Source organism: Vibrio sp. YT-19(2023), assembly GCF_033337395.1.
Genome location: NZ_JAWOQN010000014.1, coordinates 57,672 through 115,342 on the forward strand (window position 1 = coordinate 57,672; position 57,671 = coordinate 115,342).

Sequence of the window (57,671 nt, forward strand, 5' to 3'; positions counted from 1 at the left end):
CTCAAAGCAATTGATACTCGCCCAGCGCCAACTTGTTTCTCGCCGCATGTACCCAGCGGAAAAATCGTAACCAGCAGCCACCTCTGAAAGATCTTGCTCTTTTCCTAATATGAACAAGTTACCGTCTACTGCTAACGCATTGTGCTTCTGAGTATATGTCCAACCCGCATAACCTGTTGGCGTACACAACATTAATGGCAAACTCATATTTTCTGGACGTAAATAGAGATCCGCATTGACTGACTCTGTCACAAAGTGGACGTGCCAAATACCATCCTTAATAGAAAACTGAACTCTTTTGTTAGCAAGATGGGCAAGACTGCACCAACTGGAAGGCTGAGTTTGATAACCTATATTAAAAGGTTTCAACCATTGTTGCTCAATCAACTTATTCTTTTTAATATCAAACAGGTAGCAAAAGCCGGATGCTAAATACCGTATATCAGCAATCGCTACTACAATGACGTAATTAGGTGTGACCAAATTGACGAACTGAAACTGCTTATAATCGCGGTAACGGCGCCACTTAGACACCGGCTTATCCATCTCATCAAGGTAGGTAAATTTATCTAGCTGTAACGATGTTGGAATTCCATCAAGGTGGCCAAACGCTGGTAGGCCATTCTGCTGAATAAACGAGTTCAGAACCTTAAGCTCATCCATATAGTTGTCTTTTCACAAGTTATCACACACACAAACTTTAACATGACGTTAACATAAACAATTTGCGTAACTGCACAACAACATCGACTAAAGTGATTTCTGCTTGTTATATGTGAAACTGATCACTCAACCACCCGCTTACTTAGCTAGCCCTACCTATCTCAACCAACACAGCCTGGGTTAGAAGCTGCACATTCTCATCCGCAGGAAAGACCACTACAACCATTGAATCTTGGTCAAAATCACTATTTAATGGAAATACATTCATATAAACTGATTGCTTATTCACATCATGGAAGAAATCTATGTCATACATACACGATACTATTGTTGCGTTGCAACACAGTAGCCCTGCGCAAAAAGAATTTTACCAAGCGGTAGAAGAAATATTAACTTCTCTCGCGCCGGTAATAGAAGGCAATAATAAATATAAGGAACAAGCGATTATCCAGAGGATCGTCGAGCCAGAACGTCAAATCATGTTTCGAGTTCCTTGGGTTGATGATGCTGGAAATGTACAAGTAAACAAAGGTTATCGAGTTGAATTCAACTCTGCTTTGGGGCCGTACAAAGGAGGATTGAGATTCCATCACTCAGTCAATGCGAGCATCATAAAATTTCTCGGCTTTGAGCAAATTTTTAAAAACGCACTGACTGGCCTTCCTATCGGTGGCGGCAAAGGCGGTTCAAACTTCGATCCTAAAGGAAAATCCGACGGCGAGATCATGCGATTTTGCCAATCATTTATGAACGAGTTGTACCGTCACATCGGTCCTACCACCGATGTGCCCGCAGGCGATATCGGTGTCGGGGCGCGCGAAATTGGCTATATGTTTGGTCAATACAAACGATTGACGGGCCGCTACGAAGGTGTGCTTACAGGCAAGAGTCTGCTTTGGGGTGGCTCACTCGCCAGAAAAGAAGCGACAGGATATGGCGCCGTCTATTTTGCAGAGTGCATGCTCAACGACCGCAACGATTCATTGAAAGGGAAAACTTGTCTCGTTTCTGGTGCTGGCAACGTGGCTATCTACGCCATTGAAAAACTGTACCATATGGGAGCAACGCCAGTTACATGCAGCGACTCTCGAGGTACGATCTATCATGAGCACGGTATTGATCTTAAGCTCCTAAAACAACTGAAAGAAGTGAAAAGAGCAAGCTTAGAAGAATATTTAGAAACTTACCCTGAAGCAGAATACACACCAGAGGGCGACTATCCTAATGAAGGACATGCTGTTTGGCGATATCAGGCTGATGCTGCCTTCCCTTGTGCGACTCAAAATGAATTAACGTCAGACGACGCACTGGCTCTTATCGAAAACGGATGTATTTTGATTAGTGAAGGGGCGAACATGCCAACCACCCGTAATGCTGCCAATATTATCGTGGACTCGGACATAGCTTATGGGCCTGCAAAAGCAGCCAATGCAGGCGGCGTTGCAACCAGTCAACTTGAAATGGCGCAAAACGCCAGCATGCAAAACTGGACGTTTGAACAAGTGGATAGTCAGTTGCAAACCATCATGAAAAATATTTTCATCAATGCAAACGAAACCAGTAAAGAGTTTGGCCAACCTGGAAATTTAGTTTTAGGCGCCAACATTGCAGGCTTTAGAAAAGTCGCTGATGCAATGATTGAGCAAGGTGTCGTCTAGATGAACGAGCCAGCAGGATGACTGCTGGCTTAATATAACTCTGTAATAGGCCGCGCTTTCGATAAAGAGCTTCACTTAATTCACAATAAGCGTTGTCACTTCTGTTTTAACGGAGTTGGCGATAAAGCAATTCTCATGGGCCATGTGGTGCAGTTTTTCTAATTGAGATGGTGTCGGTTGTTTTTCACCTGAAAATGTTATCTTAGGGTTTAACGTTACCTTTGATACCCACTCTTTTCCGTTTTCGCCTTTTTCAAGCTCCCCTACCGCTTCATCGAAGTAACTGTCCACAACATAACGTCGCTTTGCTGCAATAGACAGGAAAACGAGCATATGACAACTAGAAAGTGCCGCGACAAACGCTTCTTCTGGATCAACGTTTTCTTCTACGGATAGTGGTAATGGTACTACGTGGGGAGATGGAGATGCTGGGACTTGCAACCCTCCATCAAATTGCCAAATGTGTGCCCGACTATACTTATTATCACTAAACTCTTCGCCAGCTTTACGATGCCATTTGATTAAAGCGGAATGCTTACTCATTCTAACTCCCTGATTTTCCGACGACGAATCAACACTATCCGTCCTTGCCACAGTAAACCACAACAAAATGAGTTAAGGAAAGCATCGCACTCACAGGGACTATAAAATCTGTTGAGGATCGGCATTGTTCCTCTGGATATCATCCAAAAGTCTATGAGACTGATGGATGTTGACCTGTAACCGATTGATCAGCATCTGCAACTGCTCAATCTCGGGACTTTGGTTGGCTTTAAGTTGAGTTTCCAGGGCCTCCGTTTGGCTCGCCAAAATAGGTAAACTTAGGTTCAGTGCCATCCCTTTCGTTTTGTGCAACGTCAGCTCTAATGAAGCAAAGTCTTCAGCCATAAAGTGTTCAATAAGCTCATCAACAGATGTCTCAAAATCGACAATAATGCTTTTTAGCAGCTCGTCGAGCGCTTCTGGCTCATCTCGTAAAGAAGCAAACATGCCTGAACGGGAGAGTTCTTCCTCTGTTAACCTTAAGTTCTCGATTGGCTTACGTTGCAACTGAAGCACATTGCTGTCATTCGTTAGTGGCGGATTCCGTTTCGGTTCGAGTCTGGCTGCAAACTGTTTGAGAGCGTCTGAAAAGCTCTCATGCTGTAGCGGTTTTGTAAGCACATGGTCTGCTCCTGCTTCAATAAAGCTATCGTGAGCTTCACGAAATACGTCTGCCGTGTACGCAAAGAGTAATGTCTTGATACCTAACTCTTTTCGGATAACGCGTGTCGCCTCAACGCCATTCATCTCGGGCATATGGTTGTCCATCAAGATCAGGTCGTACTCGTTCTCTTTCGCCTTTTTAACCGCGATTAATCCATTTTCTGCAACATCCACTTCATGCCCAAGCTTTTCGCAAAACCCTTTTGCCACAATGGCATTCACACGGTTATCATCAGCAAGTAGTATCTTTAAATGGTGTGATTTTGCGCGAGGTTTCGGTGCTTCTTGCTGCTTTTTCGGAGCAGATTCTACCCAAGGAATCGGCAACTCAACGATAAATTGACTTCCAACGCCTTCTATACTCTTCAGAGTAATATGGCCACCCATCAAATCGGTTAGTTTTTTGACGATGGCTAACCCAAGCCCTGTTCCGCCGAACCTTCGAGTCGTTGATGAGTCTGCTTGCTCAAACGAGTTAAAAATATGCTCGTGCTTGTCTGGCGCAATACCAATACCGGTGTCGCTCACGCGCATGACCAACAACTGATTCGATTCATCTAACTCAGTTCTAACCAGCACATGCCCTTCATTAGTAAACTTCACCGCGTTACCGGCGAGATTAAACAAGATCTGTCGTAAACGCGCACAATCCCCAGTAAATTCAGTATATTCAGAAATCTCGTTTTCCAAGATTAACTCGATATTTTTTTCATTAACAAGTGGTTTTATTGCGCTACACACCGGAGAAAGCACTTGATCGAGCTTAAACTTAGCTTGCTCAAATTCCAGTTTGTTTTCTTCAACTTTAGAAAAATCCAAAATATCGTTGAGGATAGTCATCAGATGCTGGCCAGAGTCAAGAATAACCCTAATGTGCTCTTTCGTCGTCGGCTCTTTGGTCTCTTCTGCAATCATTTGAGAAAGCCCTAGTACACCATTCATCGGCGTTCTTAGTTCGTGACTCATTGCAGCGAGAAAATTTGATTTCGCTTTTGCCGCTCGCTCGGCTTTGTTTCTCGCCTCTTCAATTTCAAGATTCAACTGTTTTAAGTTATTCATTCGGTGATGTGACTGATAAACAAACGCGCTAACTAGAAACATCACCGCAATAAATACAAACAACCACGTAAAACGCGCCTCACTTTGAGCAATATTGAGTAACCGATGCTCTGAGCTTTCGACAAACTCAATATAAGTGTGATCAAGCAGTTCATTCGTCAGCAATTCAATTCTTTTATCACTCGTTTGAAGCCGTTTAAGGAAGTTCGCTTCCTTTTCACTCTCAACTTCAGTTTGTGTTAGAAGCAACTGGTTGAGAAATTCAAAATAACGGCTGCCACCCAATGATTGACCGCTCTCGGTAGAAACATCTTGCTGATATAAATTGAACAACATGAGTAATGCATACCGATTTTCTACCTGAACACCAATTAACATATCAAGCTTCAACGTTGTTTGAAGCACTCGCTCCTTAAACTGTTCAAGCGTATCCCTAACTTTTATACGATTGGGTGTCACGGGAAACCAAACTGATGCCTTTGATGATTCCAACAGTGCCTGTGCTGCGATTTCTATCTCTACTAAAGATGTTGTTAACTCATAGTTTTTCCTATCTTCAACGGCATATCGGTTCACGATAACATCACGCTCTTCAATCAATTCATGTCCGATATTCATTAGCTCTGCATGAAATTCTTGAGCGTTTTTTGAATTCATATACGACATATACGCCAGTGTGCAGCACGTCAGTATCCCAATAAAAAAGCAAAAGTTGATCAGTTTGAATTTATTCATTTTCCAACACCTCTAAAATTATGGGTCTAGGTGCTGTCAACGACTGCAAGAATGCTTCAATGTCCGCTACATTCTCATCGTTCATCGTTATACCGAGCTGGGTTTTAGCCATGATTTGTATCGCGTCGGATAACTTATCGACTTGCCCATTATGAAAATAAGGACTCGTTAGCGCGACATTGCGTAAACTGGCTACTCTAAAATAGAATCGCTCTTCATCTTCTATCGTAACGAGTTGCCTGCCCGAGTCCTCTACTACTGGTTTATCCTTGAAATAGGCGAACCTTTGGATCATCGCTCCGCCGATATTTTTGCCCTGATGACACTGCACACAACCTGAAGTCTGAAATGTTTTCCAACCTCTGATTTGCTGTTCACTCAGTACATGCGTGTAACCCAATAAGTAAGCATCGAATGGTGCGCCAGGCGTCTGCAGCCCTTCAACAAACTCCACAATAGCGGACTTGATATTATGAACGTTAATCGGCAATTCACCGTCACGATTAAATAGAGCTTGATAATGTTCACTCTCTTTTACATATTGCTCTATTGTTTGCCAGTTTGAGTCCATTTCCATTGGATTATGGATTGGACCATCAATCTGAGCCATCAAGGTGTTTTCCGTACCATCCCATAAAAAACGATAATTTAACGCTGCATTAAACACTGTTATAGAATTTCTAATTCCATCACCTTTCACCCCCGTAGAGACAGGTGTATTTTCAGCGCCATTGGTTTGCAGATTGTGGCATGTCGCACAGCTGACATTACCATTTGACGATAATTGAGGATCGCGGAAGAGATGCCAGCCAATTCTCGCTAGCTTAATATCCACATTAGGATCACCCTGTATGGGCTGAACTAGGGAGATATCACCTAACATCTTCGCGTTTCTTGCGGTTGTTGTTTGGCTCAAAATGAGTGTTACAACAGCTAGTGCGATTGCGCTGAATTGCCTCATCAACTACATACCTTAAACTTGTCATTGATATGAATTCAGTTGCATTTTGGCGTTTTTTCCACCGACAGGAAGTTGAAAAAACGAGTTAAGTATTGCTTTGTTTAAGGCTTTGGTTGAAGAGGGAGTAATAAGGCGAATAGGAAGAAATCGATCGCCTTATGAGTAGCTAACGTATTGAAATCTGAGTTTAGTGTAGAAAAGCCAAAAACCGTTGAAACCAAGTCACCTCTCCATAGGAGATCAGATCGAAAATAGTAAAGAAAACGGCACAGATAACGGCCAACTTAATCAAACGCTGAACAATAAACATAAACATCACAATTACCAATAATTTGCTTTAGTTTACTATCTCACACAGCGTTTATATATAAAAAAGTAGTCTCCTAATTAGCCTCGGCAACTTATTCATTAGAACCTATACTCAAGCATCTCTAAGTTATTTGGATATACTTGAATTAGGATTTCAAAAAGTCCCTGTGACCACACAAGGAGGACTGCATGAAACGACTATGGATATGGTTCTTACCTTTACTCTTGATTGCCAGTCAAGCACTGGCGAATACCGTTTGGATTGTTCCTGTCAAAGGCGCTATAGGGCCTGCTACTAGCGACTATTTATCTCGTGAAATAGAAGAAGCTCAACTAAACGGTGTCAGTTTAGTGATCTTAGAGATGGACACACCAGGCGGCTTAGATAGCGCAATGCGAGATATTATTCACGCGATTACCACCTCCTCGACTCCCATTGCGACTTGGGTCGGCCCATCTGGTTCTAGAGCCGCCAGTGCCGGAACATACATCTTGCTCGCTAGTCACGTAGCCGCCATGGCTGAAGCGACAAACCTCGGAGCTGCAACGCCCGTCGCGTTAGGTGGTGCCCCTCAGCCCCCTTCATCGGATGATGGCAAAGATCAAAACGCGGAAGAAACGTCAGAAGGAACCAACGAAGGTTCAGAGAAAGTTCCCGCGAAAACCGCAATGGAGAAAAAGGTGATTAATGATGCTAGAGCCTATATTAAAGGCTTAGCAAAGCTTCATGGCCGAAATGCAGAGTGGGCAGAGAAAGCAGTGAGCGAAGCAGCGAGTTTGGACGCCACAGAGGCATTGGAATTAAACGTTATTGATTATATAGCCAACTCACCAGAGGATTTAGTCAAAGCCATTGATGGACAAACTGTTAAAGTTAACAATCGTGATGTGACATTGTCACTGAAAAATCCCGTATGGATTGAAAGAACACCCGATTGGCGAGCAGAAATGCTAGCCGTTATCACCAATCCAAACGTTGCCTACATTCTAATGCTCATCGGCATCTACGGTTTACTTCTTGAATTTTACAACCCAGGAATTGGCTTACCCGGTGTGCTAGGTGGGATTTGTCTGCTTCTTGCCATGTACGCACTACAAATGATGCCCGTCAACTACGCAGGTCTTGGTCTGCTGTTACTCGGTATTGCACTAATGATAGCGGAAGCATTCAGCCCGAGCTTTGGTATTTTGGGCTTAGGCGGCGTTGTCGCCTTTGTACTCGGTTCGATATTTCTCATGGACAGTGAGTTACCAGGATTCCAGATCGCCCTTCCTTTGATTTTTGGTATTGCCATATTTTCCGTGGCTCTAATCGTGCTGACCGTCGGCCTGCTGCTCAAAATTCGTCGCCGGCGTGTAACGACGGGTTTAGAGACTTACCCTGGGAAGGTCGCCGTGGTAAGCGATGACTTTATCGATGGCGAAGGACGCGTTCAACTCAACGGTGCGTTATGGCGAGCTAAAGCCAAAGACCATCAACAATTCAAACAAGGTGATCACGTCACCATTGTTAATGTTAAAGGGCTGACCTTAACTGTGATGCCTGATGACCGCCAAAATAAATAGGAGGCGCTTTATGATGCTCTATACCGTTGCGGTGATCGTGGTGCTGCTGTTCGCACTAGCGACCCAAATGTTCAAGGTTTTGAGAGAATACGAACGTGGGGTTGTGTTCTTTCTTGGTCGATTTCAAGAAGTCAAAGGACCTGGTTTGATCATCCTTATCCCATTTATTCAGCAAATGGTGAGGGTTGATTTACGTACTGTCGTTTTGGATGTGCCGACACAAGATTTAATTACCAAAGATAACGTTTCTGTGCGCGTCAACGCGGTCGTTTATTTTCGCGTAGTCGATCCTCAAATGGCGATTAACAATATTGAAAGCTACAGCGATGCCACCAGTCAGTTAGCACAAACCACGCTGCGCTCGGTATTGGGTCAGCATGAACTCGATGAATTGCTATCAGAGCGAGAACGCCTCAATAAGGATTTACAATCCATTCTCGATCAACAGACTGATGACTGGGGAATCAAGATTGCTACGGTTGAAGTCAAACATGTTGATTTAAATGACAGCATGGTCAGAGCCCTAGCCCGTCAGGCAGAAGCAGAACGTAACCGTAGGGCGAAGATCATTCACGCTACTGGTGAGTTAGAGGCTTCAAATAAATTAAAAGAAGCAGCGCAAATGCTCAACGAAGCACCGAATGCACTGCAATTACGTTACATGCAGACACTCACTGAAATCACTACAGACAAAACATCCACTATTATTTTTCCAATGCCGATCAATCTTGTCGAAGCTGTCAGTGATATCGCCGAAGCGGTGAAAAAGAATAAAGAGACACAAGATAAGTAAGATTCTGCCCCTAGGAAGTAACGACCACTCACGTTACTTCCTTATTTGGTACTCGCTTTAAGGATGTGCCCATCTTCTTTATCACATTCTTGTTTCATTACTTCTAAGCCCGTTTTAAAGCATGTTCGCCAAGCGGTTTCAACATCGGCATCGTACCCAGAATCACACTGCCGAACCGTTTCTAACAAACTCTCAAGCCAAACATCAAAATCCTGCGGCTCTATACCAATATCTGCACTTGCATGCTTTTTCCCATACTTTTCCACCATTTTGTGCGCTTCGGTCGAGGTATCTGCCATCATAAAAAATACGATAGACCCTCTAAGCATTCTCACTTGTTGGTGCATGTCTATACCGTCAAACTTCTGTCTAAAGTTGGCACTTTTCGACCATAAATTTTTGTAGAACAAGTCGAAAAACTCCTGATCTGAAGTACAACGTTCATAGCTATCATTAAAAACTTCAATCACGTTCATGTTGCTTTCCCCTACGCCTTAATATGAATTTAATTTAATATCAAATAAAAGCTTCCAAATAAGGACTTTTAAGTTTCAAACCGATCAACCCACATCGATTTTCAACAAAAAGTAAAAAGTGATTTAAATAAACACCCTCTTATCAATGAAAAAATATCCATTATCATGAACCCATATTCGAGGTACGCATGGTTGTCGATGCTAGTGCATCCTCATCTGTCATCACATAAAGAGGATATAAACGTGTCCCATCAAATCATTACCGATCTAAATAGCCGTTACACTGCAAAAAAATATGATGAAACCAAGCGCGTTTCTCAAGAAGACATGGCGATAATCAAAGAAGCACTGCGCTTGTCAGCGTCTTCTATCAACTCACAACCATGGAAATTCATCGTTATTGAAAGTGATGAAGCGAAGCAACGTTTCCACAATACGTTTGCAAATATGCATCAGTTTAACCAACCACACGCGAAAGCCGCATCACATACGATTCTGTTTGCTTACGATCCTAAATTTACTAAAGAGAAATTTGCGAAGCGTGTGGATGCAGAAGTAACATCTGGCCACTTGCCAGCGGAGATGTACAACAACTTTATGGGTGCTTACGCTTTTGCCGATGCAAATACGGACGAAAATGGCTTCAACGGAAACTGGACAAAAGCACAAGTCTATTTGGCACTAGGCAACCTACTACACACATTGGCACGACTAGGCATTGACTCAACACCGATGGAAGGTGTCGATCCTGCTCTGATTGGAGAAGAGTTTAAAGAAGAGCTCGAGGGCCATATCTGTGAAGTTGCGCTAGCGATTGGCTACCATAAAGATGGGGAAGATTATAATCATGGTCTTCCAAAAGCGCGCCTTGCAATGGATGACGTAATTACGACTCTATAGTCGACCATTGTCTTAGCTTAGCGACTTAAATCATTGTTTAAACTAAAAAGAGCCGCACATTAATGCGGCTCTTTTTTACTTGGTTCTGCGTCAACTTTACGCAACTTGCTCTGACTTAAAATTACCAAGCAATGCATCGTAAAGCTCATTGTCGCTCAACACACCAACCAGTTTATTATCTTCAACCATAAGCAGAGGTTGATTGCTACGCTGTTTAAGTTCAATCGCTTCTCGCATACTGATTTCTGGGCTAACCTGAACCAGAGAGTTTTTATTAACTTCGTCAAGGTTCGAAGAGTCGCTCTTCCATTGAATCAACGATTTACCTTTATCCGCTAAACTTAACCCCTTGCTCTCTTGTATCACCCAAATATCTTTATCAGGGCAAATCAGAACACGCGTATCTTCGCGAACCAAATCGTCACGCATTAAGGAACGTCCCTTCAGTACATTTAATGGATTAGTGTGAGCAACAAAGTCCGCCACATAATCGTTTTCTGGAGCAAGAATGATCTGTTCTGGCTTGCCATGTTGAATCAGCTTTCCTGATTCCATAATGGCGATGTTGTTGCCGATTTTAAGCGCCTCATCCAAGTCGTGACTTACAAAAAGAATGGTTTTGTTTAGCTTTTCTTGAAGCAGAATCAATTCATCTTGAAGCTGAGCACGAATCAATGGATCAAGTGCTGAAAACGGTTCATCCATTAACAAGATATCAGTGTCCATCGCAAACGCTCGCGCTAGGCCAACACGCTGCTGCATACCACCAGAAAGCTCGTGCGGGAATTTGGTTTCCCACTCAGATAAACCGACCATTTCGAGCTGTTCACGCGCCTTTTTACGACGCTCTGCTTTACCAATGCCTTGCATCTCTAGACCAAACGCTACATTGTCTAACACCGTTAACCATGGCATCAATGCAAACTTCTGAAACACCATGGACACGCGGTGCGTACGAAGGTGGCGCAGTTTCTGTTCGTCACAGTTAGAGAGCTCAACCATATCGTCGCCGTCTTTAATTTTTAGAGAGCCACGAGAAATGTCGTTCAATCCGTTCACCGTTCGCAGCAAACTTGATTTACCCGAGCCCGAAAGCCCCATCAAAACACAGATCTCACCCTGTTTCACGTTCAGCGAAACATTATCAACCCCAACCACTTGGCCAGTTTCATCAATGATTTCTTGTCGAGACTTCCCTTGATCTAGTAGTGCTAGCGCCTGTGCTTGTTGCTGACCAAAAACGACATCAAGATTGTGAATAGTAATAGCGTCCATGATTATGCCTCCTTCTGGTTTGGTGCTTTACACAAGCGATCAAGAATGATGGCAACGAGTACAATCGCTAAACCAGCTTCAAAACCTTGTGAAATGTTTACCGTATTCAGTGCACGTACGACTGGCTTACCAAGCCCATCAGCACCAACAAGCGCCGCAATGACCACCATAGAAAGAGACAACATAATGCACTGCGTAACGCCAGCCATAATACTTGGCAATGCCGCAGGCAACTCTACCTTGAACAGTAGCTTCATGCGGCTGGCACCAAATGCTTTACCCGCTTCAAGTAGCTCCTCCGGCACTTTAATAATGCCGAGGTACGTCAAGCGAATGGGTGCTGCGATAGCAAAAATGATGGTCGAGATTAGGCCAGGAACAATACCCAATCCAAACAGAACCAAGGTTGGAATTAGGTAAACGAATGTCGGGACGGTCTGCATTAAATCGAGTATTGGCCGCAACAAGGTGTATAACCAAGGACGGTGCGCCGCCATAATGCCCAACGGCACGCCAATTAATACGGAAATCGTTGTCGCTGCAAACACAAGGACAAAGGTTTCCAGCATTTCTTGCCAGTAACCAAGGTTGAGAATTGCGAGTAAGGCCAACACGATAAATACGACAAGAGGAATACTGCGATGTAAGAACCAAGCAATTGCCGCCGTCATAATGATTGGCGCTGCAGGTGGCATCCATTTAAAAATGTCCACCACGAAAAGAATGATCGTTTCAAGTGTAATAGAGATTGCATCGAAAAAACCCGATGCATTGATGGTTAACCAATCGACGCCAGTTTCCATCCATTGGCCCAACGGTAGTTTGTTGTCCGTAATAAAATTCAAAATAAAACCTTTGTGTTAATGAAGCGGGCAAAACTCTGCCCACTTTCTTTTAAAAAAACGAGCTCAAATACTGCTTATTAAGCGTTTGTTTTTAAGTAGTTTGTAATAGCTGTTAGCGCATCTTGGCCATCTACCGTTTTCACGCCCTCTAGCCACGCTTCAATTTGCTCTTGGTTTGCATTCAACCATGCTTGCGCTGCTTTTGATGGCTTCTGTTTCTGGTTAAGAATCGCTTCCATCAGTTCATTTTCCATTTCTAGGTTAAACTCTAGATTTTTCACTAGCTGACCTACATTTGGACACTCAGCGAGGTAATTTTTACGTACGTTTGTGTAGACGTTCGCGCCGCCGTAGTTAGGACCGAAGAAGTCATCACCACCCGCTAGATATTCCATTTCAACGTTACTATTCATTGGGTGCGGCGCCCAACCTAGGTACACAATCCATTGATTGCGGCGTGCGGCACGTGATACTTGAGATACCATGCCTGCTTCACTGGACTCAACTAGGCTGAAATCTTTTAGGCCGAATGCGTTACTATCAATCATTGACTGAATTAAGCGGTTGCCATCGTTTCCAGGTTCAATGCCGTAAATGCGGTCTTTAAATTTGTCGGCATGTTTTACTAGGTCAGCGAAGTTGGTCACGCCTGCGTCATAAACGTATTTTGGAACCGCTAGCGTGTATTTTGCGCCAACGAGGTTCGCGCGTACGGTTTCAACGGTACCTGCATCACGGTATTTCGCGATATCACCTTCCATCGTTGGCATCCAGTTACCTAAGAAAATGTCGATATCGCCATTAGCCATAGAGGAGTAAGTTACAGGCACAGACAGAAGATCAGTCTTCGTTTTGTACCCCAACCCTTTAAGTAACTCTGATGTAACGGCAGTGGTCGCAGTGATGTCAGTCCAACCTACATCTGCGAAACGAACCGTTTCACATTGGTTGGCGTAAGCGCCTGTTGCTAAAGTACTTAGTGCAATTGTTGAGAAGATTTTTGTCATCTTAGACATGTTGAATTCCTTGTAATGATTACTGACTTTTTCATTTTATGAGATCGAATCGAGATCTCTTTTTGGCGGATGCATTCGTTGCATCTCTTGCCAGTCCGGTGCAATCCAAACTGGTACGTTGTTCGACGTTTCTAGGGCGTTATCCAAAATCATATCCGCGGCGCGTTCTGCCACCATAATCGTTGGCGCATTTAAATTACCGTTCGGAATGGTTGGGAAAATAGAAGAGTCCACCACACGCAAGCCTTGAATACCGCGTACTTGGCATCGCTCATTTAAGACGGCTAATGGGTCATTATCTGCGCCCATTTTGCAGGTACAAGATGGATGGTAAGCACTCTCGACGTTTTGCTTCACCCATTCATCAATCTGTTCATCCGTTGTGATGTTCAGACCGGGTTGGATCTCGTCCCCACGAAACTCATCCATGGCTGGCTGATTGAGGATCTCGCGAGTAAGGCGAATACAATCACGCCAATCCTGCTTATCTTGTTCAGTGGAAATGTAGTTAAACTCAATCTTCGGCTTATCATTCGGATTCGCAGAGACAACTTCGACCGACCCGCGACTTTCTGGCTTGTTAGGTCCGACGTGCACTTGGAAACCATGACCATCAAAAGCAGCTTGCCCGTCATAGCGCATTGCCGCTGGCAAGAAGTGATATTGAATATTTGGCCACTTTAGTCCTTCACGAGAGCGGATAAACGCACACGATTCAAAGTGGTTAGTAGCACCAAGGCCTTTGCGAGTTAATATCCACTCAGTGCCAATCAAGCCCTTGCTCACCAACCCTAATTTGCTGTTGAGCGTGATAGGTTGTTTACAGTGATATTGGAAGTACACTTCTAAGTGATCTTGCAGGTTTTTACCTACTCCCTCCAACGAGTGTTTCACCTCAATGCCCGCTTTTTCTAATACTGCCTTAGGGCCAATGCCTGAAAGCTGCAACAGCTGAACGGAGCCAACCGAACCCGCACTCGAAATCACTTCATTATTCGCAAAACATTGCTGAATTGAACCTGACTTTTCAAATTCAACGCCTACCGCTTTCTTGCCTTCTGCACCAGTTTCTTCTAATAAAACTCGATGAACCGTCACCCTCTTCATTAGGGTGAAGTTTTTGCGTTTTTTAGCACGGCTTAAGTATGCGTTAGAGGTTGAAGCGCGTACGCCTTTGTCGACGGTCATATGCATTGGGCCAAAGCCCTCTTGTTGATAACCGTTGTAATCTTTTGTTTCTGGGTAGCCCGCTTCTTTGCCTGCATCAATAAAAGCTTGGTACAGTGGATTGAGCTTCATATCGTTGCCGTTACATGTGCCGACTGGCCCGTGATCGCCCCGATATTCATCAGCACCACCAATCCAAGACTCTGCTTTACGGAAATAAGGCAAACACGACTGATAATTCCAGCCTTTCGCTCCTTCCTCTTCCCACTGGTCAAAGTCACAAGCGTGTCCGCGAACGTAAACCATGCCGTTGATAGATGAGCTACCGCCCAGAACTTTTCCGCGAGGACAATGAAGTTGGCGACCATCCAACCCTTGCTCTTCAACCGTCTCAAACTGCCACGCGTATTTTTCAGTATTCATCGGGTAAGAAAGCGCTGTTGGCATTTGGATAAAAATACTTTTATCCGACCCACCCGCTTCGAGTAATAGAACCGAATTTTGACCACTTTCACTTAAGCGATCCGCTAACACACAGCCGGCCGAACCCGCACCGACGATGATGTAATCGTAGTGTTGTTGCATTTTTATTCTCCTAGGAGTTAATACGAATCACCGTAGATAAGTGAACGAAATTAGCGTAGGAAAAATGCTTGAGAACAAGGCGGAAATTTTGATAAGTAGTTAACCTACAATCAAAATTGACAACGTAGTTATCGAGCATTTTAACAAGCTAAAGCGGTCAGTTATCTACTATGAGTAGTATCATTTGTAAGGGCTTTCGAAGTCGCTTAGCTGAACCAGAACACTCTTCGTTTGTGTGTAATGTTTAAGGGTTTCGACTCCGTTTTCACGGCCAACACCTGATTGCTTGTAGCCGCCAACTGGCATTTCTGCAGGTGAGTCACCCCATGTGTTCACCCAACAAATACCCGCTTGAATTTGATGGATAACACGGTGCGCACGAGATAGGTTTTGAGTAAATACACCTGCCGCTAAGCCATAATCGGTGTCATTTGCACGCGCAATCACTTCCGACTCATCGCGGAATTTCAGAACTGACATTACCGGGCCAAAGATTTCTTGTTGAACGTGGCTCATGTCATCATCGCAATCGACAAATACGGTTGGAGCAACAAAGTTACCATTAGCTAGGCCATTGTCTGTTACTTTGTAGCCGCCAGTCAGTAACGTCGCGCCACTCGCTTTCGCGGCTTCAATCGCTCCTAGAACTTTCGATTCATGATCTTTAGAGATTAGCGCGCCAATTTGCGTGTTCTCATCAAGCGGATCGCCGACGACTAACAACTCGGTTCGGGCTTTAAGCTGTGCGATAAAGTCGTCATAAATACCTTCATGGACAAATACACGTGTACCGTGCGTACAAACCTCACCTTGGGTGTAGAAGTTCGCCACCATGGCCGCAGAAACGGCATCGTTTAACTTCGCATCATCAAAAATAATCAGTGGAGACTTACCACCAAGCTCCATCGTTACTTGTTTTAGTGTCTTAGCGCTGTCACTCATGACGACTTTACCGGTGCCTGACTCACCCGTGAATGACACTTTTGCGATATCAGGATGCGCCGTTAGCATCTGTCCTACTCGGTAATCCCCTTGCACGACATTAAATACGCCATCTGGCATGCCCGCTTCTGAATAAATTTCGGCGAGCTTAAGCGCCGTTAATGGTGTTTCTTCTGATGGCTTGAAGATCATTGCGTTGCCCGCAGCCAGTGCTGGCGCCGATTTCCACATCGCAATTTGAATTGGATAATTCCAAGCGCCAATACCCGCGCAAATGCCCAATGGCTCACGACGTGTATAGAAAAACTGATCGTCGCTGAGTGGCTGCTGTTCACCTTGTAGACTTGGAGCAAGGCCAGCGTAGTACTCAAGAACATCGGCACCTGTTGTGACATCAACCGCGATAGCTTCTTGAATGGGCTTACCAGTATCTGCCACTTCCAATGCAGCCAACTCGTCATTACGCTCACGTAAAATGGCAACGGCTTTGTGTAAAATACGGCTGCGCTCAATCGCAGTCATCGCCGACCATGCAGCAAAACCTTTCTTTGCCGATTCAATCGCTGCTTGAAGATCGTCTTGGTTCGCTTGTTTAATGTTGGCCAATGGCTCACCATTCGCCGGATTGTAAGTGGTGAAGTGTTCATCTGAACACCCGTCGTACATCGCACCATTGATATAGTGTGCTTTCATTTCCATTTTGAAGACCTGTAACTTTTATATTTTTTCAGAATAAAACGTAAGTTGTTTTTCGAGATAATCGTTGATGATGATTCTCGCTCTTTCTGCATCAATGCCTTGCGGGTTGAGCGTTCCGCGCAGCCAAATTCCATCAATAAGTGATGCAATACCATGAGCAACCAATTCAGCCTGCTCTGCATTTAATAATGCTTTGAGTTCTTTTCTTAGGTGGGACAATAGACGTCGTTCGTTGACACGCTGCAAACGCTTGAGCTGCTCGTCATGCATTGAGTACGACCAAAACGCCAGCCAAGTCTTAGCAACTTGGTTTTCTGCCTGATAGCCGACAAAGTTACCATCAATGATGGCGTTAATTCTTTGGTGATGAGCATCACTTGGCAGCTCACGTAACTTCTGTGTGATAGTGGACGAAAGCTGACGCAAGATTTCGCGCATCGTTTCCTCCAGCAATCCGTGCTTACCACCGAAATAGTGGTTGATAATCCCCGTTGATACACCGGCTTCTTTGCTGATTAACGAAATACTCGCCGCGTGTAAACCGACTCTATCAATCACTGACATTGTCGCTTTCACAAGCTGCGGTTTTCTGATTTCAGGCATCCCCACCTTTGGCATTTTGCGTCCCTGTTATTTTTAATTGAACGGTTAGTTAAATATAAAATGCCTGAAAATTAATTCGAACTCAAATTATTTTTAAAGAAAAATGTTAGTAAAAAAGGATGAAAAGTTGAGGGTGTACGAAAAATCGCTCGGTAAGAACTTGTCGGGATAACTAGATTTCAGTTTAAGAACAAACAAACAAGAAAAACAAAATCAAACACTTAACTCTTTCTCTATTTTTAAAACGATGATGAACGAGTTGATTTTTGAACAACAAAAATCTGTGCCACAAAAAATTTATATCGACCACTAATCATTTCACCTGTACATGGTTTGTTTGTACAAAGAATAGACACACTAGTTTGTTATAGTTTTGTAGACACAAGTGGCATTCGCACTTTGAAGGTGAAGGAGGCAAAAAGAGAGGTTATGTTGAACGCCATGAATATGCGATTCGATATCCTTAAGCCATTTTTAAGTAATATCGCCAAGTGACTTTAAGATGTTAGATTCAGCGTTTTATATTCGAAGCAAGGATCTCAAAGTCACTTGGCTATCAAAGTAAATGGGAGGGATAAGTTCAGATTCATCGTGCGATGAGCCTGAACTCTTGATTTCTGTTACGCTAGCGAACGACCTTTCACGCAGTTGCGTCCGTTCGCTTTCGCTTGATAAAGCAATTTATCGGCCTGATCGCAAAGTGATTTAAAGCTCATCTCATTATCTTCAGTGGTAACGACTCCAAAACTACAGGTCACTCTCACTTCTTCTTTCTGTTCCGTAACAAAGCCATGTAGGGATAAAGCGCTACGTAAACGTTCGGCAGTAATAAGGGCGTTTTCATGGTCTGTATTGGGCATAACAACAAACTCTTCACCACCAAAGCGAGCAACAATGTCGTTTTCACGTACAGTTTCCTCCAACACTTTGGCAACGCCAGTTAGTACGGTATCTCCAAACACATGCCCATAGGTATCATTTACCTGCTTGAAATAATCCACATCGATTAACGCTAAAGTTACTGGCCCCGATTGTGGTTTATTTGGCACCATTTTCTGTTTATCGAGTTTGCTATCTACCCATTTATTTAAAGCTAGATAACCGTACTTAACTTGCTCGACTTGCTCAAAAACAAAGTGTTGTATTTTTTCTTGCTTAGATTGAGGTACCGGTTTCTCTTTTCGCTCACGCCACACTTCTACTGGCTTAGTGAACCAGTCCTCTAAAAAACGGCGATTGAACAACCCTGTCAATGTGTCTGTCTTTGCGAGGCGACGCATTCTCAAACGCGAGCGATTGACGACGAGAAATACTACCGCCATCAAAAATAGAACACCGATGAGCGCAAGTAGCGCTTCACCCAATAAGTAAAAAGTACGACGGTTATTTTCTAGCTCCATACGCTGCAACACATTGTTCCAGTTAAGATCTTCGTTCTCATATTCAAGTCGTTCCAACTCAAATAACGTCTGCTGGCGCTCAAGATTTTCAACTTCTCTTTGATTGCTAAATTGGATAAATTTATCGTGATAGTTACCGTAAGTTTCGAATGCTAGTTTAAAGTCATTGCTTCCCGCATAGGCCATAGCGGCGACTTTTAGTAGCTCCATTTGCTGTTGCTTGACGTATCGACTCTCTATAATCTCCGGCAGCATTGGTGCGATCATCGCTAAAAGTATTTCAAATTGCTGCTGCTCTAACATATATTCGGCTTGTAACAACTTAAATGTTGCCAAATACGCGCTAGACGTTTCTCTGTACTGTAAATTCTCCGCCAGCTTCAAGTGGTTAACCATCTTCTTTTCTTGATTCGTCTCGCGATATAAAGCTGCAAGTTCAAGATTAACTCGAAATCTAAAGCGTCCATCACCGATAATTTGAGCCAGCTTTAACGCTCGCTGATATGACGCTATCGCCTCTTCGTATTGGAACTGTGCTTTATGAAGTTTCGCTATCGTCAAAACGCTCAACAACTCATTGAACGACATACGCCTATCCCTAAAATAGCGATATGCTTGTTCCAAAAGCGCCTCAGATCGGTCGTAACCCTGAATTTTGACAAGTACGTCACCTAGCTCTAGTGCTGCACGTTCGACCAGCCCGTGAACACCTGAAGATTCAGCCGCATCCATGGACGACATAAGTGCAGCATAGGATTTTTTAAACTCACCTTGCTCATCGTAATAGCGTCCTTTTAGCAACAGGATTTCTGATTCAAGTTGCTTATCACCATTCTCACGCGATGTTTCCAACAAGCTATCCAACGCAGAAAGCGCGGTATCGATATCGCTCTTTCCAACCATAGTTCGCATCTGAATCAACTTAAACAGGAGATACTCATGGCTCTGTGGACGCACAAGCTCCAATCCTTTTTGAACGACACTCTGACTCTCTTCTACGCGCCCTAGCAGCTCTAAAACCGTGGCCTTGGCAAGCCAGTAACGCACCAACAGCGCTGTTGGTTGGTTTTGTAGTAAAGACTCTTCTTCTAACGCTTCAATCAAAGCTAAAGAACTCTGAGGTAATGCGTAAATTTGATTTTCGATGCCTTCTAACGACTGTAAAAACTTACCTTCCTGTTCCACCTTTTCTGTGGAGGCCTGAACAGAAAAACACAGACACCCCAATAATAGCGGCATCGTCCTAAGCGAATGAAATAGTGACATTATTGCTCTTCCCTAATGGGTAGTTACTTCAGTGTAATTGAGAATTCTGATTATTTATTATTAAGACAACTGAAGGTTATTCAGTCAGCCTCATATTCCCATGTATTTTGCGCTGAATAATAAATCACCACCTTTAGATGCCGAAATAGTTTTCGGTCACAATATAACCAATGAGAGTGTTTTTTACACACCAAGAATAATGATCTCGTTAGTGAGACAAAAGTTCGTCTTAGTTGTGAGTTGATACATTTACATGACAAGCAATATAGAACTAACCATTCACATTAGAAATAGAATCAATTTTTATACCGTTCGATGAGATAGCAGTCGACCATGCATCCAATACATTTTTCAGATAGAAGCAATAAAAGAAAGAAGAAAGTGGAAGGAAGCGGACAATCAAACTCGCTCCCCTTTTTTTATGTTGCAGAGGGGGTTACATTCGCATTCCGCCATCGACTTCGAACACTCGTCCGGTCACGAATTCGTTGGTTAACACGTATTTTATGGTCGATGCAATTTCATCCGCCAAACCTAAACGTCCAACCGGAATCATTCCGATTAAACGTTCCATCGCTTCAGGTTTTATTTGGTCTGTCATGGCAGTTTTGATGACACCCGGAGCAATCGCCACTGAGCGAATTCCGAAACGCCCTAACTCTTTCGCCCACACCGTTGCCATGGTGGCTACCGCCGCTTTAGATGCTGAATAGTTGGTTTGACCAATATTCCCGGCACGCGCAACGCTGGATATGTTGATCAGAACCCCTTTGCTATCGGTGTTCAGCATTACCCTGCTCGCTTCACGGCCACACAGGAAAGTGCCTGTTACATTCACATCTAGAACAGACTGAAATTGTTCCAGCGACATCGTGTTAACCTGACCATCTTTGACTTTAATGAACATACCATCACGCATAATACCTGCGTTATTGATAACGCCATTGAGCTGCTTGAAATCTGCCTCAATTTGCTCAAAAGCAGTGCACACCTGCTGTTCGTCAGTCACGTTCGTCACATAAAAGCGAGCGGTAACGCCGAGAGATTCACATTCCGCTTTCGTTTCAGCCAGTTGCTCTGAATTGAGGTCGATAAGCGCAAGATGAACGCCATTTTCCGCCAGTGACAGTGCCATTTGTTTACCCAGCCCCTGCCCTGCCCCCGTGATCGCAATGACCTTATTTGCTAACTCCATAAGCGCTCCTTAGGCCTGATTTTGCTTTTGGTAGAACTCAAACAAGCTTGAAAAATCTTTTTGCCCGTTGCCCTGACTGTTGTGAAAATTAAACAGATTACGAGCCAAGCTGCCCATTGGCGTTGATGTTTGACTGGCAACCGCCGCTTCCATCGCAAGACCCAGATCTTTAGCCATTAACTGGCTCATAAAGCCGCCTTGATAACCATTGCTTGCAGGCGTACTTTCCATCACACCTGGACAAGGGTTATAAAGCTCTAGCGCCCAGTTACGCCCTGAACTTTGCAACATGATGTCGGAAAGCACTTTGGGATCGAGTCCATTTTCCATCCCTAAATTGAGTGCTTCACAGGTGCCGCTCATCAAAATGCCCAACATCATGTTATTGCAGATCTTCGCGACCTGACCAGCTCCAGCATCACCCGCATGGAAGATGTTTTTACCCATGTGGCTAAGCACCGCTTTGGCTTGAACAAAGTTCTCTTGTGAGCCGCCAGCAATGAAAGTTAACGTACCTGCTGCTGCGCCCGCAACGCCGCCAGATACTGGTGCATCAACAAAACTGATACCAAGTTGCGATGCTTTTTCGCCAACCAAGCGAGCAGTCGCCGGATCGATGGTGGAAGAATCAATCAGCAAGGAACCTGATTCGACGCTATCTAAGATGCCATCTTGACCAAGATAAACGCTTTGAACGTGTTGGCTCGCTGGCAGCATAGTGACAACCACGTCAACACCTTGTACTGCCTGCTGAACGGAATCGGCACTTGAAGCGCCCAATGCGGTCAACTCCTCAACTGCGTTTGGGTTCAAATCAAATACTTCGACGTTCAAGCCCGCTTTGAGTAGATTCTTAGCCATAGGCGCACCCATGTTACCAAGGCCAATAAATGCAATTTTGTCCATATCGTATTTCTTCCTTGTACTAAAGTGCCGCTATAGCTACCGACGATGCGGTCAGTGGGTATTCTGCTGAGTCAATTGGCGAGAAGAAGCGCTCCAAAACTTGTGGCGTTACGTCAGAAACCGTGCGATGTTGCCAAGTCGGTTGATTGGTTTTATCAATAATCAGCGCACGAACCCCTTCTCTAAAATCACCTTCTAAGCCACAACGTAGTGTTAGGTTAAATTCCATATCAAAACACGCTTTCAAAGAGAGGTTTTGATACTGCGTTAACTGCTGATAAGTGATACTGAGCGACAGCGGACTGCCATAGTTCAGTGACTTCTGCGCATTGACGAACCACTTGTTATCAACGTTAGCACGGCTGATTGCATCAACAATTGACGCTAAGTCACCCGAACATAACTGCTCAATCAATTCCGCATAGGGCATCAACATCCCTTCGGTTGGCTCGTCCACGTGTACCGAACGCAGCGTAGTGGCGATTTTTTCGTTGATGTTCGCTTCACCTTTCCAACTTACCGATGCAAGCAGATCCAGCAGCACTTGCTTGTTTTCTGGCTGTGCAATCCATTGGCTTAACCCCAACGCTTTCATATCTGTTGCGTTAATTTGGCAAGCCGTCAAACTTAAGAACAGTGCCAAATGTTTTGGCAACTGGTTCAGGAAGTACGTCGCGCCTACATCTGGGTAAAGGCCAATTTTAATCTCTGGCATTGCAAAGCGTGTGGTGGTTTCTGCTACGCGATGGCTGGCACCCATAAACAGGCCAACTCCCCCGCCCATCAAATAACCATGTCCCCACGCGATGATCGGTTTTGGATAAGTATGAATAAGATGGTCACAACGATATTCGAGGTCAAAGAAGGTTTCCATCGCTGAAAACGCAGAATCAAAATCTTGCTCTTTGTTTTCAAGTGCGCGATAGATCGCTTGAATATCTCCGCCAGCACAAAACGCTTTTTCACCTTGAGCATGCAAGAATACCGCGACGACGCTGTCGTCCGTTTGCCATTCATTAAGCTGTTTGTACAACTTCTCAATCATCACGTAACTCAACGCGTTGAGAGCAGCTGGATTATCAAGCTCCAGCACACCAATAACAGAGCCATCAGCGCACTTAAGCTTTGAAACATTTACTGTACCTGTCATTTGGCCTCCGCTAGCTGTTTGTCCATTGTGGCTTGCGCTTTTGCAAAAACGCATTCACACCCTCAGTCTGATCTTGTGTATTGAACAGCTGTAAAAACAGTTCACGCTCTAAAACCAATCCAGCCGCGTGAGTTTGGCTGCGTCGACCTTGAATGAGCGTTTTGCACGCAGAAATGGATTTCGGTGATTGGCCCGCAACACGCTGTGCTAGCTCCATAGCCGCTTCGAGTGCTTGACCTTTCGCCACCACCTCTTCGACTAAACCAATTTTTTCCGCTCGCTCGGCCGTCACACGCTCGCCACACAGGATCATACGCTTCGCCCAACCTTCACCTACCAACGCGGTCAGGTTTTGCGTCCCTCCCGCACACGGCAACAAACCTACCGATGCTTCAGGAAGTGCCATTTGTACTTGTTCTTCTGCGATACGAATGTCACACGCCATCGCCACTTCCAGACCGCCGCCCATCGCATAGCCATTAATCGCTGCGATAGAAACCCCATCGAATGCAGAAAGCGCTTCAAACGCTTCACCAAATGCGAACGCCATGTCCGCTGCTTGTGATTTATCACCCGATGCAAAGTTATTAAGATCTGCTCCAGCAGAGAAGAACTTCTCGCCTTCGCCTGTTAAAACCAACGCATAAATAGAGCAATCATTGCTAAGTTCAATCGCCAACTCTTTTAGCTGATTCAAAGACTCAAGCGTCCAAGTGTTCGCTGGCGGATTACTAATCGTGAGCTTGGCAATATGCGCTTCGCGCTCTAATTTGATTTGTGCCGTCATAATCTTTCAGTCCTTTTTAATTTCTTTAGGTAAGGCTGTGTCTCGCTGACTAAAGCAGCTCAACGCCTTCCGTTAGTAATCGTCTTGCGACGATCAGACGCATGATTTCGTTGGTACCTTCAAGGATTTGGTGAACACGAACGTCTCGGAAATGGCGCTCGACTGGATATTCTTTGATGTAGCCATAGCCACCGTGAATTTGCAGCGCCTGATCGCAGACTTTAAAGCCCACATCAGTAGAAAAGCGTTTTGCCATGGCACAGTACGCACTTTTTTCTACGTGCTGGGCATCGAGTTTAGCGGCAGCGAGTCGCACCATTTGACGCGCAGCGACCAGCTCAGTCGCCATATCAGCAAGCTTGAACTGCAACGCTTGAAATTGCGCCAGTGAACGGCCGAACTGTTTGCGTTCGGTCATGTATTGTTTGGCTTCGTTCAGAGCTTGTTGCGCAGTACCGACGGAACAAGTGGCGATATTGATTCGGCCGCCATCCAGACCAAGCATGGCGAACTTAAAGCCTTCTCCCTCTTCACCCAACAGATAGTCAGCCGGAATACGAACATTTTCGAAGGTAATCATGCGAGTTGGCTGGCAGTTCCAACCCATTTTGGCTTCTTTTTTACCGTAGCTAATGCCTTCGCAATCAGCAGGAACAACGAATGCAGAAACGCCACTCGCTCCTTCACCACAGGAACGCGCCATCACGACTAATACATCTGTATCACCGGCACCCGAGATAAACACTTTTGCGCCATTGAGAACAAACTCATCGCCATCACGCACTGCGCTAGTCGTTAGAGAAGCGGCGTCAGAGCCGGCATTAGGTTCGGTTAAACAGTAGGAAGCGAGCTTTTCACCCGAAATTAGATCCGCGCTAAATTGCTGCGCCACTTCGGCTTTGGCAAAGCTGGTGATCATCCACGTCGCCATGTTGTGAATGGTCATAAACGCAGTAGTCGCGGTACAACCCATAGCCAACTGCTCGAAAATGATCGCCGCATCCAAACGAGATAACCCCAAGCCACCGTGCTCTGGTGGCGTGTAGATACTCAAAAAGCCCAGCTCACCCGCCTGACGCAGTACATCTTTAGGGAAGTGATGGTTTTCATCCCACTCGGCCGCGTGCGGCGCTAACATTTGGTCTGCAAACTGCTTTGCTACTTCGGCAAACGCGAGTTGATCTTCGTTTAATTCAAAATCCATCTTGAAGTCCTAAGGTCTAATTCGTTGCATTTGTATCCGAGCCAAGCCCTCTAAAAGGATGAAGGGCTTGGCTAGAGGTGTCGCTAATCCAGTAATTAGCTAAGTTGAATAGTCATGTTTGGACCGCTTGGAATGTCATCTTCAAACCAACGCGCGGTGACAGTTTTCGTCTCGGTGTAGAAGCGAACCGCTTGTTTACCGTAAGCATGCAGGTCGCCGTAGAAGCTGCCTTTCCACCCAGTAAACGAAAAGAACGGCAATGGCACCGGAATCGGTACGTTGATTCCTACGTTACCTACTTCGATATTGTGTTGATACTTTCTCGCGGCAGCGCCGTTCGCCGTGAAAATAGACGTACCATTACCAAAGCGGTTTGCATTGATCAGTTCAATCGCTTCATCTAGGTCATCCACTTCCATAGTTAACAGTACAGGCCCGAAAATTTCTTCCTGATAAATCGACATGTCTGTGGTCACGTTGGTAAACAGTGTTGGCCCCACCCAGTTACCGTTCGGGAAGCCAGGTACTTGGCAGTCTGTCCCGTCCAGAACACAATTCGCGCCTGACGCTTTGCCTTCATTAATCAGATTCACCACTCGCTGCTTCGCTTGAGGGCTAATCAGTGGACCATAACCGGCGGTTTCATCATCCCACGCGCCAGGCTGAACCTGAGCTAACGCCTCTTTAAGCTCTGGAATCCATTCTTTGGTTTCGCCGACAAATACGGCAACCGAAATAGCCATACAGCGTTGGCCTGCAGCACCAACTGACGCGCCAACTAGGTTATTGATGACTTGCTGTTTGTTTGCATCCGGCATGATGACCATGTGGTTCTTAGCACCTGCAAATGACTGCACGCGTTTCAGGTTGTCTGTACCTGTTTTGTAGATGTACTCACCAACGGGCACAGAGCCAACAAAAGAGATCGCACGAACAACTGGATCAGTCAGAATGCGGTCGACTTGCTCTTTGGTCCCGTGAACAACTTGCAATACGCCTTTTGGTGCGCCAGCTTGTTCAAACAGCTCCGCCAGTTTCATTGCCGTTAGTGGCACTTGCTCTGACGGCTTCAAAACAAAGGTGTTGCCACAAGCGATCGCCATCGGGAACATCCACAATGGGATCATCGCAGGGAAGTTAAACGGTGTAATGCCAGCACAAACGCCGAGCGGTTGAATGTAAGAGTAACCATCAATATTGGTCGCGACGTTCTCAACCGTTTCGCCCATCATTGAGCTACAAATGTTTGCAGCTTGCTCTACCACTTCAATTCCGCGCCAAATGTCACCCTTTGCATCCGCGAGGGTTTTGCCTGTCTCACTTGAAAGCAGTATCGCCAACTCATCGTGTTGCTCTTTTAACAGATGTTGGTAGCGCAACATCAATCTAGCACGCTCCGGCGCTGCAACTTCTTTCCAGCGTTTGAACGTTTCTGTTGCGCTGGCAATCGCCGCATTCATTTCCGATTCCGTGGCACAAGGTACTTGTGCAATCACTTCGTTGGTTGCCGGGTTGGTTACATCTAGCCATTGTTTTGAATCGGAGATGGCAAATTCACCACCGATATACTGCTTTACTTGTTCTGTCATGATGACATCCTTGTATTTTTCAGCTTGTTACTGACTACTGTTATGTAAGTGAAACTTTGTTGAGAGTGATTTAGCAGATTTCAATCGCGATAGCGGTAGCTTCGCCGCCGCCAATACAAAGCGATGCAACGCCACGCTTACCACCAGTTTGTTTTAGCGCATGAATCAAAGTGACAAGGATTCGATTGCCACTTGCGCCTATTGGATGCCCCAGCGCACAAGCCCCTCCGCGAGGGTTCACTTTGCTCTCGTCCAGTTCGAGAGCTTTCACCGCGTATTGAGTCACGACAGCAAAAGCTTCATTGATTTCCCAAAGGTCCACGTCTGATTTGTCCCAGCCCGTTTTTTCCAGCAGCGATTCAATCGCGAAGACTGGTGCGATGGTGAACTCATCAGGCTGTCTTGCATGCGTGCTGTACGCGACAATTTTGGCTAGAGGCTGAAGGTTTTCCTGACGACCAAACTCACTATCGACTAAGATCATTGCCGACGCACCATCCGAAATGGAACTAGAGTTTGCTGCGGTTACGCCGCCATCTTTGGCAAACGCAGGGCGTAAGGTAGGAATTTTAGTGACGTCGAGTTTGCTCGGTTGCTCATCATCTACAACCAAGGTTTCGCCGCGTCGATTTTTTACGTTAACAGGCACGATCTCTTCTTTGAACAAACCTTGTTCGATTGCTTGCTGCGTACGAGTCAACGACTGTTGCGCCCAGGCATCCATACTTTCACGGCTGAACTGATACTTTTGCGCCGTCTGTTCTGCAAAGACACCCATCAGCTCGCCTTGGTAGGCATCCTGCAAACCGTCATAAAACATGTGATCAAGCACTTGCTCGTGACCTAAACGGAAACCATCACGCGCTTTCTTTAATAGATAAGGAGAAGACGACATGTTTTCCATGCCACCAGCGATGACAGCATGCGCATTGCCAGATTGAATAAGGTCATATGCCAGCATGACGGTTTTCATACCCGATCCACAAACTTTGTTCAGTGTCGTACAACCAATCGATTGTGGCATTTCAGCTTTAAGACTTGCTTGTCTTGCAGGCGCTTGCCCCACACCGGCGGGTAAAACGCACCCCATCAACACTTCGTCTATTTTGTGCACATCGAGTTGGCTTTCGGCTAGCGCCCCTTGAATGGCTCTCGCACCGAGTTCCGTGACATCTGTTGAAGCTAATGCACCTTGAAAAGAGCCGATAGGCGTTCGCTTAGCGGCAACAATCCATGTTTCATTTTTCATTCCATTAACCTTTTATTGACGTTTACGTCATAACTATACTAACATTTACGTTAACGTCAAGTTTGAGGTTATTGTTTGTTCGAGTGATTCTTTGATTTCGAGTAAATGCGAGTGATATCAAGGCTCAAGAGTGGATGTTGTTTGTTTACTTTAACGTTAACGAATTGTATATTCATGTAAATGTTATACGAAAGTCGTAAGGTTAAGGAATGAACACATTTAAGATCAGCGAGCTCGCGAAAGAGTTCGACATTACTACTCGAAGCATTCGCTTCTACGAAGATTTAGGTCTCCTAACTCCAGAACGTAAAGGCAACACTCGAATCTACAATGGTCGTGATCGAATTCGACTAAAACTGATTTTGCGAGGTAAGCGATTGGGCTTTTCTCTTGCAGATATCAAAGAGTTATTTGAACTCTACGATACCGATCAAAGTACTGAGCAGTTGAACTATATGATTCGGTTGATCGAAGAGAAGAAGGCAGCATTGCAACAGCAAGCAAACGACATTCAAGCGGTAATGATGGAGTTAAATGCTGCGCAGTTGCGATGCCAAAACACACTGAGATCCATGAAAGGCGAAAAAGTCACCTAACACCTCAACTCTGGGATGTAGGTGACGTAAAGGCAAGGACACGCAATGAAATCTACCTACTCTTCCCTGAACTTTGTTTATGACGAAAATACCGATTTGCTTCGCGAGCAAATCAATAGTTTTGCTGCAAGAGAAATTGCGCCGCTAGCGCAATCTATCGACCAAACTAACGACTTTCCAAACCATCTTTGGTCCAAATTAGGTGACATGGGTCTTTTAGGTGTGACCACCAGCGAAGAGTTTGGTGGTGCAGGCATGGGCTATCTCGCCCACGTTATCGCTATGGAAGAAATCAGCCGAGCATCCGCTTCGGTTGCGTTAAGTTACGGCGCTCACTCCAACCTTTGCGTCAACCAAATCCACCGTAACGGCACACAAGCGCAAAAAGAGAAATACCTACCTAAGCTCATCTCCGGTGAACATATCGGCGCCCTTGCTATGAGTGAACCCGGCGCCGGCTCTGATGTGGTCTCTATGCAGCTTAAAGCCGAACGTAAAGGCGATATTTTCCTGCTAAACGGCAACAAAATGTGGATCACCAACGGCCCTGATGCACACACCTATGTTGTCTACGCAAAAACCGACCCAAGCCAGCACTCCAAAGGCATCACGGCATTTATTGTGGAACGCGAATTCCCTGGATTTACTCAAGCACAAAAACTCGACAAGTTGGGTATGCGCGGCTCGAATACGTGTGAGCTGGTCTTCCAAAACTGCGAAGTCCCTGCGGAAAATATTCTCGGCGAAGAAAACCAAGGCGTGAAAGTATTGATGAGCGGCCTCGACTACGAGCGTGTGGTGCTTGCAGGCGGCCCACTTGGCATCATGCAGGCGTGTATGGATATCGTTGTGCCTTACATTCACGACCGTAAACAGTTCGGTAAATCCATCGGTGAATTCCAGCTAGTTCAAGCAAAAATCGCGGATATGTACACACAAATGAATGCCGCTAAAGCGTATGTTTACGCCGTCGCTGCCGCTTGTGATCGTGGTGAAACCACACGTAAAGATTCTGCTGGCGCGATCCTCTACAGCGCAGAGCTGGCAACCAAGATGGCACTGGATGCGATTCAACTACTTGGCGGTAACGGCTACATCAACGAGTTTGATACGGGCCGTTTGTTGCGAGATGCCAAGCTGTATGAAATCGGTGCGGGCACTTCAGAAATTCGCCGCATGCTTATTGGTCGCGAATTGTTTAACGAAAGCGCCTAATCAACATACCTAGGCGTTCTGAATCTAAATAAATTCCTTATTCAACCTAAATCTTATTCAACATAGATAAAGGCGGGTGGTGTCACCCGTCTACCGAATGGAGATCGGCTATTTATGGCTTGTTTGACGACCAATATTAATACCCACTCAGAGCAGTATCAGGAAAACTACCGCTCTATGGCGTCACTTGTAGATCAACTTTATACCGTGACTGCCCAAATAGAAGATGGTGGCGGTGAGAAAGCCCGCGAGCATCAGCAGAAGAAAGGCAAACTTCCGGTACGTGAGCGCATTCTTGCCCTACTCGACCCTGGTTCGTCCTTTCTAGAAATTGGTCAATTTGCTGGCTGGGATGTGTATCCAGATTACGTTCCATGTGCTGGAGTGGTTGCCGGTGTGGGTGTAATTGACGGCAATGAGTGCATGATCGTCGCGAACGACGTGACGGTAAAAGGCGGCAGTTACTACCCACTCACCGTGAAAAAGCACTTAAGAGCACAAGAAATTGCAGAAAAATGCCAACTGCCGTGTGTTTACTTAGTCGACTCTGGCGGCGCTAACCTACCCCGCCAAGATGAGGTATTCCCAGATAAAGACCATTTTGGCCGTATTTTCTACAACCAAGCCCGTATGTCGGCCAAAGGCATTCCACAAATTGCGGTGGTCATGGGGCTATGTACCGCTGGCGGCGCTTATGTTCCTGCGATGTGTGATGTTTCCATCATAGTCAAAGAACAAGGTACGATTTTCTTGGCAGGTCCACCTCTTGTAAAAGCAGCGACAGGTGAAGAAGTCAGCGCGGAAGATCTTGGTGGCGCAGACGTTCACTGTCGCACCTCTGGTGTGGCGGACTATTACGCAGAAAATGATCACCACGCGTTAGAGTTGGCAAGACAAGCGGTTTCACAAATCAACCACTTGAAACCCGTTCAACTCAAGCAAAAAGCACCTCAGGAACCACGTTTTCCTGCCCAAGAGCTGTACGGCATCGTCGGAACCGATCTTAAAAAGCCGTTTGATGTTAAAGAGGTCATTGCCCGAATTGTTGATGATTCCCAGTTCGATGAATTTAAAGCCTTGTTCGGCGAAACCTTGGTCTGTGGCTTTGCCCATATTCACGGTATGCCGATTGGCATTGTCGCTAACAACGGCATTCTATTTTCGGAATCAGCACAAAAAGGCGCGCATTTTATTGAGCTGTGCGCACAACGCAAAATTCCTCTGCTCTTCTTGCAGAACATCACGGGCTTTATGGTCGGTCAGAAGTACGAAGCCGAAGGCATCGCCAAACATGGTGCGAAAATGGTAACTGCTGTTGCGTGTGCAGACGTGCCGAAGTTTACCGTGGTTATTGGTGGATCGTATGGCGCAGGAAACTACGGCATGTGTGGCCGCGCTTATGATCCAACCATGATGTGGATGTGGCCAAACGCGCGCATCTCCGTCATGGGTGGAGAGCAAGCGGCTGGCGTGATGGCGCAAGTGACCCGCGATATCAAAACTCGCAAAGGTGAAAGCTGGAGCGTAGAGGAAGAAGAAGCGTTCAAACGTCCAATTGCGGAGCAATATCAGACTCAAAGCCATGCATACTACGCCAGTGCACGCCTGTGGGACGACGGCATTATTGACCCTGCGAAAACCCGTGATGTTGTCGGCATTGCTCTGTCTGCTGCGCTTAATGCGCCAATACCAGACAGTAAATTTGGCATCTTCCGCATGTAGCCGGATGCAAGGCAAACCTTAACTCCTCGCGAATACCGATGTTTAAAAAGTAATGGTTAGCGAGCATTGAAATACAGACTGAAATGTCAGACAAAGGAAGTCACATGACCGGACTACTGCTTGAAAAAGACAGCAATGGCGTTGCTTGGTTGAGCCTCAATCGACCAGAGAAACACAACGCGTTTAATGATGAATTAATTGCTTCACTTATCGACACCTTGGAAAAACTTGAGAGAGACAACTCTCTACGTGCATTGGTACTAACGGCGCAAGGTAAACACTTTTCTGCGGGTGCGGATCTTGGCTGGATGCAGTCAATGGCCACCAAAACCGAGGGGGAAAATCTGCAAGATGCACAGCAGTTAGCGTTGCTCTTGCACAAACTGGATGCCTTTAGCAAACCAACCATTGCTATGGTGCATGGCGCTGCATTTGGCGGCGCACTTGGGCTTATCTGCTGCTGCGATATCGCTATCGGTACACCTGAAAGCCGCTTCTGTTTGAGTGAAGTGAAACTCGGTTTGTTACCCGCGACAATCGGACCCTACGTCATTCGAGCGATTGGACAACGACAAAGCCGACGCTACTTTTTAACCGCGGAACTGATTGATGCCGAAACCGCACTATCGATGAGTATTCTTCATCAGATAGACTCTCAACCACGTGAAGCCGTCAATCGCACCATTGATCACCTGCTCAACAACGGTCCACAAGCCATGCAGGCTGCAAAAGCACTTTGTTTACGCTGTGATAACCAACCTATCGATCATTCATTAATTGAATACACCAGCCAAGCTATTGCAACCGCTCGCGTGTCCAGTGAAGGACAAGAAGGACTAGCTGCATTTTTTGAAAAGCGCGCCGCCAATTGGAGGAATCATGTTTAAAAGAATACTGATCGCAAACCGCGGTGAAATTGCCTGCCGAATCATTAAAACCGCAAAAAGCATGGCTATAGAGACGGTTGCCGTCTATTCCGAAGCGGATCGCAGCAGCTTACATGTTAAACAAGCGGATTTCGCTGAATTCATTGGCCCCGCTCCGGCGAGTGAATCGTATCTCGATATCGATGCGATTATCGGTGCTGCGAAAAAATGGCAAGCCGATGCTATCCACCCTGGGTATGGTTTTCTTTCCGAGAACCCGAAACTGGCGAAAACGTGCAGCGAAAATGGCATCGCCTTTATTGGCCCTTCCACCAGCGCAATTGAGGCAATGGGTTCTAAATCTCAAGCCAAGGCAATCATGTCAGAGGCGAACGTGCCCTTGGTTCCCGGCTATCACGGCACAGACAACAGCGTAGAGCACTTATTAGCGGAAGCTGAAAAAATCGGTTACCCAGTGATGCTTAAAGCAACCCAAGGGGGCGGCGGTAAAGGCATGCGAGTGGTCAATAGCGCAGCCGAAATGCCTCTGGCCATCGACGGTGCGCAGCGTGAAGCACTTTCAAGCTTTGGCGATAAGCAGCTTCTAATCGAAAAATGTATATTGCAGCCTCGCCACGTTGAAGTTCAGGTATTTGCTGACCAACATGGCAACTGTGTCTATCTTTCTGATCGCGATTGCTCCATTCAACGCCGTCACCAAAAAGTAGTCGAAGAAGCACCAGCTCCCGGTCTTAGTGATGAACTGCGTAAACAAATGGGTGAAGCTGCGGTTCAGGCCGCTCAAGCGATCGACTATGTTGGCGCGGGCACGGTGGAGTTCTTGCTCGATAGCCGCGGTGAGTTTTACTTCATGGAAATGAATACTCGTCTGCAAGTTGAACACCCTGTTACTGAATTGATCACCGGCGTTGATTTGGTGGAGTGGCAATTAAAAGTCGCAGCTGGCGAGCATTTACCTATTTCGCAATCTGAAATCACCCACAACGGTCATTCAATTGAGCTGCGAATTTACGCAGAAGATACAGACAATGACTTTATGCCGTCGACTGGCCGCATTGATTACTTAAAAGAACCCGTATCAGACAGTAGTGTGCGCCTAGCGTGCGTACGCGTTGATAGTGGTGTTACCCAAGGCGATAGCATCAGCGAATATTACGATCCAATGATCAGCAAACTGATCGTCTGGGGGCAAACTCGTGATATCGCTCTAAAGCAGATTAAGCAGGCGTTAACTCAATATCACGTACGTGGAGTAACGACAAACATTGGTTATCTGCACAGTATTATTTCGCAGCCAGCCTTTGCCGAGATTGAGCTCGATACAGGTTTCCTCGTAACACATCAACAAGGCATAAATGAGCAGCAAGACGTGTCGGATTCAATCTGGCTTACATTGGCGGCGGTTGCTCGTTGGAATGATCTCATTTCAAAATCAGACAGCTCAACGTTACCCGCGCCAACCAAACGAGGTTTTAGACTGTCAGTTGACAACGTTTACCGATTTAACTTCACGGATGCCAATGCCAACCATCAGGCACGTTTGCAACAATCATCGCAAGATATAGGATCTCACTTCACTGTCCGATGTGGTGAGGAGCTGCATCAGGTCATCCTGCTTGAAAGTGACAACCAGTTTATCGTCGATATTGATAATGTGCGTTACACCTTTAATGCACTTAGCAACGAACAAAAGACAACACTATTTTATCTTGGTCAGCAGCGCACGTTCGCTCATCAACCTAACTTTGACTCTGCAAAAGATGTAGATGATGAACTAAGTCCAACCGCACCACTCAACGGCATAATTTCAGCAGTTATGGTGGCTAAAGGTGACGAAGTGGCGGCGGGCGATCCGCTTTTGGTACTCGAAGCAATGAAAATGGAATACACCATCACGGCTCCGGTAGCAGCAAAAGTCGACGAATTGTTTTATCAGCACGGGGACCAAGTACAGCACGGTTCCATCCTGCTGAATTTGTCTTTGATATCGGATAACGTCAGTGAAGATAAGGAGCGCGAATATGCTACCAGCGAAGGTTAATATCGTCGAAGTCGGCGCTCGTGATGGTCTGCAAAATGAAACGGCAGTGACGCTGGTTGATAAAATCCGTTTGATTAACCAACTAAGCAGCAGTGGCTTAAAGCATATTGAGGCTGGATCTTTCGTCTCTCCAAGGTGGGTGCCTCAAATGGCCGATTCCGATCAGGTGTTTGCTGGTATCTCAAAAAAGCCTGACGTGGTTTATAGCGCGCTCACACCAAATCTCGCAGGGTTAGAACGTGCGCTGGAAAGCGGTGTAAAGCGAATTGCGGTGTTTGGCTCCGCTTCAGAAACGTTCAGCCAGAAGAACATCAACTGCAGCATTACCGAAAGTCTCGCTCGATTTGAACCCGTTATCGAATTGGCGAACCAGCACAACATTCCTGTACGCGGGTACTTGTCTTGTACCATGGTGTGTCCATATGAGGGAGTAATCAAGCCAGAGCAAACTACCAAGGTCGCCAATACGTTGTTTGATATGGGATGTTATGAGATTTCGCTCGGTGATACTGTCGGTAAAGCAACGCCTAATCGCGTTATCGCCATGCTGGATTCGTTGTTAACGCTACTGCCAAAAGACGCGCTCGCAGTACATTTTCATGACACTTATGGACAAGCATTAGCCAATATCTACCAAGCCTTGTTAATGGGCATCAACACCATTGATAGCGCAGTAGCGGGGCTCGGCGGCTGCCCTTACGCGAAAGGAGCCAGTGGCAATGTTGCAACGGAAGATGTACTTTATCTGTGTGAGCAACTTGGGATTGAAACAGGCGTTGACCTTGGCGTCATCAATGAAGCGGGTTGGCAAATTTGCCGTGCGTTAGGAAAGTCTCCTGCTTCTAGGGTCGCATTAGCTCTGGGCGATCCGTATAGCTTGTAAATCATCAACAACCAATCAGGTAATGTATTTCAACGGGCATGCAGACGTACGTGCCCGTTTTTTGTTGTTACTCATAAAAACCTTAACGCTCAACGGTCTTCATCACATTAATTAGTATCTGATTTCAGCTACAATTTAGTTTCAAACCGAACATATAAAACAGGATCAGGTAAATGCTCATAACATTTCGTTGTCGAAGCCACTCAAACGTCACAATGTTTGGTGATATTGCATTAGATATGCTCAAAATGATGGGTCACAGCGGCACTGTGCCGGGATCAATTTCCGCTCAAGATGTTCCTGACGCGCTATCAAAATTAACTTCTGCTCTATCTGCGAAAAATGCAGCTGAAGAAAACCTCCCTACTGATGTAGACGAAGAGGAAGAACAAGCAGAGCCCTCGGTAAGCCTAGGACGCAGAGCGTTTCCACTGATTGAGTTGCTAAAATCAGCAATCAAAGAAGAATGCGAAGTCATGTGGGACAACCAATAACGCCTTCAAACTGGTTTCTAGCGAGGCGAATCCGTGTTGTGACCGCCTCGCTATGGTTACTCGACACCAAGATAAGAACACCAATACCGCTTATCGCCCTATCCGTTTCTCTCCCTAGACAACTTGATTTGCCCATCAATGTGCACATCTCGTTGTGGAAACGCGATTTCAATGCCGTGCTTTTCGAAAGCTTCGTAGATTTCAAAACGCATGGCACTTGCGACCGAGCGAATACCGCCCTCAACCGTTGAGTTAATCCAAAAATAAGATTCGAAGATCAAAGCATTGTCACCAAAGTCTTGAAAAAACACATCTGGCGCTGGCGAACTCAGAACTTGCGCTTGCTGCGAAGTCACTTCCGCCATTAAGGCAGCAACCTGTTTGACATCGCTCCCATACGCGACGCCGACGACGACCGAGCCACGAACTAATCTGTCGCATAACGTCCAGTTGATCACCACGTTCTCAATCAACTGACTGTTGGGTATGAGCATATGAACACCATCGGTTCGTCTGATTCTCGTTGAACGTGTATTTATTTGCTCGACAGTGCCTTTGGCGCCCTCAACCTCTAAAAAGTCCCCAATTCGAATTGGCTTTTCACCAATCAAAATCCAGCCACTTATGAAGTTGTTAATGATGTTTTGCGCACCAAAACCGAAGCCGATAGCGATGGCACCAGACAGAAAGGCAAACGCGGTAATTGGCACATTGATCATCGAAAGTGTGGTCATAAAAATAATGGCGAGAGCGATGACAAATAATATCCGTTTAACCAAATGAATCACGTTTGGGTCTTTCCCCGATGAAGACATTCTTGACGTAACGGTTTTGATCAAAATTTTTGATAACCATAAAGCGACAATCACCCATGTCGGCACCATCAATATCGCCCATAACGTGATAGGTTGTTCGTTAAAGGTAAACAGTGTGGTTTCTAAAAATGAAATGACCCGTTCGAACATAAAGTGCTCACTCTTGATTCATCGTTGCCAGCAAGCCAGAGCGCATAAGTCTTATAATTTTAGCCCAATCGATAGCGCAAGCGGCTCAACTAAGTTCTTCTTATTAACTATATTGTAATCTACGTAAAACGCTTCGAGTGGTTTCCCACTTTGGCTTCAACCGATTAAGCCATTTAGGGAGCACGTCTTTGTGAACTAAACGAGCCAATCAACCAACTGGATACGCAAGGCAAATCAGTGATAACTTTCTGATTTTTAAGCGTCAAATTTTCACTTCGAATCACTCTCACTTATTATTATGCACCTTATTGCAATTTATATTGATGGAATGATTGTTATGTCAGAACTGACTCGGATGCGCTCTGGAGAAACCTATAATTGTCTGGATGAAGAACTAAAGCTAATGCGCGCCAAAACTGCGCAGCTTGTCTTCCAGTTTAACCACGAACCAAACCCAGATATCCGTAGACAACTATTGGCGGAAATGGGCGTCCAATTAAAAAATAGCGCCTGTATAGAGCCACCGCTACAACTTACCTATGGTTGTCACTTGTCCATCGGAGAAAACACCTACATCAACTGGGATGCCATTATTCTGGACAATGGACAGGTTAAGGTTGGCGCGAACGTCATGATTGGGCCTAGAGTGCAAATTTACACAGCCGCTCATTCACTCGATACGCAAAGACGCTTAGCCGGAGATGAGATCGCCAAACCGGTAAAAATCGGCAATAACGTTTGGATTGGTGGGGGCGCTATCATACTGCCAGGCGTGACCATTGGTGATGAGGCCGTCGTCGGCGCTGGCTCTGTCGTAACCAAAGACGTTGCGCCGGGCGATCGAGTTGTTGGAAATCCGGCGCGCTCCATTAAACCAAAAAACTGAAGAAAGTCGCTATTTCGCCAAATGCTCGCGAATAATATTAGCGAGCAGATTGAGAGCATGAACATATTTGTCATTGAGCTCAAAAGAAGCGTTAAGACGAATACAGTGATCGTATTGTTCTGTCAGGCTGAACATCTTTCCCGGTGCGATGCTGATATTACCTTTTAGCGCTTCTCGATATATCTGCAAGGCATCAATATGCTTGGGAAGCTCTAACCAAATAAAGTACCCACCGCTTTGGCTTAACACTTTGACTGCTTCAGGTAACAGCTCACTAAGCAGAACCGTCATCTTACTTTTACGTTCAAACAGCTTTTTCCGTAACTGCTTCAAATGAGATTCATAATTGCGGCTTGTTAAATAGTGTACCAATGTCATTTGCACTGGTGCACTCGTCGCTAATGTACTCATTAACTGTAACTTTTGTACCTCTAGCGCCCGCTTTCCCGCCGCAACCCAACCAATACGTAGCCCTGCGATTAATGATTTTGAAAACGAGGAGCACAACATGGTATTGCCCGTGTCATCAAACATTCTTAGTGGATAAACCGAGTCATTCCCTGCATGCAGTTCGCTGTACACGTCATCTTCAATCACTGGCACGTTATATCGCTGTGTCAGTTCAATCAGCTTTTGTTTTTTCTCGTTGGAAAGCGTAAAACCCAGAGGATTCTGGAAGTTCGACATCAGCCAGCACGCTTTCACATCGTGTGTTTGCAGCGCGCGTTCCAATGAATCTAGGTCAATGCCCGTGACCGGGTCTGTTCTTACTGAGAGCGCTTTCAAACCTAACCGCTCTAAGGATTGCAAAGCACCATAGAAGGCAGGCGACTCCACAACCACCCAATCTCCCGGTCTTGTGCAGGCTTGCAAACTGAGCGTTAACGCCTCCAGCGCGCCTGCCGTAATGACAATTTCATCGGGTGAAATTTCAATGCCTTTCGCAGCATAACGCTTCGCGATGATGGTGCGTAATTGTTCATTTCCCGGCGGTAAGTTATCAAAGGTGGTGGAAATCGGCATATTGCGAGCGGCTGCGCTCATCGCCCGATTCACGTGATATCGTGGGTACAAACTTGGGTCTGGATAGGCAAAGCCAAAATTGATCATGGATGGATTTTTACTCGCCTGCAGAACATCAAAGATAAACTCATTGATGTCTACCTGCTCAGTCCACGAAACCGCGGCTGGCGCTTGGGGTTCATTTGAGCTCTTAATATTGGGCGCGACTCGATAACCAGATCGCGGCTGTGACGTGACCCAGCCTTGAGATTCCAGAATTTGATACGCGTGCAACACCGTCATCAAGCTCAAACCCGAGTGTTCAGATTGGCGACGCAGCGAAGGCAGCTTGTCACCCGGATGCCATATCCCCGATTTTATCTGCCTTTTAAGCTGTTCCACTAACTCTTGATACTTCGCCAAACGCAAATCCCCTTCCATAAAGCCGAATTCAAAATAATAACACTTCAATATTTAATCTGTTATAGGTTTATAGTCACTGTCTGTACCTACTTCCCTCATTCCGCTCCTTTTAAAATAGCTCTCTCATAAAACTTAAAAGATCAAAGGAAGTTTAATGTTTGGCCTCGACGCATTTATGCTTGCACGGATACAGTTCGCCTTTACGGTATCCTTTCATATTATTTTCCCCGCTATCACCATAGGTTTGGCCACCTATCTCGCCGTGCTGGAAGGCTTATGGCTAAAAACACGTAATCCCGATTACCAAAAGCTCTATCACTTCTGGTCGAAAATTTTTGCGGTTAACTTTGGAATGGGTGTTGTATCTGGTCTTGTCATGGCCTATCAATTCGGCACCAACTGGAGTGGTTTCTCCGACTTCGCTGGTTCTATCACAGGCCCATTACTGACTTATGAAGTGTTAACGGCTTTCTTTCTCGAAGCCGGATTTCTTGGCGTAATGCTGTTTGGGTGGCGTCGCGTCGGCGAAAAGCTGCACTTTTTTGCAACCTCGATGGTGGCGTTAGGAACGATCATTTCGACGTTCTGGATTCTCGCCTCCAACAGTTGGATGCAAACGCCACAAGGCTATGAAATTGTCGACGGACGTGTGGTGCCAACCGACTGGTTTGCTATCGTTTTCAATCCTTCATTTCCTTATCGTTTGGCGCACATGAGCGTCGCGGCTTTCGTCAGTTCGGCACTCTTTGTAGGCGCGTCAGCCGCTTGGCATTTATTGAGAGGCAATCAATCGACTGCGGTAAAAACCATGTTTTCGATGTCGCTCGGGATCTTAGTGTTCCTTGCGCCACTCCAAGCCGTGATTGGCGATGTGCACGGGCTAAACACTCTGGAACACCAGCCCGCCAAAATCGCTGCCATCGAAGGACATTGGGATAACAGTGATGGCAAACCAACCCCATTGATATTGTTCGGCATGCCAAACATGGAACAAGAACGCACAGACTATGCCTTAGAAATTCCTGTTCTAGGAAGTTTGATCCTACGCCACAGTTTAACTGAGCCAATCCCGGCGCTGAAAGACTTCCCGAAAGAGGAACGACCGAACTCACCTACCGTCTTTTGGTCATTTCGAATCATGGTCGGGCTAGGACTTCTGATGATTTTACAGAGCTTCTACAGCATATGGTTACGAAAAAAGAACACGCTTTATACCTCGCGTTGGTTCCTCAAGTTTTCATTGTTTATGGGGCCATCTGGTCTTATCGCAATACTCGCTGGCTGGTTTACGACAGAGGTTGGTCGGCAACCTTGGGTCGTTTATGGCGTACAAAAAACGCGTGATGCGGTTTCTGCACACGGAGACCTACAAATGAGCATCAGCCTGCTGTGTTTCCTTGTTGTATACAGCTTGGTATTTGGTTTTGGTTATTACTACATGATCCACCAAATCAAGAAAGGCCCCGATGCAATCGAACACGATGAGCACGACATGACGACCGTTTCAGGTCGCATTTAGAATTTGTCACAAAGTGAAGGTAGAAAATATGCATTTTGATTTATCCGTGATTTGGTTCGCGATCATCGTTTTTGCCACTTTGATGTACATCATCATGGATGGCTTCGATTTGGGTATTGGAATACTGATGCCCTTCATCAAGGATGAAAAACAAAAAGACGTCATGGTCAACAGTGCCGCGCCAGTTTGGGATGGCAACGAAACTTGGATTGTGCTTGGAGGCGCATCTCTATTTGGCGCTTTTCCGATGGCTTACGCGGTGATTATTGAAGCGCTAACCATCCCTTTAACGTTGATGTTGATTGCTTTGATCTTTCGTGGAGTCGCATTTGAGTTTCGCTTTAAAGCATTGGAAAGCCACTTAAAGTTCTGGGATCGCTCTTTTATGGTCGGCTCGATTTTAACCACGTTTTTCCAAGGCATCGTTGTTGGCGCGGTAATTCAAGGCTTTGCGGTGGAAAACCGCGTCTTCGTAGGTAGCCAACTCGACTGGCTCAGCCCTTTTCCCATCTTTTGTGGTTTGGGTTTAGTCGCAACGTACGCGCTGCTTGGTAGCACATGGCTCATCATGAAGACGGAAGGTGAACTGCAAAACACGATGCACCGCTTCACTAACAAAACACTACTGGCGATGATCTCCGCATTAGTCATTGTGAGCGCTTGGACTCCACTTGCTTACCCTGCCATTGCGGAAAGATGGTTTTCTCTGCCTAATTTGTTCTACTTACTGCCCGTACCTGTCATTACTGGGCTGGTATGTTTGAAGATTGCCGACTCCGTTAAAAAGCGTAAAGAGCGCAGCCCTTTCGTGATGGCGTTAGTGATCGTGATTCTCGGGTTCGCTGGGCTTGGCATCAGTATCTGGCCAAATATCATTCCTCCTAGCATATCAATATGGGAAGCAGCGGCTCCTGCAAGCAGTCAGCGCTTTATGCTCGTTGGAGCAGTGATCATCATCCCGATCATTCTGGCTTACACCTTTTGGAGTTACTACGTCTTCTCCGGAAAAGTAAAAGAAGGCGAAGCGTACCATTAACGAGTTGATAAGGAGTGAGTATGAAAATCAAAAATTGGTGCCGCCAATGGGCTTGGATGGTTGGAATATGGGTCGTTAGCGTCGCTGCATTAGGGTTAGTGTCTATGTTATTTCGCGTCATGATGACCGCTGCCGGGTTAAAATCTTAGCTCGGCACTTTTAAGTCAATAAAAAATGGATGCCTCTAGATCTTGTGTAAGAGCTAGAGGCGTTGAACCTAATACTCAATCTTAATGAAAAAGCCAAGCGTTAAGAATCTACTCAAAACATTCTTTCATAAGTCTACATTGCCTGAAGTCGTTCATGCATGCTTACGAGATCAAAAGGTTCAAGCTTTTTCGCAATGCTCAGTAATGCTTCCTTTTTATCTTGCGGTAAACTTTGAAACTTCGACTCTAAACGTAAATCCACTTTGCTAAAAAGTAGCTTTCTAATTTGACTAGCTTTTGCCTTTGATAATTGCAATCCATCATTATCGGAGGTTTCAATTATCATGATAATTCTTGCTAAATCACTGAATTCATCATCAGAGCATAAATAAAGTGATTGTTTGTATAAATAGCCAACCGAAATTTCAAAATCAATATTAAGCGCTTGAATCTGACCGACAATGTTTTCACTCATATCATTTTGAGAAGCAGAGTTGATACAATCATCAAATCGCCTTTCAAATGTAACAAATCGATTATTGAGCTCGTCCAACATAGTCGTATCTTTTGCGAATGATTCTATAGGTAAAACCAATAAGAACATTGGCAGAGGTATTTTTTCAGCGACCGACTATTCACAATCAAGTCCTTCTTCTAAAAAACTTTCATGCGGTGTTGGTGCAATTGTTTCTTTCAAATTCAAGTCCATTAAACTCGCCAAATGGCTTTCATTAAACTCTGATAGCTTTTGCAGCTTTAGGCTGGCTTCATTAAACTCTTGGTAGAACTTATCAGGTTGAGGTATCACGACTGTTTTTATGTTTGCTCGTGTTGCCGCAAGCATACCCGAATAAGAGTCTTCAAAGGCAATACAGTTACTTGAATCTACACCTAGTTTATTGATTGTTAAAAGGTAGACATCTGGCTCTGGCTTACCCTGCTCTACATCGTCTGACGATGATATCGCGTCAAAGTAACTGGCAATACCGAGTTTGTTCAAAATGATGGGAATGAGTTGATAAGGTGAATTAGTAGACAACCCTATCTTAAACCCTTTTTCCTTAAGCAATTTGAGTGTTTCTGTAACACCCTCTAATTCGCATCCTTTTTCAATTATTAATGCCTCCACTTTATCCACAACAGCATTCTCTACTTCCTCTAGGCTCTTTTCTTGCCAAGGATTACGTTCATACCAAAACCTTGTTACTTCACCTGTCGTCATAGTTGCAGTCTGCTTTGACAGCACTTCGGTCACTTGGACACCAACTGATGAAAACACCTGCTTTTCCGCTTCCTTCCACAAAGGTTCTGAATCAATCAGCAACCCGTCCATATCAAAGACCGCAGCGTATATCATTGGTACATCCTCAGTAAGTTCTATTCGTTGAGTAAGATTTGTCTATTCAACCAAAGCATAGCTTTGCATATAACGAGTGAGAGTATCACATTTGCCTGTGGCTATCAGAGCCAGTTCGATGACTCATCTTTAAGCCTCAACATGACCGATGTGCATGGCTACTTTTAACGCTTGTTTATTGAGATTAGATGCCTCCCAAGCAACAACAACACGACTAGTGAGAGGGATATCATCAATCTCGGCGACTGTCGCGGAATCATCGAGATGTTCAGCCAGTGAGCGCGGTACGAGAGCGATACCTAACCCGGCCTGCGCCATGGCAATCGTCGTACGAAGTTGCGGTGCTGCGAACTGTGGTTCGAGCCTTACTCCTGCGTCGGCAAAAAGTGTGCTCATGCCATCAAACAATGCGGGTCCAGTCTCTCGTGGAAACAGTAAAATTTTATGGCCTCTCAACTGTTTCATCTGGATACAGGGATATTTTGCCAGTTCGTGGCCCGCCGGAATCACTGCGACAAACGGGTCGTTAAACAACACCTTATGCTCAAAAGGCTCACTGGCGTAACAGGGTAGCCGCATGATTGCGAGATCAAGTTGTTTGCTTTTTAACTGAGTGGCAAGCTCTGGCATTGATAGTTCCGCCGTCTGTAAATGAACCCCATTCTCTTGAATACGCCCAATCCTCTCCAATACCTTAATGCAGGTTGATGTTGACGTCGCGAACCCAATTTTAACCTGCGTATTTTCACCACGGGCAATCTGTCGGGCTTTTGCTTTAGCGCGTTCCACATCAGCAAGAATATTTACCGCATCCGTATAAAAGACTTGCCCTGCATGGGTCAGTTCTACTCCTCTAGACAAGCGCTTAAATAGGTCCACACCAAGCTCATGCTCTAACTTTTTGATTTGTTGACTTAAAGGAGGTTGCGCAATCCCTAGCTGTTCAGCTGCTCGGGTAAAGTGACGAGTCTCGGCGACCGCGACAAAATACTTCAGGTAGCGAAATTCCATATATTTTCCATATCAAAATAAATCTTTTTTATATTGGATTTAGCACCGTGTAGAAGTCAATCTAAATATACTCTTCATTGCATAACTGGTCTTACTCATGCGTGGATTTTATAACCCTCTATGTGCTTGTTCGCTTGAAGTAGCGAAAGAATTTTCTGAATACCATCACGTTACCGGAGATGGTGAGATTTATCAGACTTCGTTAATGAGTGCTTTGATAGCTGGTGTTTACGAAGGCTCAACAACCATAAAAGAACTGCTGAAACATGGGGATTTTGGTTTAGGTACGTTCAATGAATTGGATGGTGAGTTGATTGCTTTTGATAAGGAAGTTTTTCAACTCAAGTCGGATGGCTCCGCAAACCCGGCAGACCTAGCGCAAAAAACGCCCTTTGCTGTCATGACTTTTTTTAAGCCTGATATCGAGCTGCCATTGACATCGCGCATGTCACGTCATGAAGTCCATAGCCTCATAGACGACCTGGTTCCAAGCGATAACCTATTTTGCGCAGTGCGCATTGATGGTGTTTTCGATTCAGTTCGTACTCGTACCGTACCTAAACAAACACGCCCTTATCGACCAATGCTTGAAGTGGTCAAAGAACAACCAACATTCCGCTTCACGCATAAGCAAGGCGTGGTCGCCGGCTTTCGCAGTCCTAAATATACGACTGGCATCAATGTACCCGGCTATCACGAACATTTTATTACCGATGACCGCCAAGGAGGTGGTCATATACAGGATTACAGCATTTCGTCAGGATTTCTCCAGATTGGCAAAGTCTCACGGCTAGTGATTGATACCCCAGTATCGACAGACTTTCTCAGCGCCAATTTGGCTCCGGAAGATATAAATACCGCCATAGAAAAGGCGGAAAAGTAACAAAGTCAGGCAAATAATAAGGACAACAAATGCAATCCAAACCTTCAAATAAAAATGGATCTCAGTTGATCGCTCAACAGCTAGAGTCTCTCGGCATTAAGTACATATTCGGTATTCCCGGTGCAAAAATCGATCGACTGTTCGATGCGATTGAAGACACTAACATCCAAATGATTCCGGTACGTCACGAGGCTAACGGCGCATTTATGGCGGGCGTTATGGGAAGACTAACCGGCAAAGCAGGCGTCACGATGGTTACGTCAGGCCCTGGCTGTGGAAATCTAGTTACGGGGGTGGCAACAGCAAACTCCGAAGGCGATCCGCTGATTGCTATCGGTGGTGCGGTGAAACGAACTGACCAGCAAAAACAAACACACCAGAGCATGGATACCGTCAGTATTTTTCGCTCTATTACTAAGTTCAGTGCTGAAGTGCAGCATGTGGACGCCGCAAGCGAGATCATGGCGAACGCATTTCGTATCGCAGAGTCAGGTCGTCCTGGGGCTTGCTTTTTGAGTCTCCCCCAAGATGTTTTATCCGAGCAAACCCAAACGGACATTATTGTCCCCTCGCCTTACACACAGCCTGGTTGCGCTGACATCGCAGCAATCGAAGATGCGGTCAGTCGAATCAGTAAAGCAAAGCGCTGTGTGGTTTTACTTGGCCTTCACGCGAGCCGCAGTCAAAACGCTGCTGCTATCGCCCGATTTCTTCAAAATACGCAGCTACCCGTTGTCGGCACTTACCAGGCCGCCGGCACGGTAGATATCAATTACTATCATCACTTTGCTGGGCGTGTCGGTTTATTTAACAACCAACCCGGCGATGTTTTACTGCGTGATGCCGATTTAATTCTCACCATCGGCTTTAGCCCAATAGAGTATGACCCTGAGCTTTGGAACAGCCACCGCAACCCAGTGATTCACCTCGATATTGAACCGGCAGAATACCAACTTAATTATCAACCTTGTGTTGAAATCGTCGGAAACATTGCGCAGTCATTAGACAAGATGGGCAGCTATATCTCTGAATATGCTCGCCTTTCCCCAACGGCACTTTCAGTACTGGAAGAGGTAGCACTGCAACGGCAAGTGATCAAGACCTATCCCAATGTCTATCACAAGCAAGGGTTTCATCCACTGGCGCTAATTAAAGCCATGCAATCTATCATCACACCAGATACCACGCTATGCCTTGATATGGGGAGCTTCCACATCTGGATCGCTCGTTACTTAAGCTGTTTTCGAGCTCGCCAAATGCTGGTGTCTAACGGCCAACAAACGATGGGCGTTGCACTGCCATGGGCCATTGGTGCCAGCCTACTAAAACCTGGTAGCAAAGTGGTATCGATATCAGGAGACGGCGGTTTTATGCAATCGAGCATGGAGTTAGAAACCGCGGTTAGACTGAACTGCAATATCGTCCATATTGTGTGGGTTGATAACGCCTACAACATGGTAGAAATGCAAGAGATCAACAAATATCAGCGCTGCTCTGGTGTGAAATTTGGACCAATTGATTTCAAGGCGTACGCCGAATCATTTGGCGCGAAAGGCTTCGCAGTGACTAGTCAACACGAATTGCTACCGACATTGAATAAAGCCATGGACGTTGAAGGGCCAGCAGTGGTGGCTATCCCCGTAGATTACAGCGACAACGACAAACTGATGTTGCCGCGCACAGAGAAAAATCAAGATCCCGTTTTTGTAAGTTTCGAAGGAGAAATCGCATGAGAGGATTAAAAAATAAAGTCGCACTCGTGACTGGCTCTGCCAATGGCATTGGTTTGGCCATCGCAAAACGTTTGTATGAAGAAGGCGCAAACGTCGCTCTTGCCGATTGGAATGAAGAGCAGTTGGCAAACGCCGTTGAGGGCTTTGATAAACAGCGTGTGTCTGCGCATTCTATTGATGTTTCTGACCCAGAAAAAGTCGCAGCACTGATTTCTGATGTTGTTACCCGTTTCGGTAAACTGGATATTTTAGTAAACAATGCTGGCGTACATGTCCCTGGTTCCGTGATTGAAGGTAGCGTGGAAGACTGGAAGAAAATCTCTGGTGTAAACATTGATGGTGTTGTTTATTGCGCGAAGTTTGCGTTACCTGAACTCTTAAAAACGAAAGGTTGTATGGTAAATACCGCGTCCGTTTCCGGTTTGGGTGGCGACTGGGGTGCCGCATTCTATTGCGCGAGTAAAGGCGCAGTGGTGAACCTTACCCGAGCGATGGCATTGGACCATGGTGCGGAGGGCGTAAGAATTAACGCCGTATGCCCAAGCTTAGTAAAAACCAACATGACGAACGGCTGGCCGCAGGAAATCCGCGATAAATTCAATGAGCGCATTGCGCTTGGCCGAGCAGCCGAACCTGAAGAAATTGCGTCTGTCGTGACTTTCTTGGCAAGTGATGACGCATCTTTCATTAATGGCGTAAACCTACCTGTAGACGGCGGTGCCACCGCATCAGATGGTCAACCTAAAATAGTATAAGCATGAAATAGACAGATCAGTAAGAGACGTTCTACTACCTTTCGGATCGATGCTGATCTGTCGCTTTACGCTCTGAGCACATAACCCGTGCCAGCAATAAACTCAACCACTCAACCGCTGTTAGAGATATCTCAACAACTTAAAACCAGCAACGAGAAATTAATTTTTCACACAAACCGACAAACTATGTGAGCATTCCATCAGGCATAGAGTAAAGACTTATGTATCAGCGATTCACAAAGAACCAGAAAGTTTCCGCGAATACTTCTTCAAAAAGATTAAAAGCGACTAACGTTTCTGCCACACCATCCATTGTTCTCTGCCTTTAAAAACCTCAACACTGTTTGCCACCACTGAGGATTCCACAAGCTTAAACGCCGGTTCTAGATAACCCTCCAACTCCCCACTTCGCAAACAAAATGGAGGGAAGCGAGAGTGGTAATCATCATCTATAACGAAATAACCAATTAACAAACCGTCTCTTGGCAGCAATTTATCCACCATAGCAAAGTATTCTGACCACATGTCTCTCGGTAGTGCTGCGAGAAAGGCCCGCTCGTAAATGACATCAAACGAGTGAGAAAAATCGGCATTAAATACATCACCCAATACGACTTTATCTTTGTAGTTACCTAACGTTGATTGCGCCATTTTTACCGCTTCTTGGCTGTAATCCATCGCGATCACGTCATGCCCATATTGAATAAAAGTGCTCAGTTCATAAGCGGCACCACACCCAGGAATAAACACTGACTGGCCTACATGAAGTGAATTGTCGAGATAGTCCTTGAGTTCTTGAGGTGTCGATTGGGCATCCCAAGGCATAGTGCCTCGGATAAACAAATCATCCCAGAATTGTGTGTTAATCATTGGTGCCTGTTTCATTTACCCGCTCCCTGATTGCGGTAGTAAAAAATAAAGGGATACGCAGCGCAATGTGGTATCCCTTTTCTAGCCTTTTGTCTGACGTTGTTAGTTTTTTATGACAACCACTTTCTACTGCACTTATGCCACCAATGAGTTAACTGCGAAGATCATTGATTAACGGCTGCTCCGCTTGGTTCGGTACAAACTGGACATTGCCTTTCAGTTTAGTGACAGACTGGAGTGTTGCTTGAATGTCCTCTGCTGATACATGCACATCATGACAACAGAAAGTAATGGCATCGTTGAAGCCATCGCGCTCAATTTTCAAGGAGCCTTTAATATCGTGGCGACGACAGACTTCTTGGATTTGATGCGGATAAACAAACAGCCCTTTTACTTTCACCGCGGAGTCTGCTCGTCCCATCCAGCCCTTAATTCGTGCATTCGTGCGTGAAGAATCAGAACTTGTCTCTAGATATGCCGATAAATCTCCCGTTGCGTAGCGAATCAGCGGGAACTTCTCATCGAGCGACGTTACAACGACTTCACCGACTTCTCCCGGTTGTACAGGAACACCATCAGGATCAACGATTTCAACAATAATATCTTCGGCAATCACTAATCCTTGTTCACCAGACACTTGATAAGCAATCAAACCAAGCTCTGCACTTGCGTAGGCTTGAAAGACTGCAATGCCTTTTTCCTCAAACATCTGTTGCATGTCTGCTGTAACCGCTTCACCAGAGACCAGAGCTTTCTCAAAGCTAGGCAGCTCATTGTATTTCTCTTGGTACTTTTGTAGCAACGTCAGCAAATACGAAGGTGTACCAGTGTAACCATTAGGTTGAAGCTGTTTAATTGCCTCTATTTGCGCTTCGGTATTGCCTACTCCAGCCGGAAATACCGCACAGCCACAAGCCCTTGCGCCACCATCCATAATAAATCCGCCAGGAGAGAAATGGTAAGAGAGCGTGTTATGCACTAAATCACCCGCACAGAACCCAGCAGCGTGAAACGCGCGCCCCATACGCCAGAAATCGGCCTCATCCGTTTGAGCCTCATACAACGGCCCAGGAGATTGGAATACGCGCGCCATTTGACCAATGGCAACGCTATTTAAGCCACCAAACGGCGGTTTAAGTTGCTGCTGATTAGGTACATTGAACTTACGTGTAATCGGGAACTGAGCAAGCCCTTCACGATTGTTTGCCAATGTAGGATCTAACTCAGAAAAATGCGCTGCGTAATGTTCGCTATTGGCTTTCGAATTCTCAATCAGTGCTGGCAAACGTTGAAACAGCGACTCTTCTCGCGCCTGTAGAGACAACGATTCTTTCGCATCAAATAGTTCGTTCATCCTTGCTCCTTACAACCAACGCTTACGACGTTTGTAAGATTTCAGATTCTTAAAGCTCTTGCGATCTTCATCGCCGCCGCCAAGGTAGAATTCTTTTACGTCTTCATTGTTTAGCAATTCGTGCTTGCTGCCATCTAGTACGATTTTGCCTGATTCCATGATGTAACCGTAATCGGCCGCTTGAAGAGCGAAGTTGGCATTCTGTTCAACCAAAAGCATGGTAATACCTTGCTCTTTGTTGATCTTGTTAATAATGCTGAATACTTCTTTAACTAGCAGTGGAGAAAGCCCCATAGACGGTTCGTCCAACAAAATCATCTTCGGTCGAGCCATTAACGCTCGGCCAATCGCTAACATTTGTTGCTCACCGCCAGACAAATAGCCCGCCAGGCCAGTGCGCTCTTTGAGTCGCGGGAAATAGTCAAACACCATTTCGATGTCTTGTTCAACTTCGTTGTCAGAGCGTGTATAAGCGCCTAAGCGAAGATTTTCTATTACCGTCATATCTTCAACAATTCGGCGCCCTTCCATAACTTGGAAGATGCCCGAACGGACGATCTCTTCCGGGCTTTTGTTGTCTATACGCTCGCCCATGAAGTTGATTTCGCCGCGCGTCACTTCACCATCTTCGGTTTTCAACAAACCAGAAATGGCTTTCAACGTTGTGGATTTACCCGCACCGTTGGCGCCCAGTAAGGTCACAATCTGCCCTTTTGGAACTTCTAAACTCACACCGCGAAGTACTAGTATTACTTCGTCGTAGACGACTTCAATGTTGTTCACTGAAAGCAGTATTTCTGCCGGTTCGATATTCGTTGCTAATTCAGCCATCAAGCTACTCCTTGCTAGGGTGAGAGTGTTCTCTCGCCCATCCTTATTTTCAGTAAGCTTTGTTATTAATAAGTCGTAGATTAGTAACCTAGCCAATCGTCACGACGTGACAATGTCACCTGAGATACTTTCTTAATATCAACTGCGCCGCCATCGTTGTTGCCCATAAAGACGTTCACGGTTGTTGTGCCTCGGTGATCTTCCGGTTTCCAGTTCGCAGGGACACAAACACCTTCTAAGCCTTGTGGTACCCAGTTGTCATGGACATACATGCCCTTCTTGATGTTTTCACCTGTGATACCACCGTTGTCTTTCGCCCACTCCATTGCTTCTTTCATATAGAACGCAGAACAAATACCGCGAATGTAATGGTGAGTTCTGAATTCGCCCGGCTCTGATTCAGACTGCTTAGAAATCTCACGGACCAGTTTCATGCCTTCATTATCATCTCCCCAAAACGCTGTCATACCTGGGAAAACGTAATCTTTAAGGCCATCGCCTGCTGCTTCAAGCACTGGCTTATCGCCGCCCCAAATGTTTGCCATGTACTGGAACTCTGTCCCAACCGTGTTACAAGACTTCACTAGTGAGATAACCGAGCTACCGATATTAGCAATGTAACCGTAGTTGGTGCCTGACTCTTTCAGCGACAAACATTGCGCTTTGAAGTCCCCTGGTTTTAGTGACACAACGACTGGGTTTTGCACATCAAAACCAAGTTCTTTGGCGTACTCTGCACACGCTTCTTTTGGCGCATTCGGGAATGGATGGTTATCGCCAATGTGCGTAAATTTCGGCGCACCTTGATTGCCCTTAGATTCCCAATCTTCTTTCGCCCACTTAACTAGCGCACGGCACGCATCTGAGTACGACGCACCATAAAAGAAATTATAAGGCGCTGGTTTCGCGGTTTTTGGGTTTTTGCCAGTTGGGTCAGTTAAGTGACCAGAGTAAGAAGCAGAGAACACCGGCACTTTGTCTTTGGTAACAAACGAAATAAGTGCTTCGGTATCCGCCGTACCCCAGCCTTGCAGCGCAACCATGTCTTTACGCGCCACCCAACGTTTATAGTTAGAAATCGCCACTGGTACTTTGTACGCCATGTCTACTGTTTCAAATTCGAGCTCGGTACCGTTAATGCCACCGTTTTGGTTAATCCAACGCAATGCGTCTCGCACGCCAGAACCATAAGGCTTGCTCACATAGGCCGTTGGTCCAGAAAAATCGACTAATTGTCCGACAAACACAGAATCTTTTGCCCAAGTTGCGGTAGTAAACAGTGCAGATGACAGCACCAACGTTGTCGCTAAATGTCCTTTGTTCATAACTCGTTGTCCTTGTTATTGAGGTATATTCCACTTAATTCCACGTTAATATGAGAACGGATAGTGTTTCCAATATGCTCGAATCTGTTGCCAGCGATGCGATAATCCTTGAGGTTCGAAAATGAGGAACAGCATGATGACTAAACCAATCGCCATTTCTTTGAAGTAAGCCAGACCATCAGTGAAAGCGGTGGTATCACCAAACGCTGAAAGCCCCGTTACGCCAAACTCTAAAACTTCAGGCAGCAGTACGATAAATATCGTCCCCATCAGCGTACCTTTGACTGAGCCTAAGCCACCAATGATGATCATGGCCAAAAACTGGATAGACATCATGATGGTGAAGCCTTCTGCTGATACAAACCCTAGATAATGTCCGTAGAGTGCGCCCCCGATGCCTGCATAGAATGCACACACTCCAAATGAGAGCAGACGATACTTGGTTAGGTTGATGCCCATGATCTCTGCTGACAGATAGTGATCTCGTACTGAGACAAACGCGCGACCGTCACGAGAACGGATTAAGTTTGATGCCCACATATACATGAAGATCAGCGCAAACAGAGCGATGTAGAAGAAGCTTTCGTCAGTCGTAAACTCAAAGCCAAACAAATTAATTGGGTTCGCGCTAGCACCGTATGAGCCGCCACTGAACCAATCTGCGCGAGCAAAGAAGTCCTCTAGAATAAACTGCGCCGCCAACGTTGCGATAGCTAGGTATAAACCTTTAATTCGAGCAGCTGGCAGACCAAACAGCATCCCCACAATCATGGTTAAGTAACCCGCGAGCGGAATCGCAAACACGACTGGAATGTTAAACTGGTTATTTAGCCAAGCCGATGCAAAGGCGCCAAAGCCAAAGAACGCACCGTGACCTAGCGAGATTTGTCCGGTAAAACCAACCAGAATGTTTAAGCCCAATGCCGCGATACCGAGGTATGCAATCTGAATAAACAGGTTTAGGAAGTAAATATCCAAGACCAGCGGTGCTGCCAGCATGGCGATGACACCAGCAATCGCAAGGCTTCTGATGGTTTTGGTTTCAAAAATTGGCGTATCGCTTTTGTATGTGGTTCGAAAATCCCCACATGGGCGCATGCTAAGTTGAGCCATGTTATTTCTCCTTAAATACGCTCAATATCTTTGGTACCAAACAGGCCATATGGCTTGAAGGCAAGAATGATTAACAGCACATAGAATGGTGCGATGTTGTACAGGTTACCCACTTGCAGGTATTGGCTATCAAAAAACTCAGCCAAGTTTTCTAGCACCCCGATGGTAATACCACCGACAATTGCGCCGACCACCGAATCTAAGCCACCTAAAATAACGGCTGGGAAAACTTTGATACCAATAATGGATAGCGCGTCAGATACGCCGTTAACGATACCGATAACAATCCCTGCTGTTGCAGATACCATTGCCGAAATGGCCCAACTGATGGCGAACACTTTCTTGATGGAAATGCCAAGACTCTGGGCTACTTGCTGGTTGAATGCCGTTGCGCGCATTGCCAGACCCATTTTGCTGAATTTGAAGAACCAGTAGAACGCGCCCATGATGAGCATTGAGAAGATCAAGCTCAGAATGTAAGCAAACTCAACATTCAAACCTCCGATATTCACCACGTTGGTTTCGAACACTTGCGGGTACGAAACAGCCGAGACGCCGAATATCCACTTCATCAGCGCTTGGAAAAACATCGATAGACCAATGGTCACCATGATCACAGAGATAATCGGTTCACCAATCAACGGTCTGAGCACAATGGTTTGCACGGCGATACCAAAAATCATCATGAACGCGAGCGTGAGTAAAAAGCCGATAAAAAACGGTAACTGTAGGTGTACCAATGCCGCCCAACATACCCATGCGCCAATCAACAAGAACTCACCCTGAGCAAAGTTGACCACCTGGGTCGATTTGTAAATCAATACAAAGCACATGGCGACAACGCCATACAACATGCCAACGATCACGCCATTAATGACGAGTTGCAGTAATAAATCCGTATTCACTATGCGATCCTCCGTTGTTCGCTATCCACTAGTGTTGGCTCATGCTCAATAAGCGTTTCAATAACTAGCGACGTTTGAATGCGTGTTTTGGTGCCATCTTGATAAGTGATCACTGTATCGACATCGACTTTTGGATCGTCGCTGTAGATGGTTTCGATGATGTCTCCGTATTTCTCTGCAACCACACCACGGCGTACTTTACGTGTGCGAGTTAGCTCTCCATCGTCGGCATCCAGCTCTTTGTAAAGTAGAATGAATTTGCTGATCTTCTGTGCATCCGGTAGGGATTCGTTCACTTTTTGAACTTCTTCACGAATCGCTTGGTACACTTCTGGTTGAGCAGATAAGTTGGTGTAGTTGGTAAATGCCAAGCCGCGTTGCTCTGCCCACTTCGCGACGATCGCATAGCGAATACAGATGATGGCAGACAGCCAAGGTCGACCTTTACCTACCACCACGGCTTCTGCAATAAACGGCGAGAACTTGAGTTTGTTTTCGATAAACTGTGGCGAATAACGGTCGCCATGGCTGGTTTCCGACATATCTTTCAGACGATCAATCACCACCAAGTGACCGGAATCTTTAAAATAGCCCGCATCGCCTGTGTGCATCCAACCATCTTGAACATCTTCATCATATGCTGCTTGGTTGTTTAAGTAGCCAGTAAACATGCCTGTACTTTTCGCGATGATTTCACCAACGCCATTGCTGTCCGGGTTGATGACTTTCACTTCTGCATTATCAAACGCAACACCAACGGAATCGTAATCCACATCATCCGCTTGGTGCACGGTGTATGCGCCACACATTTCGGTCTGACCATAAAGCTGCTTAAGTGGCACACCAATAGCTTGTAGGTAACGGAAAGTATCCGGTCCCATCGCCGCACCGCCGGTTGCCGCAGATGTCAGGTTCGAAAACCCTAAACGGTCACGCAGAGCACGCAGAAGAATCCATTCAGCCAACTTAGAGCGTTTACCCTGCTCCAGCGCTTTGTTGGCTAATCTCATGCCCAGTTTGTACATCTTTTGCTTAAACGGTGTCGAATCCATCATTCGTGCAGACACGTCTGCCACAATGTTTTCCCACACACGTGGCGCTAACAGCACAAAGTTTGGACCGATTTCACGCAAGTCGGACATCATGGTTTCTTGTTCTTCCACAAAGTTAACGATTTGACGAGAAATCAACGCCTGACCAACCACGTAAACCTGCTCCATAATCCAAGGCAAAGGCAGAACAGAAACGTAGTTGTCGCCTGGGGAACGAGGGTCTGCACGCAAGTAAGCCGCACAGTGATCCAAGAACGTGCCACTGTGTAGCTGAGCCAATTTTGGTTTAGAAGTCGTACCCGACGTAGTACAAAGAATTGAAAGATCGCTGCCTTTGGTTTCAACAACCATATTGAGATATTTGTCTGGGTCCGCTTTATCAATCAGCTGACCTTTTTTGTAGACCTGTTCAACATCAATTAATCTTGGATCATCGTATTTACGCATTCCACGAGGATCGCAGTAAATAATGTATTCAACGCTAGGAATTTCATCACCAAGCTCAAGCAGCTTGTCGCATTGCTCTTCATCTTCGGCAATCACGACTTTTGCTTTTGCATAGTTGATAAGGTACGCCACCTCTTCGTGCATAGAATCTTGATAGATGCCCAGCGAGAAACCTTTGATCGCATGTGCCGCTAACTCGCCCCATACCCATTCAGGGCGGTTATCACCTAGCAAACCAACGACATCTTGCTCACCAATACCCAAATCTCGTAGTGCCAGTGCCATCCACTTGACGCGGTTTTCATAATCCTTCCAAGTGAACTCTCGCCATATACCAAACTCCTTTTCACGCATTGCGACTTGTTCGGGCCAGTTCTTGGCATTGTGTTGCAACACTTTTGGAAAGGTATCTAAGCGGGTTATATCTGCCCAATCATTATGTTGCTGTGCCATTATGCACTCTCCTCTAATGTCGGTAACTCTTCGCCTAAGTACGCTTGTTTCACATGTGGGTTGGCCATCACTTCTTCAGGCTCACCCGTAGCAATGTGTTTACCGAAATCCAAAACCAAAACGCGATTAGAGATGTCCATGACCACGCCCATGTCGTGCTCAATCATGATGATCGTGATATCTAATTCTTCATTCAGATCCATGATGTAACGTGCCATGTCTTCCTTTTCTTCCAAGTTCATACCTGCCATTGGTTCATCAAGCAGCAGTAACTTAGGTTTTAAGGCAATGGCACGAGCAAGCTCTACACGCTTACGTAAGCCGTAAGATAGCGTGCCTGCAGTCGCTTTTCGGATGTGCTGGATTTCTAGAAAATCGATCACGTCTTCCACATATTTGCGGTGCGCCATCTCTTCTTTCTGCGCATTGGAGAACCAATAGAGTGGCCCCGTGACGAAGTTATTTTTCAGTAGGTGGTGTCGGCCAACCATGATGTTGTCCAGTACCGACATATGAGAAAAGAGCGCTAAGTTTTGGAAGGTTCTTCCCAGCCCTAACTCAGCTCGTTGGCTTGGTGTACGTTTAGTTACGTCATCTCCAGCGAAGATTACAGAGCCTTTGTTTGGTGTGTATCGACCAGAGATGCAATTGAGCATTGAGGTTTTACCTGCACCGTTTGGACCAATGATTGAAAAAATTTCCTTTTCATTCACATGGAAGCTCACGTCAGTTAAAGCTTTCACCCCACCAAAAGCCAATGAAATATCGTTTGCCTGCAACAGAGGCGATTCCGATACCATAGTTGATCTCCCTTTCGTTATTTTAAGTGCGTTCCATTGAGCACTATTTGATCAAACCTAACTTTGATACTGGTAACCGCTTTTACACCTATGCATCAACTTTGTATTCAGTTTACGTAAACGTCAATTTAAAATCAGAATAGTGCCTGAAAGATTAAGTTGCAATCGAGTTCATCGAGAAAGATTTGAACTAACGCAAACTTTAAGTAAATAAATTGTTAATAAAAATTATTCTCAAACGCTTACATATTTGGATAGTTCGGACCACCACCACCTTCTGGCGGAGTCCAGGTAATATTTTGACTTGGATCTTTGATGTCGCAGGTCTTACAGTGGATACAGTTGGCCGCATTTATTTGCAGCTCTGGCTGCTGCTCCCCCTGTACGATTTCATACACGCCAGCCGGACAATAGCGCTGTGCTGGCTCTGCATATAATTCAAGGTTCTGCTCAATAGGGATCCGCTGGTTCTCCAGTCGTAAGTGGCATGGTTGATCTTCCTCATGGAAGATATTGGATAGATAAACAGAAGAGAGGCGATCGAAACTTAACACGCCATCAGGCTTCGGATAGACAATTTCATTGCTGTTTTCCGCCAATAACAGAGACTGATGATCAGGCTTATCACAGCGGATATGCCACTTAGCTTTGCCTTTTAATACGTTATGTTCCAGCAGCGCTAAACCACCGCCCAGCCACGATCCAAAGCGGTGAATACCACTTGAGAAGTTACGTGCTTGATAAAGCTCTTCATACAGCC

Annotated in this window: 51 protein-coding genes (2 of these 51 cut by a window edge); 18 read left to right on the plus strand and 33 right to left on the minus strand. The window is 45.7% G+C overall.

The window, feature by feature from the left end; translation table 11 throughout:
- Positions 1-663, minus strand: partial view of a DUF2804 domain-containing protein gene (locus R7E78_RS12350; protein ID WP_318057914.1) — the 5' portion only. Its footprint begins 348 nt before the window's first position; 663 of the gene's 1,011 nt are visible here — the first part of the coding sequence; the start codon lies at positions 661-663; the stop codon falls past the left edge of the window.
- Positions 664-968: 305 nt separating this feature from the next.
- Here R7E78_RS12350 and gdhA point away from each other — a divergent pair, with 305 nt between their 5' ends.
- The gene (gdhA, locus tag R7E78_RS12355) at positions 969-2,321 is read left to right on the plus strand and encodes an NADP-specific glutamate dehydrogenase (RefSeq protein ID WP_318057915.1); all 1,353 of its coding nucleotides are present in this window, start codon (positions 969-971) and stop codon (positions 2,319-2,321) included.
- A gap of 75 nt (positions 2,322-2,396) precedes the next feature.
- On the opposite strand, the gene R7E78_RS12360 is transcribed toward gdhA, so the two are convergent.
- From R7E78_RS12360 to R7E78_RS12370, 3 genes are all read right to left on the minus strand, one after another.
- Positions 2,397-2,864, minus strand: coding sequence for an OsmC family protein (locus tag R7E78_RS12360; protein WP_318057916.1), 468 nt, complete (start codon positions 2,862-2,864; stop codon positions 2,397-2,399).
- A gap of 99 nt (positions 2,865-2,963) precedes the next feature.
- Positions 2,964-5,321, minus strand: coding sequence for an ATP-binding protein (locus tag R7E78_RS12365; protein WP_318057917.1), 2,358 nt, complete (start codon positions 5,319-5,321; stop codon positions 2,964-2,966).
- On the minus strand, positions 5,314-6,282 hold the full coding sequence (locus R7E78_RS12370) for a cytochrome-c peroxidase (RefSeq protein WP_017820324.1): 969 nt from the start codon (positions 6,280-6,282) through the stop codon (positions 5,314-5,316). The genes R7E78_RS12365 and R7E78_RS12370 overlap by 8 nt, the downstream gene beginning before the upstream one ends.
- A gap of 498 nt (positions 6,283-6,780) precedes the next feature.
- Between R7E78_RS12370 and R7E78_RS12375 the strand changes: the two genes are divergently transcribed.
- Together R7E78_RS12375 and R7E78_RS12380 are read left to right on the plus strand one after the other, a co-directional pair.
- Positions 6,781-8,157 (plus strand): NfeD family protein, encoded by a 1,377-nt coding sequence (locus R7E78_RS12375; RefSeq protein WP_167416095.1) that lies wholly within the window; start codon positions 6,781-6,783, stop codon positions 8,155-8,157.
- Positions 8,158-8,167: 10 nt separating this feature from the next.
- Positions 8,168-8,950 (plus strand): slipin family protein, encoded by a 783-nt coding sequence (locus R7E78_RS12380; RefSeq protein WP_005373196.1) that lies wholly within the window; start codon positions 8,168-8,170, stop codon positions 8,948-8,950.
- Between the two features lie 41 nt (positions 8,951-8,991).
- Here R7E78_RS12380 and R7E78_RS12385 read toward each other — a convergent pair whose 3' ends face one another.
- Entirely contained in the window at positions 8,992-9,426 is a 435-nt protein-coding gene (locus R7E78_RS12385; RefSeq protein ID WP_017633662.1) for a globin, read from the minus strand.
- A gap of 243 nt (positions 9,427-9,669) precedes the next feature.
- On the opposite strand from R7E78_RS12385, the gene R7E78_RS12390 reads away from it, so the two are divergent.
- A complete protein-coding gene (locus R7E78_RS12390) occupies positions 9,670-10,326 on the plus strand; it encodes an NAD(P)H-dependent oxidoreductase (protein WP_064354707.1) in 657 nt (218 codons plus the stop codon).
- 96 nt (positions 10,327-10,422) lie between these two features.
- On the opposite strand, the gene choV is transcribed toward R7E78_RS12390, so the two are convergent.
- The 14 genes from choV to R7E78_RS12460 form a co-directional block, all read right to left on the minus strand.
- Positions 10,423-11,601 carry a choline ABC transporter ATP-binding protein gene (gene choV / locus R7E78_RS12395; protein ID WP_167416097.1) on the minus strand — a complete coding sequence of 393 codons (1,179 nt, stop codon included), beginning with the start codon at positions 11,599-11,601 and terminating at the stop codon, positions 10,423-10,425.
- 2 nt (positions 11,602-11,603) lie between these two features.
- A complete protein-coding gene (gene choW, locus R7E78_RS12400; protein ID WP_005392552.1) occupies positions 11,604-12,446 on the minus strand; it encodes a choline ABC transporter permease subunit in 843 nt (280 codons plus the stop codon).
- Positions 12,447-12,523: 77 nt separating this feature from the next.
- Positions 12,524-13,462 carry a choline ABC transporter substrate-binding protein gene (locus R7E78_RS12405; RefSeq protein ID WP_005382646.1) on the minus strand — a complete coding sequence of 313 codons (939 nt, stop codon included), beginning with the start codon at positions 13,460-13,462 and terminating at the stop codon, positions 12,524-12,526.
- A gap of 36 nt (positions 13,463-13,498) precedes the next feature.
- Positions 13,499-15,214, minus strand: coding sequence for a choline dehydrogenase (betA, locus tag R7E78_RS12410; RefSeq protein ID WP_005373209.1), 1,716 nt, complete (start codon positions 15,212-15,214; stop codon positions 13,499-13,501).
- A gap of 180 nt (positions 15,215-15,394) precedes the next feature.
- Positions 15,395-16,855, minus strand: a complete 1,461-nt coding sequence (betB, locus tag R7E78_RS12415) for a betaine-aldehyde dehydrogenase (RefSeq protein WP_167416100.1) — start codon at positions 16,853-16,855, stop codon at positions 15,395-15,397.
- 18 nt (positions 16,856-16,873) lie between these two features.
- A complete protein-coding gene (gene betI, locus R7E78_RS12420; RefSeq protein ID WP_017820329.1) occupies positions 16,874-17,473 on the minus strand; it encodes a transcriptional regulator BetI in 600 nt (199 codons plus the stop codon).
- Positions 17,474-18,078: 605 nt separating this feature from the next.
- Complete coding sequence (locus R7E78_RS12425; protein ID WP_411913757.1) at positions 18,079-20,097, minus strand: diguanylate cyclase; 2,019 nt, start codon at positions 20,095-20,097, stop codon at positions 18,079-18,081.
- 463 nt (positions 20,098-20,560) lie between these two features.
- Positions 20,561-21,319, minus strand: coding sequence for an SDR family oxidoreductase (locus R7E78_RS12430; RefSeq protein WP_054702302.1), 759 nt, complete (start codon positions 21,317-21,319; stop codon positions 20,561-20,563).
- 9 nt (positions 21,320-21,328) lie between these two features.
- Positions 21,329-22,225 carry a 3-hydroxyisobutyrate dehydrogenase gene (mmsB, locus tag R7E78_RS12435; protein ID WP_054702305.1) on the minus strand — a complete coding sequence of 299 codons (897 nt, stop codon included), beginning with the start codon at positions 22,223-22,225 and terminating at the stop codon, positions 21,329-21,331.
- A 19-nt stretch (positions 22,226-22,244) separates the two neighbouring features.
- The gene (locus R7E78_RS12440; RefSeq protein WP_182015892.1) at positions 22,245-23,375 is read right to left on the minus strand and encodes an enoyl-CoA hydratase/isomerase family protein; all 1,131 of its coding nucleotides are present in this window, start codon (positions 23,373-23,375) and stop codon (positions 22,245-22,247) included.
- Between the two features lie 10 nt (positions 23,376-23,385).
- Positions 23,386-24,162 carry an enoyl-CoA hydratase gene (locus R7E78_RS12445; RefSeq protein WP_182015890.1) on the minus strand — a complete coding sequence of 259 codons (777 nt, stop codon included), beginning with the start codon at positions 24,160-24,162 and terminating at the stop codon, positions 23,386-23,388.
- A 49-nt stretch (positions 24,163-24,211) separates the two neighbouring features.
- Positions 24,212-25,366 carry an acyl-CoA dehydrogenase family protein gene (locus R7E78_RS12450; protein ID WP_318057919.1) on the minus strand — a complete coding sequence of 385 codons (1,155 nt, stop codon included), beginning with the start codon at positions 25,364-25,366 and terminating at the stop codon, positions 24,212-24,214.
- 95 nt (positions 25,367-25,461) lie between these two features.
- A complete protein-coding gene (locus tag R7E78_RS12455; protein WP_053304725.1) occupies positions 25,462-26,955 on the minus strand; it encodes a CoA-acylating methylmalonate-semialdehyde dehydrogenase in 1,494 nt (497 codons plus the stop codon).
- 70 nt (positions 26,956-27,025) lie between these two features.
- Complete coding sequence (locus R7E78_RS12460) at positions 27,026-28,204, minus strand: thiolase family protein (RefSeq protein WP_318057920.1); 1,179 nt, start codon at positions 28,202-28,204, stop codon at positions 27,026-27,028.
- A 209-nt stretch (positions 28,205-28,413) separates the two neighbouring features.
- On the opposite strand from R7E78_RS12460, the gene R7E78_RS12465 reads away from it, so the two are divergent.
- From R7E78_RS12465 to R7E78_RS12495, 7 genes are all read left to right on the plus strand, one after another.
- The gene (locus tag R7E78_RS12465) at positions 28,414-28,800 is read left to right on the plus strand and encodes a MerR family transcriptional regulator (protein WP_005373242.1); all 387 of its coding nucleotides are present in this window, start codon (positions 28,414-28,416) and stop codon (positions 28,798-28,800) included.
- Between the two features lie 45 nt (positions 28,801-28,845).
- Positions 28,846-30,015 (plus strand): isovaleryl-CoA dehydrogenase, encoded by a 1,170-nt coding sequence (locus tag R7E78_RS12470; RefSeq protein ID WP_258644140.1) that lies wholly within the window; start codon positions 28,846-28,848, stop codon positions 30,013-30,015.
- Between the two features lie 114 nt (positions 30,016-30,129).
- The gene (locus tag R7E78_RS12475; RefSeq protein ID WP_213987084.1) at positions 30,130-31,737 is read left to right on the plus strand and encodes a carboxyl transferase domain-containing protein; all 1,608 of its coding nucleotides are present in this window, start codon (positions 30,130-30,132) and stop codon (positions 31,735-31,737) included.
- 104 nt (positions 31,738-31,841) lie between these two features.
- Positions 31,842-32,624, plus strand: coding sequence for an enoyl-CoA hydratase-related protein (locus R7E78_RS12480; protein WP_213885486.1), 783 nt, complete (start codon positions 31,842-31,844; stop codon positions 32,622-32,624).
- Entirely contained in the window at positions 32,617-34,665 is a 2,049-nt protein-coding gene (locus R7E78_RS12485; protein ID WP_318057921.1) for an acetyl/propionyl/methylcrotonyl-CoA carboxylase subunit alpha, read from the plus strand. Before R7E78_RS12480 ends, R7E78_RS12485 begins: the two co-directional genes overlap by 8 nt.
- Positions 34,646-35,548 (plus strand): hydroxymethylglutaryl-CoA lyase, encoded by a 903-nt coding sequence (locus R7E78_RS12490; protein ID WP_104980568.1) that lies wholly within the window; start codon positions 34,646-34,648, stop codon positions 35,546-35,548. The genes R7E78_RS12485 and R7E78_RS12490 overlap by 20 nt, the downstream gene beginning before the upstream one ends.
- Before the next feature lie 173 nt (positions 35,549-35,721).
- Positions 35,722-36,042 (plus strand): DUF1840 domain-containing protein, encoded by a 321-nt coding sequence (locus R7E78_RS12495; protein WP_085569099.1) that lies wholly within the window; start codon positions 35,722-35,724, stop codon positions 36,040-36,042.
- 98 nt (positions 36,043-36,140) lie between these two features.
- On the opposite strand, the gene R7E78_RS12500 is transcribed toward R7E78_RS12495, so the two are convergent.
- Positions 36,141-37,007: a mechanosensitive ion channel family protein gene (locus R7E78_RS12500; protein WP_005373258.1), complete on the minus strand. Its 867-nt coding sequence runs from the start codon at positions 37,005-37,007 to the stop codon at positions 36,141-36,143.
- 337 nt (positions 37,008-37,344) lie between these two features.
- Here R7E78_RS12500 and R7E78_RS12505 point away from each other — a divergent pair, with 337 nt between their 5' ends.
- Positions 37,345-37,893: a sugar O-acetyltransferase gene (locus tag R7E78_RS12505; RefSeq protein WP_318057922.1), complete on the plus strand. Its 549-nt coding sequence runs from the start codon at positions 37,345-37,347 to the stop codon at positions 37,891-37,893.
- A 9-nt stretch (positions 37,894-37,902) separates the two neighbouring features.
- Here the strand turns inward: R7E78_RS12505 and R7E78_RS12510 are convergent, their stop codons facing one another.
- A complete protein-coding gene (locus R7E78_RS12510; protein WP_029821109.1) occupies positions 37,903-39,336 on the minus strand; it encodes a PLP-dependent aminotransferase family protein in 1,434 nt (477 codons plus the stop codon).
- A gap of 136 nt (positions 39,337-39,472) precedes the next feature.
- Here R7E78_RS12510 and R7E78_RS12515 point away from each other — a divergent pair, with 136 nt between their 5' ends.
- The 3 genes from R7E78_RS12515 to R7E78_RS12525 are packed head-to-tail and all read left to right on the plus strand — an operon-like array spanning position 39,473 to position 42,022.
- Positions 39,473-40,837 (plus strand): cytochrome ubiquinol oxidase subunit I, encoded by a 1,365-nt coding sequence (locus R7E78_RS12515; RefSeq protein WP_318057923.1) that lies wholly within the window; start codon positions 39,473-39,475, stop codon positions 40,835-40,837.
- Positions 40,838-40,865: 28 nt separating this feature from the next.
- Positions 40,866-41,873 (plus strand): cytochrome d ubiquinol oxidase subunit II, encoded by a 1,008-nt coding sequence (gene cydB, locus R7E78_RS12520; RefSeq protein ID WP_318057924.1) that lies wholly within the window; start codon positions 40,866-40,868, stop codon positions 41,871-41,873.
- 20 nt (positions 41,874-41,893) lie between these two features.
- Positions 41,894-42,022, plus strand: a complete 129-nt coding sequence (locus tag R7E78_RS12525; RefSeq protein WP_005373267.1) for a DUF2474 domain-containing protein — start codon at positions 41,894-41,896, stop codon at positions 42,020-42,022.
- Between the two features lie 133 nt (positions 42,023-42,155).
- On the opposite strand, the gene R7E78_RS12530 is transcribed toward R7E78_RS12525, so the two are convergent.
- The 3 genes from R7E78_RS12530 to R7E78_RS12540 form a co-directional block, all read right to left on the minus strand.
- A complete protein-coding gene (locus tag R7E78_RS12530) occupies positions 42,156-42,578 on the minus strand; it encodes a hypothetical protein (RefSeq protein WP_017820346.1) in 423 nt (140 codons plus the stop codon).
- A 75-nt stretch (positions 42,579-42,653) separates the two neighbouring features.
- Positions 42,654-43,379 (minus strand): hexitol phosphatase HxpB, encoded by a 726-nt coding sequence (hxpB, locus tag R7E78_RS12535; RefSeq protein WP_053349210.1) that lies wholly within the window; start codon positions 43,377-43,379, stop codon positions 42,654-42,656.
- 129 nt (positions 43,380-43,508) lie between these two features.
- Positions 43,509-44,390, minus strand: coding sequence for a LysR family transcriptional regulator (locus tag R7E78_RS12540; RefSeq protein WP_047101317.1), 882 nt, complete (start codon positions 44,388-44,390; stop codon positions 43,509-43,511).
- A gap of 97 nt (positions 44,391-44,487) precedes the next feature.
- Between R7E78_RS12540 and budA the strand changes: the two genes are divergently transcribed.
- The 3 genes from budA to R7E78_RS12555 are packed head-to-tail and all read left to right on the plus strand — an operon-like array spanning position 44,488 to position 47,761.
- Positions 44,488-45,273, plus strand: a complete 786-nt coding sequence (budA, locus tag R7E78_RS12545; protein WP_242013373.1) for an acetolactate decarboxylase — start codon at positions 44,488-44,490, stop codon at positions 45,271-45,273.
- 29 nt (positions 45,274-45,302) lie between these two features.
- Positions 45,303-47,006: an acetolactate synthase AlsS gene (gene alsS / locus R7E78_RS12550; protein WP_222716387.1), complete on the plus strand. Its 1,704-nt coding sequence runs from the start codon at positions 45,303-45,305 to the stop codon at positions 47,004-47,006.
- Positions 47,003-47,761, plus strand: a complete 759-nt coding sequence (locus tag R7E78_RS12555; RefSeq protein ID WP_054574665.1) for an SDR family NAD(P)-dependent oxidoreductase — start codon at positions 47,003-47,005, stop codon at positions 47,759-47,761. Before alsS ends, R7E78_RS12555 begins: the two co-directional genes overlap by 4 nt.
- 288 nt (positions 47,762-48,049) lie before the next feature.
- On the opposite strand, the gene R7E78_RS12560 is transcribed toward R7E78_RS12555, so the two are convergent.
- The 9 genes from R7E78_RS12560 to R7E78_RS12600 all read right to left on the minus strand — a co-directional run.
- On the minus strand, positions 48,050-48,646 hold the full coding sequence (locus R7E78_RS12560; protein WP_318057925.1) for a methyltransferase domain-containing protein: 597 nt from the start codon (positions 48,644-48,646) through the stop codon (positions 48,050-48,052).
- Between the two features lie 136 nt (positions 48,647-48,782).
- Positions 48,783-49,985 carry a phenylacetate--CoA ligase family protein gene (locus tag R7E78_RS12565; RefSeq protein ID WP_318057926.1) on the minus strand — a complete coding sequence of 401 codons (1,203 nt, stop codon included), beginning with the start codon at positions 49,983-49,985 and terminating at the stop codon, positions 48,783-48,785.
- 9 nt (positions 49,986-49,994) lie between these two features.
- Positions 49,995-50,816: an ABC transporter ATP-binding protein gene (locus R7E78_RS12570; protein ID WP_017633695.1), complete on the minus strand. Its 822-nt coding sequence runs from the start codon at positions 50,814-50,816 to the stop codon at positions 49,995-49,997.
- Between the two features lie 80 nt (positions 50,817-50,896).
- On the minus strand, positions 50,897-52,141 hold the full coding sequence (locus tag R7E78_RS12575) for an ABC transporter substrate-binding protein (RefSeq protein ID WP_005373285.1): 1,245 nt from the start codon (positions 52,139-52,141) through the stop codon (positions 50,897-50,899).
- Between the two features lie 45 nt (positions 52,142-52,186).
- Complete coding sequence (locus R7E78_RS12580; protein WP_005382737.1) at positions 52,187-53,254, minus strand: branched-chain amino acid ABC transporter permease; 1,068 nt, start codon at positions 53,252-53,254, stop codon at positions 52,187-52,189.
- Between the two features lie 11 nt (positions 53,255-53,265).
- Positions 53,266-54,159, minus strand: coding sequence for a branched-chain amino acid ABC transporter permease (locus tag R7E78_RS12585; protein WP_005373295.1), 894 nt, complete (start codon positions 54,157-54,159; stop codon positions 53,266-53,268).
- On the minus strand, positions 54,159-56,111 hold the full coding sequence (locus tag R7E78_RS12590; RefSeq protein ID WP_170896935.1) for a long-chain fatty acid--CoA ligase: 1,953 nt from the start codon (positions 56,109-56,111) through the stop codon (positions 54,159-54,161). The genes R7E78_RS12585 and R7E78_RS12590 overlap by 1 nt, the downstream gene beginning before the upstream one ends.
- Positions 56,111-56,911 carry an ABC transporter ATP-binding protein gene (locus R7E78_RS12595; RefSeq protein WP_318057927.1) on the minus strand — a complete coding sequence of 267 codons (801 nt, stop codon included), beginning with the start codon at positions 56,909-56,911 and terminating at the stop codon, positions 56,111-56,113. Before R7E78_RS12595 ends, R7E78_RS12590 begins: the two co-directional genes overlap by 1 nt.
- Before the next feature lie 242 nt (positions 56,912-57,153).
- A protein-coding gene (locus R7E78_RS12600; RefSeq protein ID WP_054702323.1) for an electron transfer flavoprotein-ubiquinone oxidoreductase crosses the window boundary here: on the minus strand, positions 57,154-57,671 show its final stretch. 1,120 nt of this gene lie beyond the right edge of the window; the window shows 518 of its 1,638 coding nt (coding positions 1,121-1,638); the start codon falls outside the window, past its right edge; it ends in the stop codon at positions 57,154-57,156.

What these genes read in the sequence shown, in the direction of transcription:
- mmsB (WP_054702305.1), bottom strand. Translation starts at nt 22,225, where the DNA reads ATGGACAAAATTGCATTTATTGGCCTTGGTAACATGGGTGCGCCTATG.
- R7E78_RS12445 (WP_182015890.1), bottom strand. Translation starts at nt 24,162, where the DNA reads ATGACGGCACAAATCAAATTAGAGCGCGAAGCGCATATTGCCAAGCTC.
- R7E78_RS12480 (WP_213885486.1), top strand. Translation starts at nt 31,842, where the DNA reads ATGACCGGACTACTGCTTGAAAAAGACAGCAATGGCGTTGCTTGGTTG.
- R7E78_RS12405 (WP_005382646.1), bottom strand. Translation starts at nt 13,462, where the DNA reads ATGTCTAAGATGACAAAAATCTTCTCAACAATTGCACTAAGTACTTTA.
- R7E78_RS12500 (WP_005373258.1), bottom strand. Translation starts at nt 37,007, where the DNA reads ATGTTCGAACGGGTCATTTCATTTTTAGAAACCACACTGTTTACCTTT.
- R7E78_RS12515 (WP_318057923.1), top strand. Translation starts at nt 39,473, where the DNA reads ATGTTTGGCCTCGACGCATTTATGCTTGCACGGATACAGTTCGCCTTT.
- R7E78_RS12555 (WP_054574665.1), top strand. Translation starts at nt 47,003, where the DNA reads ATGAGAGGATTAAAAAATAAAGTCGCACTCGTGACTGGCTCTGCCAAT.
- alsS (WP_222716387.1), top strand. Translation starts at nt 45,303, where the DNA reads ATGCAATCCAAACCTTCAAATAAAAATGGATCTCAGTTGATCGCTCAA.
- betI (WP_017820329.1), bottom strand. Translation starts at nt 17,473, where the DNA reads ATGCCAAAGGTGGGGATGCCTGAAATCAGAAAACCGCAGCTTGTGAAA.
- R7E78_RS12570 (WP_017633695.1), bottom strand. Translation starts at nt 50,816, where the DNA reads ATGGCTGAATTAGCAACGAATATCGAACCGGCAGAAATACTGCTTTCA.
- R7E78_RS12360 (WP_318057916.1), bottom strand. Translation starts at nt 2,864, where the DNA reads ATGAGTAAGCATTCCGCTTTAATCAAATGGCATCGTAAAGCTGGCGAA.
- R7E78_RS12510 (WP_029821109.1), bottom strand. Translation starts at nt 39,336, where the DNA reads ATGGAAGGGGATTTGCGTTTGGCGAAGTATCAAGAGTTAGTGGAACAG.
- hxpB (WP_053349210.1), bottom strand. Translation starts at nt 43,379, where the DNA reads ATGATATACGCTGCGGTCTTTGATATGGACGGGTTGCTGATTGATTCA.
- R7E78_RS12580 (WP_005382737.1), bottom strand. Translation starts at nt 53,254, where the DNA reads ATGGCTCAACTTAGCATGCGCCCATGTGGGGATTTTCGAACCACATAC.
- R7E78_RS12530 (WP_017820346.1), bottom strand. Translation starts at nt 42,578, where the DNA reads ATGTTGGACGAGCTCAATAATCGATTTGTTACATTTGAAAGGCGATTT.
- R7E78_RS12525 (WP_005373267.1), top strand. Translation starts at nt 41,894, where the DNA reads ATGAAAATCAAAAATTGGTGCCGCCAATGGGCTTGGATGGTTGGAATA.
- R7E78_RS12590 (WP_170896935.1), bottom strand. Translation starts at nt 56,111, where the DNA reads ATGGCACAGCAACATAATGATTGGGCAGATATAACCCGCTTAGATACC.
- choV (WP_167416097.1), bottom strand. Translation starts at nt 11,601, where the DNA reads ATGGACGCTATTACTATTCACAATCTTGATGTCGTTTTTGGTCAGCAA.
- betB (WP_167416100.1), bottom strand. Translation starts at nt 16,855, where the DNA reads ATGGAAATGAAAGCACACTATATCAATGGTGCGATGTACGACGGGTGT.
- R7E78_RS12565 (WP_318057926.1), bottom strand. Translation starts at nt 49,985, where the DNA reads ATGAACGAACTATTTGATGCGAAAGAATCGTTGTCTCTACAGGCGCGA.
- cydB (WP_318057924.1), top strand. Translation starts at nt 40,866, where the DNA reads ATGCATTTTGATTTATCCGTGATTTGGTTCGCGATCATCGTTTTTGCC.
- R7E78_RS12575 (WP_005373285.1), bottom strand. Translation starts at nt 52,141, where the DNA reads ATGAACAAAGGACATTTAGCGACAACGTTGGTGCTGTCATCTGCACTG.
- R7E78_RS12365 (WP_318057917.1), bottom strand. Translation starts at nt 5,321, where the DNA reads ATGAATAAATTCAAACTGATCAACTTTTGCTTTTTTATTGGGATACTG.
- R7E78_RS12375 (WP_167416095.1), top strand. Translation starts at nt 6,781, where the DNA reads ATGAAACGACTATGGATATGGTTCTTACCTTTACTCTTGATTGCCAGT.
- R7E78_RS12425 (WP_411913757.1), bottom strand. Translation starts at nt 20,097, where the DNA reads ATGCCGCTATTATTGGGGTGTCTGTGTTTTTCTGTTCAGGCCTCCACA.
- betA (WP_005373209.1), bottom strand. Translation starts at nt 15,214, where the DNA reads ATGCAACAACACTACGATTACATCATCGTCGGTGCGGGTTCGGCCGGC.
- R7E78_RS12505 (WP_318057922.1), top strand. Translation starts at nt 37,345, where the DNA reads ATGTCAGAACTGACTCGGATGCGCTCTGGAGAAACCTATAATTGTCTG.
- R7E78_RS12470 (WP_258644140.1), top strand. Translation starts at nt 28,846, where the DNA reads ATGAAATCTACCTACTCTTCCCTGAACTTTGTTTATGACGAAAATACC.
- R7E78_RS12460 (WP_318057920.1), bottom strand. Translation starts at nt 28,204, where the DNA reads ATGAAAAATGAAACATGGATTGTTGCCGCTAAGCGAACGCCTATCGGC.
- R7E78_RS12490 (WP_104980568.1), top strand. Translation starts at nt 34,646, where the DNA reads ATGCTACCAGCGAAGGTTAATATCGTCGAAGTCGGCGCTCGTGATGGT.
- R7E78_RS12430 (WP_054702302.1), bottom strand. Translation starts at nt 21,319, where the DNA reads ATGGAGTTAGCAAATAAGGTCATTGCGATCACGGGGGCAGGGCAGGGG.
- R7E78_RS12450 (WP_318057919.1), bottom strand. Translation starts at nt 25,366, where the DNA reads ATGGATTTTGAATTAAACGAAGATCAACTCGCGTTTGCCGAAGTAGCA.
- R7E78_RS12380 (WP_005373196.1), top strand. Translation starts at nt 8,168, where the DNA reads ATGATGCTCTATACCGTTGCGGTGATCGTGGTGCTGCTGTTCGCACTA.
- budA (WP_242013373.1), top strand. Translation starts at nt 44,488, where the DNA reads ATGCGTGGATTTTATAACCCTCTATGTGCTTGTTCGCTTGAAGTAGCG.
- R7E78_RS12465 (WP_005373242.1), top strand. Translation starts at nt 28,414, where the DNA reads ATGAACACATTTAAGATCAGCGAGCTCGCGAAAGAGTTCGACATTACT.
- R7E78_RS12540 (WP_047101317.1), bottom strand. Translation starts at nt 44,390, where the DNA reads ATGGAATTTCGCTACCTGAAGTATTTTGTCGCGGTCGCCGAGACTCGT.
- R7E78_RS12370 (WP_017820324.1), bottom strand. Translation starts at nt 6,282, where the DNA reads ATGAGGCAATTCAGCGCAATCGCACTAGCTGTTGTAACACTCATTTTG.
- R7E78_RS12495 (WP_085569099.1), top strand. Translation starts at nt 35,722, where the DNA reads ATGCTCATAACATTTCGTTGTCGAAGCCACTCAAACGTCACAATGTTT.
- R7E78_RS12560 (WP_318057925.1), bottom strand. Translation starts at nt 48,646, where the DNA reads ATGAAACAGGCACCAATGATTAACACACAATTCTGGGATGATTTGTTT.
- R7E78_RS12485 (WP_318057921.1), top strand. Translation starts at nt 32,617, where the DNA reads ATGTTTAAAAGAATACTGATCGCAAACCGCGGTGAAATTGCCTGCCGA.
- R7E78_RS12455 (WP_053304725.1), bottom strand. Translation starts at nt 26,955, where the DNA reads ATGACAGAACAAGTAAAGCAGTATATCGGTGGTGAATTTGCCATCTCC.
- gdhA (WP_318057915.1), top strand. Translation starts at nt 969, where the DNA reads ATGTCATACATACACGATACTATTGTTGCGTTGCAACACAGTAGCCCT.
- R7E78_RS12595 (WP_318057927.1), bottom strand. Translation starts at nt 56,911, where the DNA reads ATGGTATCGGAATCGCCTCTGTTGCAGGCAAACGATATTTCATTGGCT.
- R7E78_RS12440 (WP_182015892.1), bottom strand. Translation starts at nt 23,375, where the DNA reads ATGACAGGTACAGTAAATGTTTCAAAGCTTAAGTGCGCTGATGGCTCT.
- R7E78_RS12475 (WP_213987084.1), top strand. Translation starts at nt 30,130, where the DNA reads ATGGCTTGTTTGACGACCAATATTAATACCCACTCAGAGCAGTATCAG.
- R7E78_RS12385 (WP_017633662.1), bottom strand. Translation starts at nt 9,426, where the DNA reads ATGAACGTGATTGAAGTTTTTAATGATAGCTATGAACGTTGTACTTCA.